Below are 44346 nucleotides of genomic sequence, written 5' to 3'. Positions count from 1 at the left end.
CATGGTCAACGGGCTCGGCGTGCTCGGTTGGGGGATCGGCGGCCTCGAGGCCGAAATGGTCATGCTTGGCCTGCCGTGCACGATCGCATTGCCGCGGGTCGTCGGGGTGCGGCTGACGGGGGCGCTGCCGCACGGGAGTTCGGCGACCGATCTGGCCATCACACTCACCCACGCGCTGCGGGAGCTGGGTGTCGCCGGCGACTTCGTCGAGTACTTCGGCCCTGGGGTCTCGTCGCTGACCGTGGGGCAACGGGCGGTCGTCGCCAACATGGCCCCGGAGTACGGCGCGACGACGGGTTACTTCCCCATCGACAGCCACTCCATCGACTACCTGCGCCTCGTGGCGGCCCGACGCGTCGACGCCGACTTCGTGCAGGCGTACGCCCGCGCCAATCGCCTGTGGTTCGACCCGCGCACCGACCGCGTGTACAGCCGCACCTTGGAGGTCGACCTGTCGGGCATCGGACGCACCGTCGCCGGGCCGACCCGCCCGCAGGACAGCCTCACGCCCGGCGCCATCCCGGCATCGCTGCGCGCGGCCGACCACGGCGAGGCGCAGCCCACTGGTGAGGCGCGGGGCGGCGGGCAGCTGCCCGCCTTTCCGGTGGCGCTGGCCGCCATCACGAGCTGCACGAACACCACCGACCCCGCGCTGCTCATCACCGCCGGGCTGCTGGCCCGCAACGCCCGCCGGCTCGGGCTGCGCGCGGCTCCCTGGGTCAAGACCTCGCTGGCCCCCGGCTCCCCCGCCGCGGCCCGCTACTTGGCGCGCACCGGCCTCGACGACGACCTGGCGGCGCTCGGCTTCGACATCGTCGGGTTCGGCTGCACCACCTGCATCGGCAACTCCGGGCCGCTGCCGGAGCGTATCGCCGCCGCGCGCGGGGCGGGGCAGGTCGAGCCGGTGGCAATCCTGTCGGGTAATCGCAACTTTCCCGGCCGGGTCAACCCTGACGTCACGATGAGCTACATCATGACGCCGCCGCTGGTCGTCGCCTTCGCCATCAGCGGCGACGCCGCCCGCAACATCGAGACAGAACCGGTCGGGCACACCCCGGCCGGCCGGCCGGTGCTGCTCGAGGAGCTGTGGCCAAGCCAGGAGGAGGTCGCGGCACAACTGGCCGTCGGGGTGACCGCCGACGACTTTCCCGATGCCTTCGCCGCCGCCCATGCCAGCCGCGCGTGGCAGACCCTGGCCAGCCCCGCCGCACCCCGCTTTCCCTGGTCGCCGGACTCCACGATCCTGCGCCGGCCGCCGTTCGCGACCGCCGCGGTCGACGGGCTGCTCGGTGACTACACAGCCTCCCCGCTGCTGGTGCTCGGCGACGACATCACGACCGACCACATCTCCCCCGCCAGCGCGATCCCGGCCGACTCTCCCGTCGCCGACTTCCTCGTGGCGCGCGACGAATCCCGCGACGACCTCAACGTGTTCGCGTCCCGGCGCGGCAACTGGGAGGTCATGGCGCGGGGGGCGTTCTACTCCAAGACGCTGGGCAACCGCCTGGTCGAGGCGGACGCCGCGACGGGCACCACGACGCACGCCGACGGCACGCTCGCCTCGATCTGGGAGGTGGCGCAGCGCTACGAACAGGCCGGACGCCCGGTCGTCGTCATCGCGGGCGAGCGCTACGGCACCGGCTCCTCGCGGGACTGGGCCGCCAAGGCGCAGCGGCTGCTGGGGGTGCGCGCGGTGCCTGCGGCCAGCTTCGAGCGGATTCACCGCAGCAACCTCGTCGGCATGGGTGTGCTGCCGCTGCTGCTCACCCCCGAGCAGCGGGCGAGCCTTGGCACCATCGAGGCCGGCGACGAGTTCGACGTGGCCTGCCCGCCCGAGCTCGCGCCCGGCGACACCGTGCGCGTCGTGCGACGCACCGCGGCCGGAGAACGCGTCGAGCTCGACCTGGTCGCCGACGTGCAGACCGAGCAGGAGGCCCAGCTGCTGCGGGCCGGGGGCGCCATCCCGCACATCCTGCGCAGCGTGATCGACGCGGCCTGAAGTTCGCGCCCCCGACGTGAAAAGACGCTGTTCGCTGGTGCCCTCAAGCGGGCGACAGCGAACAGCGTCTTTCGGGACCGGATGGTCCGGCCCATGCCGGGGTCAGTGCCCAGGCGGTTCTTCCAGGCTGTCCGGGTCCTGGGCCCACTCGCCCTCGGTGACCTGCGGCTTTGCGCGCAGGAACAGGATGGCGCAGAGCAAACCACCCCAGAGCACGAGTATCGAGAAGAGCATCATGAGAATCGCGGGCATGGTCATTGGCCGGTCCCCTTTCGGTCGGCCCCGTCGGGCCCATCGGCCGACCGAGCAGTTGCTGCTCCGCTGCCACCCTCACGGTAGGGAGGCCACGGCTCGAAGCCTTCTTCATCGCGGTGCGCCCGCCAGGGCAGGGCGGTGAGGATCAGCGCGACGACGACGATGAAGGCGATGGCACCCCAGCCGAAGGTCAGCAGGTACCAATCGGGGTAGCCCTCGTAGCCCTCCGTGAGGAGCGTGATGATGCGCTGCAGGAGCATGTAGCCGAGCAGCAGCGGCGCCAGCACGCCGATGAGCAGGATCCACCAGCGGCCGATCTTGAACGTCGACACCGCGTTGAGGTGGAAGCGCAACTCTTCGCCGCGTCGCAGCACCCAGACGAGCAGCACCGTCATGACGATCGCCGAGAGCACGATGCCGATGTTGTTGGCCCACTGGTCGACGGTGTCCAGCGCGATGAGGCCGGAGGTCGTGGAGAACAGTGCGATCGAGATGACGGCGCAGACCAGGGAGACGCCGACGGCGCTCTGGCGCACACCGAAACCGAACTTGTCCTGCACCGCGCCCGAGACGCCCTGCAGGATCGAGATGATCGACGTGAAGCCGGCCATCACCAGCGAGGCGAAGAACACGAGCCCGAAGAAGCTGCCGCCCGGCATCTCCGCGATGACCGCGGGGAAGGTCACGAACGACAGGATGGGCCCGCTGAGCCCCTCCAACTCGCCGACGGTCGTCGACTGGTCCCAGGCCAGGAAGCCCAGGGTCGCGAAGACGCCGATACCGGCGAGGATCTCGAACGAGGAGTTCGCGAACCCGACGACCAGACCCGAGCTGGTCATGTTCGCCTTGCGGCGCTGGTAGGAGGAGTACGTGATCATGATGCCGAACGCGATCGACAGCGAGAAGAAGATCTGGGCGTAGGCGGCGATCCACACGGCCGGGTTGAACAACTCGGACCAGTCGGGGGTGAACAGCGCGTTCAGACCGTCGGCCGCCCCGGGCAGGGTGACCGCCCGGATGACCAGGCCGATGAACGCCACGACGAGCAGCGGCAGGAAGATCATGTTGGCCTTCTCGACGCCCTTGGCGACCCCGAGGGCCAGGGTCACCAGGATCGCCACCCACACGACGACCAGCGGGATCGCCACCCCGGAGACGATCTGGGTGGAAATCTCGGGGTCACCGACCTGTAGGTAGTCGCCGACGAAGAAGTTCAACGAATCCGGCGCCCAGCGCAGGTCGAACGAGAAGACGAAGTAGCTCAGCGCCCACGCGATGACCGCCGCGTAGTACACGGAGATGACGAACGAGAGGATGATCTGGAACCAGCCGACCACCTCCGTGTTCTTATGCAGGCGCCGGAACGCCAGGGGCGCGGTGCCGCGGAACCGGTGCCCGATGGCGTAGTCGAGGAAGAGAATCGGGATGCCCGCTGTCAGCAGAGCGAACAGGTAGGGGATGAGGAAGGCTCCCCCACCGTTCTCGTAGGCGACCCCCGGAAATCGCCAGATATTGCCCAGGCCGACCGCCGAGCCGATCGCGGCCAGGATGAAGCCGGTCTGACTGGACCACTGTTCGCGTTGCCGCGTCGTCGCTGCCATCTCCCGCCTTTCCGATGTGTCGTGTGCGATGAGTGTGCGGACATCTAACCAGGAACCTGTGACAAGGCTGAGGCAGGTGCACCCTCGTGTCTGCCTCCAATCGCCGAGCGGCCCGGTGAGGGTGGCGCGACTGGGTGTTCCAGCAGACCGGCTGACCGCTCCGCCGGTGGCGGCCGGTCGCCGCTCCATGCCGCGTTCATCCGCCGTCCATGTTGTGAGTCCAGCGCTTCGGTTGACCCGCGCACATGTACGCTGGCGGGCAGTACGCCCACGCGGCGTCCAGTGGTCGCCGCGCGGGGGATTTGAGGCGTCAACGACGACGACGAGAACGAGACGAAAGAGGCGTGTTCGCGTGCCGGACCAGCCAGCCCCTGACGAGCCGACCATCGCGTTCGGACCCAATAAGTGGTTCGTCGACGAGTTGTACGAGCAGTATCGCGAGGACAAGAACTCTGTCGACCGCTCCTGGTGGCCGATCTTCGCGGACTACACCCCCGGGCCGGTCGAAGAGGCGGGCTCCAGCAACGGCGCCGCGTCGACCGCGCCCCGCTCGGCCGCTGCGGCGCAGCCGAGCGAACAGTCGGCATCACGGCAATCCGAGGCCAAGAAGGCCGCCCCGAAGCAGGCCGAGCCCAAGAAGCCCGAGCCCGAGTCCGAGCCCCAGCAGGCTGAGCCCACCAAGGCCGAGCCCAAGAAGCCCGCGAGCAAGGCCGCCTCCGGCGCGGCCGCGACCAAGGAGGCCGACGACGTGAGCGTCGCGACGAAGTCCAGCCAGTCAAAGCCCTCTCCGGACAAGGGCGGCAAGCCGCCACGTGAGGGTGAGACGGGCGGCGGGCCGAAGGCGCCGACCTCCCGCGAGACCTCCCCCGCTCAGCCGATGCCCGGGTCCCGCCAGGAGCCGATGGGCCGGCAGATGCCCAAGCCGCGCGACACCCCGGCGTTGAAGTCGGCGTCGGAATCCGACGACGAGGTCATCAAGCCGCTCAAGGGCCCGGCCGCCCGCATCGTGGCGAACATGGACGCCAGCCTGCAGGTGCCGACCGCCACCAGCGTGCGCGCCGTACCGGCCAAGGCGCTCATCGAGAACCGCATCGCGATCAACGCCCACCTGCGCCGCAACCGAGGCGGCAAGGTCAGCTTCACGCACATCATCGGATTCGCCATCGTCAAGGCGCTGCAGGCGATGCCGAGCATGAACAACAACTTCGCGGAGAAGGACGGCAAGCCGGTCATCGTGCAGCCGGCGCACATCAACTTCGGCCTCGCGATCGACCTCCCGCGCCCCGACGGCACCCGCTCCCTCGTGGTGCCCTCGATCAAGGCCGCCGACCAGCTCGACTTCTTCGGCTTCTGGAACGCCTACGAAGAGCTGGTCCGCAAGGCCCGCGGCGGCAAGCTGACCATGGACGACTTCATGGGCACGACGATCTCGTTGACCAACCCCGGCACCATCGGCACCGTGCACTCGGTGCCGCGACTCATGCAGGGCCAGGGCGCGATCGTCGGCGTCGGCGCGATGGACTACCCCGCGGAGTGGCAGGGCGCCTCCGACGAGACGATCGCCCGCCAGGGCATCAGCAAGATCATGACGCTGACCTCCACCTACGACCACCGCATCATTCAGGGCGCGGGGTCCGGGGAGTTCCTGCGGATCATCCACCAGCTGCTGCTGGGTGACAACGACTTCTACGACGAGATCTACGAGTCGCTGCGGATCCCGTACGAGCCGATCCGCTGGAGCCAGGACGTCTCGGCCACCCACGACGACGACCTGTCCAAGACAGTCCGGGTGCAGAAGCTCATCCACGCCTACCGCGTGCGCGGGCACCTGCTCGCCGACACCGACCCGCTGGAGTACCGCCAGCGACGCCACCCCGACCTGCAGCTGAGCACCCACGGGCTGACGATCTGGGACCTGGACCGCGAGTTCGCCACCGGCGGCTTCGGCGGCACCCCGATGTCGACGCTGCGCGACATCCTCGAACGGCTGCACTCGGCGTACTGCCGCACGATCGGCTCCGAGTTCATGCACATCCAGGACCCGGAGCAGCGCGAATGGCTGCAGGACCACCTCGAGATCCCGCAGCCGCGGGTCCCGCGCGAAGAGCAGATGCGCATCCTGCGCCGCCTCAACGCCGCCGAGGCGTTCGAGACCTTCCTGCAGACCAAGTTCGTCGGGCAGAAGCGGTTCAGCCTCGAAGGCGGCGAGTCCGTCATCGCGATGCTCGACCAGATCCTGCAGTCCTCCGCGCAGGAGGACATGGACGAGGTGTGCATCGGCATGCCGCACCGCGGTCGCCTCAACGTGCTGGCCAATATCGCCGGCAAGAGCTACGGACAGATCTTCCGCGAGTTCGAGGGCTCCTACGACCCGGGCAGCGTGCAGGGCTCCGGCGACGTCAAGTACCACCTGGGTACCGAGGGCGAGTACACGACCGAGGACGGCTCGGCCAAGACCAAGGTGTACCTGGCCGCCAACCCCAGCCACCTGGAGGCCGTGAACCCGGTGCTCGAGGGCATCGTGCGCGCCAAGCAGGACCGGCTCGATCGGCACGGCGAGGCCTTCACGGTGCTGCCCGTGCTGCTGCACGGCGACGCCGCGTTCGCCGGCCAGGGCGTCGTGCTGGAGACCCTGCAGCTGAGCCAACTGCGCGGCTACCGCACGGGCGGCACGATCCACATCATCGTCAACAACCAGGTCGGCTTCACCACCGCGCCCTCGTCGTCGCGCTCCTCGGTGTACTCCTCCGACCTGGCCCGCACGATCCAGGCACCGATCTTCCACGTCAACGGCGACGACCCGGAGGCCGTGGTGCGGGTCGGTCAGATCGCGTACGAGTTCCGGCAGAAGTTCGCCAAGGACGTCGTCATCGACATGGTGTGTTACCGCCGTCGCGGGCACAACGAGGGCGACGACCCGTCGATGACCCAGCCGCTGATGTACCACCTCATCGAGGCCAAGCGCTCGGTGCGAAAGCTGTACACCGAGGCGCTCATCGGTCGTGGCGACATCACCGAGGAAGACGCCGATGCGGCGATGCGCGACTACCAGAAGCGCCTCGAGCACGTCTTCGTCGAGACCAAGGAGGCGCTGAAGAAGACGGAGGCGCCCACCGAGAGCTCCGGCCTCGAGCGGCCCGCGGCCCAGCAGGCCGACGACCACACCCCCGACCGCGCCGAAGAAGACACGGCGATCAGCGGCGAACTGCTGCACCGGCTCGGCGACGTGTGGACCGCCTTCCCCGACGACTTCACCGTGCACCCCAAGCTGCGCAAGATGCTGGAGAACCGCACCCGCATGACCCGCGAGGGTGGCGTCGACTGGGCCACCGGCGAGCTGCTGGCGTTCGGCTCGCTGCTCACCGAGGGCACCCCGGTGCGCCTGGCCGGGCAGGACTCGCGCCGCGGCACGTTCACCCAGCGGCACGCGGTGCTCATCGACCGCGAGACGGCCGAGGAGTGGACTCCGCTGCTGTACCTGGGCAACCAGGCCCGGTTCTGGGTGTACGACTCGCTGCTCAGTGAGTTCGCGGCGCTCGGCTTCGAGTACGGCTATTCGGTGGAGCGACCCGACGCGCTCGTGTGTTGGGAGGCGCAGTTCGGCGACTTCGCCAACGGCGCCCAGACGATCACCGACGAGTTCATCTCGGCGAGCGAGCAGAAGTGGAACCAGCGCAGCTCCGTCGTGCTGCTGCTCCCGCACGGCTACGAGGGGCAGGGCCCGGACCACTCCTCGGCGCGCATCGAACGGTGGTTGCAGCTGTGCGCGCAAGACAACATGGTCGTCGCGCACCCCTCGACTCCGGCGAGCCACTTCCACCTGCTGCGCCGCCAGGCCTACGCCCGGCCGCGTAAGCCGATGATCGTCTTCACGCCCAAGCAGTTGCTGCGCCTCAAGGCGGCGCAGAGCCCCGTCGAGGCGTTCACGCATGGCCGCTTCGAGCCGGTGCTCGACGACCTCACCGACCCGCGCCCCGAGCAGGTCGACCGGGTGCTCATCGCCTCCGGCCGGGTGGTCTACGACCTGGAGGCCTACCGCGCCAAGCAAGAGGACAAGAACATCGCGATCCTGCGGCTCGAGCAGTACTACCCGCTGCCGGCCGCCGAGCTGGCCGCGGCCGTCAAGCAGTACCCGAACGCCGATCTGGTGTGGGTGCAGGACGAGCCGCGCAACCAGGGCGGCTGGCCGTTCCTGGCGCTCAACCTGCCGGAGCAACTGGCCGAGCACGGCGAGACCCGTCCACTACGGGCGGTCTCGCGGCCCGAGTCGGCGGCGCCCTCGACCGGGTCGAGCAAGCACCACGCGGCGGAGCAGGAGCGGCTGCTCTCCCAGGCGTTCACCCGCTGAGGTCGGCACCCGAACTTGGCGTTGGCCAGAGCGGCGCGCGCCCGCACCCTCGGTGCACAGGCACGCGCGCCGCGTAAGGCAGAATGACTGTCGTGTACTTCACTGATCGCGGCATCGAAGAATTGAGCCACCGCCGCGGCGACGAGGAAGTCACGTTCGACTGGCTGGCCGAGCAGCTGCGCACGTTCGTGGATCTCAACCCCGAGTTCGAGACGCCCATCGAACGGTTGGCCACCTGGCTGGCGCGACTGGACGACGACGAGGACTGATCACGCGTGAGCAATGACGGCTACGGGAACGACTACGGCGAGGAATACGCCGAGGACGCCGACATCCCGACCCACTTCACCCCCAGCGCCGAGTCTTTCGTCCACGACGGACCGCGCGACGTGGGGATCGTCTTCATCGGTGACTCCTTCGTTGCCGGCTACGGCGACCCCAAGGGCCACGGCTGGGTGTCGCGGGTCGTCGGCCGCACCCACCACCCCGACGTCGACCTGACGGCCTACAACATCGGTGTGCGCGGCGACTCCAGCGCCGACGTGCTCGCTCGCTGGCGCTCCGAGGGGTTGCCCCGCTGGAAGGACCGCCGCGAGCGGCGCCTCGTCGTCGCCGTCGGGCAGGCCGACCTCGTGCAGGGCCTGACGACCGCCCGCTCGCGCCTGAACCTGGCGAACGTGCTCGATGACGCCACGGCCCGCGGCATCGCCCCGTTCGTCGTCGGCCCCCCGCCGACCCTGGATGCCGAGATCAACGAGCGGCTGGAGGTCGTCGTCGAGGCGCAGGCCGACGTCTGCTCGCGCCGCTCCATCCCGTTCGTCGACTGCTTCTACCCCCTCAGCGAGCACGATCAATGGATCAGCGAGCTCTCCTCCTCCCGCGACGGCCGCCACCCCGGGCAGGCCGGGTACGGGCTGCTTGCGTGGCTCGTGCTGCACGGCGGCTGGGAGAACTGGCTGCAGATCGCGCCCTGACGACGTCTCTTGGTGGCCGCGGCCGCTCCTGGTGCTACCAGGGGCGGCCGTTGGCGTTGTGCCGGGTGATGGGTCGGGCCGATCCGCGAGGCGGGCTAGTCCTGCGGGCCGTCGGAGAGTCGGCGGCGGCGGATCTTGTCGGCCTCCTGCGCGATCTCCTTCTCGCTGGGCTTGCTGTTCCACGTCAGCGACATGCCGTGCAGAGCCAGCCCCAGGCCCCAGCCCATCATCGGCCAGATCGGCCAGAAGTAGCCCGCCCCGGAAGCGACCCAGACGACGATCAGGAAGATCATGACGGTGGCATAGACGCTGGCGTGCACGACGAACGCGCGACGGGCGGCGATACGACGGATGGCGAGCCGGCGGATCGCCGGGTCGGATTCGAACGGCGGCCGGTACGGCTCGATCGGCGAGTTGTCCCCTGACATGTGGTGCAGGTTACCCGTTGCAGACCTCACCAGACGCGATATATCGTGAACCTTACGAACCGCGATATATCGTGAAAGGGACCTCATGAAGACTTGGCAGTTCGACGGCCCGCAAACTCAGGAGTTCGGCGAGGGCAGGCCGGTGGAGTCCGTCCACGCCGTCCTCGTCTCCGGGCGGCTCGATGTGGTGGCCCACCCGGGCCGCACCGGCGTGCGCGTCGACGTGCACGACGTGCAGGGCCGGCCGCTGACCGTCACCCTCAGCGAAGGGCACCTCAAGCTCGAGCACCACAAGGACTCCGCGGGCGGGCCGCTGCTCGACATGCTCAAGGGCTTCCTGTCCAACAGCCGCAACGCCTCGGTGCGGGCCACCCTGACCGTTCCGGTCGGCGCGCGGGTCACCGTGAACACCGTCGGTGCCGACGTGCTGCTCGGCGGGGTGGACGGCGACGTCGCCGTCAACACCGTCTCCGGGGCCATCAGCTTGTCGCGCCTCGGCGGGCGGGTCGACGTCAAGACCGTCAGCAGCGCCATCGACGCCAGCGGGCTGCGCGGCGAACTGAAAAGCAAGTCCGTTTCCGGGCGGCTGACCGTCGACGCCTCGGCGCTGCGTTCGGCCAAGCTGGGCACGGTCTCGGGCGCAATGCTGCTCGACCTCGTCGGCAGCTCCGGGCTGGTCACGGCCACCGGGGTGTCCGGCGACCTGACCGTGCGCATCCCTCGTGACGCCGGTTACGACGTGACGGCCGGATCGCAGTCCGGGCACGTCGTCGTCGACGGTCAAACCCTGTCCGGAGGGTCGGGCAGCGACAAGGGCGGGCATCGCTCCGAGGGCGACCGGGCGTTCGCGATGAAGCTGCGGACCGTCTCCGGCAATGTCGTCGTGCTGCGCGACGGCGACGGCGGCGCGCCGTCGGCCTCGCCCTTCGCTGCCGCGGGGTACGACGACAGCGTGCAGGACGTGCTGCCGCCCCGAGCCGGGGGGTTGTGGGACGAGCCGGTGGGCTCTGCCGGGTCGAGCGGCGGTTCTTCGACGGGTTCGTCGGCTCACGGCAAGTCGTCTTCCGGTGGCGGGGCGACCTCTGGTGGCGGGGCGACCGGAGGGGTATGGGTCGGTGAGGCGACCGGCAGCCCGACCGCGCCCGCTGACGCTGCCGTGCCCGCTGCTCCTGCCGTGCCCGCTGACGCGGCCGAGCCGGCGGACGGTGCTGTGCAGGCCGACGGCACGGTCCAGGCTGCGCCCGCCGGCGCATCCGGTGAAGGCGCTGGCGCCGCGGAGGGCGCCGGCTCGGGTGGCACTTCCGGACCCCGCACCGACGGAGGGCAGCGCTGATGGGCCCGGTGTTCGGGCACGGGCAACTGCGGCTCTACCTGCTGGCGGCGCTGGAGTCGGGGCCGCGCAGCGGCTACGACGTGATTCGCGGTCTGGAGGAGCGCTTCGCGGGCCTGTACACCCCCAGCGCCGGCACCGTCTATCCGCGGCTGGCCAAGCTGGAGGAGGAGGGCCTGGTGACCCGGACCGACGAGGGGCGCCGCTCGATCTACTCGCTGACCGACGCGGGCCGCGCCGAGCTCGACGGTCGCCGCGACGAACTCGTCGAGCTGGAGGCCAGCTTGGATGAGTCCGCGCACCGGCTCGCCGACCAGATGCGCGAGCGGGTCCGCACCGGCACCGCCGACGTGCGCGCCCGCCTGGAAGAGGCCGCTCGGGCCGCGCGGGCCCGGGCCAACGACACGGACGACTACGAGGATCGCACCGGTGAGCATTCCGGGGCACCGACCGGTGAGCGGCAGACCTCGGGCTCCAGAGAGGGCTGGGGTTTCGGCAGCGGGTCGAGCTGGGCACCGGGTGGCATGCCCGCCTGGGAGGAGTTGCTCGGTGGCCTGTCGCAAGCCGCCAGCCAGTTCGGCGGCTCCGGCTGGGGGTCGTCCTCGGGCCAGCGGCCCTGGGGCCCGGGCGCTCCAGGCCGGGACACCTCGAGCCGAGACAACTCGGGCCGAGACAACTCGGGCCGGGGCGCCGGTTTTGGTCGTGCCGACCGGGATTCGGCCGAACCGGGCGAGGCTCCTGCGGCGGGTGCGGCCGAAGGTGGCGCGGCCGGTGCGGCCGAAGGTGGCGCGGCCGGTGCGACTGGCGGCTCCGCCGGCGCGGGTCGCTGGGCGAGCGAAGACTCCGCCGCGGGCGCTGGTGGCCCCGCGGGTGACGCCCGCGGCAGGGGCGCCGAAGCGGGCGACTCCTGGGGGCGCTCCGGCTCCCCGTGGCACGGCCAGGGCGGCCGCGGTTGGCCGTCCGGTAGTGGCTCGGGTCCGTTCGTGCCGCCGGGCTTCGGCACCGGCTTCCCGTTTCACGGGCAGGCACCCGACTGGCTGACCATCGCCCGCTGGCTGCGGGAGCTGGGCATCAGCCCGCCCACCGGGATGCGCCCGCACGATCGCACGTTCGACGACCTGACCCAGCGCGCACGCAACCGCGACCGCAGCCGGGGCTGGGATCGCGACGGAAAGCAGGATCGGGACCGAGACCGCGACCAAAACCGGGATCGGGACCGGGATCGACCGCACGGGCGCCCGGGCGGTTCCACCGACGCCTCCCAGACGTGGGCCCAAGCCACCGACCGCGCCGAGCCTTCGGGTGGCCCCGACACCACCGCCTCCGGCACACAGCCGCAGGCCACCGGCGACACCGGGCCGCGCAACACGGGAACGGGCTGGCCCCAGGCCGGGCAGCCGACCGGCCGGACCGCCACCGGTCCCGGCGCACCGGCGGGCGGCGGCCACGACCGCGCGGCTGAAGGCGGCCACGACCTCCAGGCGCACTGGCACGTCGACGAGGTGCGTGCGCCCGACGAACCAACGACGCCCACCACCGGACCTCACTCGAACGACCACCGCTCCGGCGGCTCAAGCTGGGAAGACCTCCTCGGCGGCGCGATGCCGGACGCGGACCAGCTCCGCGAGATCCGCGACATCGTCCGTGACGCGGCCGAGCGCATCGAAGAGGTCCTGACCCGCCAACGCCGCCAAAGCTGACCCGCCCTGCGCCCACCCACCTGCCGAACGTCGTCCTTTCGGCAGGTGGGCGGGCCAGGCGGGAGTGGCGGTCAGGCGGTGAGAGCGACCTTGCCGAAGTTCTCGCCGGACTCCAGGCGCTCGAAGGCGCTGCGGGCGTCGGCCAGAGGGTAGGTGGAGTCGATGACCGGCTCGATGCCTGCGGTCTGCATGAGCTTGGCCAGGCGCAGCAGCTCCGTGCGGTTGCCCATCGTGGAGCCGATGACCCGCAGCTGGCGGAAGAAGATCTTCGTCAGCTCGGCCTTGGTGGGGGCGTCACCGCTCGTGGCACCGGCGATCACGATGGCGCCGCCGGGGCGCAGCACGTTGACCGAGTGTGACCAGGTCGCGGCGCCGACCGTCTCGATGACCGCGTCGACCTTCTCCGGCAGGCGCTCGCCGGAAGGGAAGGCCGCTTCGGCGCCGAGCTCGACGGCGCGCTCCATTTTGGCCTCGTCCCGACCGGTGACCCACACCCGCAACCCCGCCGCGGCACCGAGCTGGATGCAGGCCGTCGCGACGCCGCCCCCGGCGCCCTGCACAAGCACGAGCCCGCCGGGGGTGACGCCGGAGTTCGTGAACAACATGCGGTACGCGGTCAGCCACGCGGTGGGCAGGCTGGCGGCGGTCTCCCACGACATGCCCTCGGGCTTGGGCACCAGGTTGGCGGCGGGCACGGTGAACCGCTCGCTGAACGTGCCCTGGTGCACCTCGGAGAGCAGGCTGCGCTTGGGGTCGAGGGTCTCGTCGCCGCTCCACCCCGGGGAGGGGATGACCGAGTGGGCGATGACCTCCTGGCCGTCCGGGCCGATGCCAGCCGCGTCGCAACCCAGAATCATCGGCAGGCGACTCTCGGGGAGACCGACGCCCTGCAGCGACCACAGGTCGTGGTGGTTCAGTGTCGCGGCCTTGAGCTCGACCTCGACCCAGCCCTGCTGCGGCTCGGGATCGGGACGCTCACCGACGACGAGACCGGACAGCGGGTCGGTGCGGGAGATGGACTGCGCGTAGACGGCCAACATGGTCCCGAGATTAGTGCCGCCCCCGGCTCTCCGCAGCCGACCCCCGCAGCCCAGCGCCCCGAGCACCCCCTGGCGCCGCTGCCATCCGGCCGAGGCCCGGCCAAAACCCGCCGAGGCGACCCCGTGACGGCTCGCACCGAAAGATAGTGTTCGCTTTTGCTCACCAGACCGTGCAAAAGCGAACACTATCTTTTGCCGATGCCGACGGCCGCGAGGGCACCTGCCCGTCCGCCAGCTGCCGTGCGGCGCACCGACGCCGCTCCCGAGCACCACGACACAGGCGTCTGCGGCACCCCAGTTCGCGTCCATCGTGATGCGTCTCACCGCGAATCAGGCTGGGGCAAAGGGCAAGCCGGGGACGGTACGCTTGGGCAAGGCGCGAATCCGGGGGGAAACAGTGATTCGCCGCCCGGCGTGAGCCCAATCACCGCTCCTGCGGTGCTCGTGGCTTCTTCGTCGTGTTGTCGTCAATTGGGGCAGACCGGAAAGGTTGTCGTGCGCTCGTCGCTGCCGCCATCGGGTGACTCCACCGCCGCTGACTCCCCCGTGCCCACCCACGGCACCGAACGCGGGGCGGGCGGGCACCGAAGCGGTTGGCCGCTGCGCTGGACGCGCCGCACCTGGCCACTCGTAGACGCGGCGATCTGGGTGCTGGCGGTCTATGGCGCGGTGTGGCTGCGGTACGACTTCCGGGTCGACCTGCTGTTGACGACCGGGACGGCCGTGTGCGCGGCATTGGCCGCCACACTGCAGGTGCTCGCCGGCTCGTTCGTCGGCCCCTACGGCGTGCGACACCGGCGCGGCTCCCTGGAGGAGATCGCCGATCTGGCCCGCACGGTCCTGCTCGTCGCACTGCCATTCCTGCTGTTCACGCTGCTGATCTACCCTCCGCCGGTCCCCCGCTCGACGGCCGTGACAAGCGGCGCGCTGGCCCTGCTGGCGATGCTCGCGGCCCGATTCGTCGTGCGCGCCCGGGACGCCCGGGCGGCCCGCAACCGGGTCGCCGACCGCCGCGCGCTGGTCTTCGGTGCCGGCAACGCCGGCACGCGGCTGGTGCGCGGGTTGCTCGCCGAGGACGACTGCGCGGTGCAGCCGGTGGGGCTGCTTGACGACGACCCGACGAAGTCGCGGCTGCGGATCGAGGGCGTGCGGGTGCTCGGCGCCCGCGCAGATCTGGCCGAGCTCGCCCGGGAGCACACCGTCGACCTGCTGGTCCTGGCGGCCCCCACGGCCGAGGCGGGTGTGCTGCGCGAACTCTCCGAGGCCGCCGCCGACGCGGGTCTGGAGGTCAAGGTGCTGCCGAGCATGAACGACCTCGTCGGTGCCCCCACGGCCGGCGACCTGCGCGACCTTGACCTCACCGACATCCTGGGCCGCACCCCCGTGCATCTGGACACGGCGCTGGTCGCCGACCACCTCGCCGGCAAGCGTGTGCTGGTCACCGGCGCGGGCGGCTCGATCGGCTCGGAACTGTGCCGCCAGATCTCCCGGTTCACTCCCTCCCGGCTGTTTCTGCTGGACCGCGACGAGTCCGGCCTGCAGGCCACCCAGATGTCGCTGACCGGGCACGGGCTGCTCGACAGCGACGACATCGTGCTGGCGGACATCCGCGACGAGGTCCGCATCGAGGCCGTCATGGCCGCAACCCGACCCGACGTCGTCTTCCACGCCGCGGCCCTGAAACACCTGCCGCTGCTGGAGTCGCACCCCGGTGAGGCGTGGGCGACGAACGTGCTGGGCACCGCCACCGTGCTGCGCGCCGCGGCCGCCGCCGGCGTCGGCACGTTCGTCAACATCTCCACCGACAAGGCCGCCGATCCCACCTCCGTGCTGGGCATGAGCAAACGGCTCGGCGAGCAACTCACCGCGCACTACGCGACGACGCAGATCGGCCGGTATGTCAGCGTCCGATTCGGCAACGTGCTCGGCTCCCGCGGCTCGGTGCTGCACGCGTTCACCGCGCAGATCGAGCGGGGCGGCCCGGTCACCGTCACCCACCCCGAGGTGCAGCGCTACTTCATGCTCATTCCCGAGGCGTGCCAGCTGGTGTTGCAGGCGTCCGCGATCGGCGCGGACGGTGAGGTCATGGTGCTGGAGATGGGTGAGCAGGTGCGCATCGCCGAGGTCGCCCGCACGCTCATCCGGCTCTCGGGACGCGCCGACATCGACATCATCTACACGGGGCTGCGTCCCGGCGAGAAGCTCGCGGAGGAGTTGTTCGGCGCCGATGAGGGGCGCCGCGGCACCGCCCACCCGCTCATCGACTGCGTCAGCGTGCCGCCGATCGCGCCGCAGACCTTGACCCGCGACATGATCGACGACCGGATGCGAGTGCTGGCCCGGTTGCGCGGCCTCGTCTCGCGGGCGGTGGCCACCGACCCGGTGCTCGGCCCCAACGCCATCGGGGTGGTCGGCGGCCAGCCGCCCGACGCCGACGGCACACAGGGCGCAACGGACTCGGACGCCCCGGACACCCTCGAGTCGGCTCAGCGGGAGAACACGGCCCGCGCGGTGCGAGCCAAGACGAGCAGGTCGGCGCGCCAGGACAATCCGCGCACGTAGTCGGCGTAGAGGGCGGTCTTGCGCGGCAGCAGGTGCCGCACGTAGTAGGCCTGCGGATCGGGCACCGCGGCCAACTCCCGCCCCTCGTGGCGGAAGGCGATGCTCGCCGGGTCGGTGATGCCGGGGCGCACCGCGAGGATCAGCGGCCGCAGCCGCGGATCCCAGGCCCGCACGTAGCGCGGCACCTCCGGGCGTGGCCCGACGAGGCTCATGTCACCGCGCAGCACGTTGACCAGCTGCGGGAGTTCGTCGAGTTTCGTGGCCCGCAGCACTGCGCCGACGCGGGTGATGCGTGGGTCGGCGCCGCCCGTGACGGCCCCGGCGCGGCCGGCATCGCTGACCGTCATCGTGCGGAACTTCAGGATGGTGAACGGTCGCCCGAAGCGCCCGACCCGGGTCTGGGCGAAGATGACCGGTCCCGCTGAGTCGAGTCGCACCGCCGCGGCGATGCCCACCTGCGCGGGAGCGCTGAGCACCAGTCCGACGCCAGCGACGAGGACGTCGAAGGCCCGCTTGCCGCGCAACTCGCGCGGGCGTGGGTCGCGTTGCAGCGCCGCCACATCCGGCAGGTCCCGCAGGTCGGCATCATCGATCAGCGCGGCGGCGCGGTTGCAGGCGTCGTGGTTGAAGGCGTCGCGGTCAGCTGCCACCCAGGGCCTCCCGCACGACGTGCACCACCCGCTCGACCTGGTCGGGGGTCATCGCCGAGAAGATCGGCAGGCTCACCGCGCGGCGGTAGGCGTCGTCGGCGACCGGGAAGGCGGCCCCCGGTGGCACGAAGTTCGCCTGCCAATAGGGCTGCCGGTGCAACGGGATGAAGTGCAGGCTCGTGCCGACGCGGGCGCTCGTCAGGGCGCGGACGAAGGCGTCGCGGTCCAGGGGCGCGGCGTCGGTGAGCCGCACCACGTACAGGTGCCAGGCGTGCTCGCCGTCGGGCTCGCCCGAACGGCCGGGGTCACCCGCGGGCAACCGCAGCGGGAGGTCGGCGAACGCCTCGTGGTAGCGCGCGGCGATGCGGGCCCGCGCCTGCCGCATCGCGACGGCCCGCCGCAACTGCACCCGGCCCATCGCCGCGGCGGGGTCGGTGAGGTTGTACTTGAATCCGGGCGCGACCACCTCGTAGAACCACGACGGAGCGTCGACGGGTGCCTCGAGCGCGGAGGCGGAGTAGCGGCCGAAGATGTCGCGGCTGATGCCGTGCAGGCGCATGGTCCGCGCGCGGGCGGCCACCTGCGCCGACGGGGTGACGAGCATCCCACCCTCGCCCGTCGTCATCGTCTTGGTGGCATAGAAGCTGAAGACGACGGCGTCGCTGGAGCCCACGCCGACCGGCACCCCGGACGAGCGCACCGGGAAAGCGTGGGCGGCGTCCTCGATGACCGTCAGGTCGTGTTCGGCGGCCAGGGCCGCCAGTCCGGCCCGGTCGACGGGCAGCCCGGCGAAGTGCACCGGGATGACGGCGGCCGTGCGGCAGGTGATCGCGGCCCGCGCCGCCGCCAGATCCAGGTTCAGGGTGTGCGGGTCGACGTCGACGAAGACCGGCTCGGCGCCGACGTAGCGCACGACCTCCGCGGTGGCCGTGAACGTCCAGGTCGGCACGATCACCTCGTCGCCCGGGCCGATGCCCAGCGCCTCGACGGCCAGGTGCAGGCCCGCCGTCGCCGAGTTGAGGGCTACCGCGTGCAGTTCGCCCGCCTTCGGTTGCCGTCCGGCCTCGTCGGCGGCGGTGCCACTGCCGGTGCACGACGCGAAGTCGCTCCGCAACGCGGCGGCGAACTCGCTCTCGAAGGCGGCGGCGTTGGGCCCGGTCGTCAACCACCCCGAGCGCAGGGTCTCGGTGACGGCCTCGATCTCCTCCTCGCCGATATCCGGGGGGGCGAAAGGCACGGCGTCACAGGCGAGTTCGGGCACATCGGTACGATAGAACGAGCAACCGAGCAACGAGGAGAGGCGCGTGCGACTGGGTCTCTTGACGCAGTGGTTCGATCCCGAACCGGGACCGGCGGCCCTCCCCGGGGTGCTGGCCCGCGGCCTGGAGCGGCGGGGCCACGACGTGCGGGTCCTCACGGGATTTCCCAACTATCCGACGGGGCGGCTCGCCCCGGGTTACCGCGTGCGTCCCCGCACCCAGGAGACCCTGGATCGGTTGCACGTCACCCGAGTGGCGCTGTACCCCAGTCACGACGACTCGACGGCAAGGCGGATGCTCAACTACGGCTCGTTCGGGCTGACCGCGGCGGTGTTGGGCGGCCCGGCGCTGGCCGGCTTGGATGCCCTGTGGGTCAACTACTCCCCCATCACTGTCGCCCCCGCGATGTGGCGCGCCCGGTACCTGCACGGGGTTCCGCTCGTCGCGCACATCGGCGACCTGTGGCCCGACACGCTGTGGGCCGGGGGTTTCGCGCCCGATCAGCGGCTCGCGGGGCGCCGTCCCCGCGCGACCGGAACCGGTGCGGCCAGTGAGTCGACGCCCGGCGCGCTGGGGCGGGCGGCAGGCAGCGCGACGCGCGCGGCGTTGAATGCCTGGTGCGGCGCCATGTACGACTCGGCGCAGGTCGTCTCCTACATCTCCCCCGGGGTGCACGAGGTGCTGCGCGAGCGCGGCGTCGACGCAGCGAAGCTGGAGTACGCCCCGATGTGGGCGGACGAGGCGACGTTCGCGCCGGCCGATGCGGCGACTGCAGCGGCGGGGCTGGCCTGGCGGCGGGGCCTGGGCATCGATGACGACGACGTGCTGGTGCTCTATGCCGGCGCCTTGGGACACGCCCAGGGTCTGCACACGCTCGTCCGCGCGGCGCAGCAGGCGGCGCAGGTCGCCCCGGCCGGCGGACCGGCGCGGCTGGCGGCGGGCCGTTCGGCGCAGGCACCCCACGGATCCCACGGATCCTCAGCAACGACGTCCGGGCGGCTGCGGGTGGTCATCGCGGGCTCTGGCGTCGCGGAGGCGGAGTTGGCGCAGTTGGCGTCGGCGCAGCCAGGACCGGCGGAGCAGCGAACGGTGCGGCTCGTGGGGCGGGTCGACCAGGCGCAGATGCCGCAACTCATGGCCGCGGCCGACGCCTGCTACATCGGGCTGGCCGCCGACCCGCTCTCGCGGATCACGATGCCGAGCAAGACGCAGGCGACGATGGCGGCGGGTCGCCCGATCGTCGTGGCCGCCGACGGCGACGTCGCCCAGGTGGTCACGCAGGCCGGCGCGGGCTGGGCCACGGGCTCGGCGGACGTCCCCGGCCTGACGAGAATCCTGTTGCGGCTGTGCGAGAGTGGCGCAGACCAGCGAGAAGCTCGCGGTCGCGCTGGGCGCGTCTACTACGAGCGGATGTTCAGTGTCGACCGGGCGCTCGACCGGGTCGAGCGCCATCTGCAGCAGGCCGCCAGCGCCGGAAGGGAACAGCCGTGAGCGACTCCATCCTCGCGCCGACTCCAAGCGCGGTGGCCGACGACCGCTGCCTTGCCGAGCGAACGGTAGCGATCACCGGCGGCACGGGATCGTTCGGTTCGACGATGGCCGCGCACCTGCTGCGCCGCGGGGTGGGCGCGGTGCATGTGCTCTCGCGCGATGAGGCCAAGCAGCACGACATGCGGGTGGCCTTCGCGGACGAGCGCCTGCGGTTCTTCCTCGGTGACGTGCGTGACCGGGAGTCGGTGGCCGCGGCCTTCGTCGGCGCCGACCACGTCTTTCACGCGGCCGCGCTCAAGCAGGTGCCCAGCTGCGAGTTCTTCCCGCTGCAGGCGGTGCAGACCAACGTGCTCGGCAGCCACAACGTCATCGAGGCGGCCCACGCCGCGGGGGTGGCTTCGGTGGTGTGCCTGTCCACCGACAAGGCCGTGCACCCGATCAACGCGATGGGCCAGAGCAAGGCGCTCATGGAGAAGACCGCGCAGGCCTTCGCCCGTCAGCATCCCGGCTCCGCCACGGTCGTGTCGATCACCCGCTACGGCAACGTCATGTACTCGCGCGGCTCGGTCATCCCACTGTTCGTGCGGCAGATCGCCGAGGGCGTGCCGATGACGCTCACCGATCCGGCGATGACCCGCTTCCTCATGTCCCTGGGCGAGTCCGTCGACCTCGTCGAGCACGCCTTCGAGCGCGCGGTGCCCGGTGACCTGTTCGTGCGCAAGGCGCCGGCGTGCACGATGCAGACCCTTGCGCAGTCGGTGGCGGCGCTGCTCGGCGTCCCCGACCACCCCATCCAGGTCATCGGCACCCGCCACGGGGAGAAGCAGCACGAGACCCTGCTCTCGCGCGAGGAGATGACCTCGGCCCTGGACGAGGGCGACTACTACCGGGTGCCGGTCGACGCGCGCAGCATGGAGTACTCCCTGTACTTCGAGGAGGGCGACCAGGGGGCGGTGCGGCGCACGGACTACACGAGCGAGAACACCGTGCGCATGGATGTCGAGCAGACCGTGGAGCTGCTGCGCACGCTGCCGGAGTTCGCGCACCTGAACGGCGCCGCGCGATGACCGCAGACCCCTTGACCGCACACTCTTCTGTGTTGAAGGCCGTCGCACCGGAGGTCGAGGCGCCGGCCGGGCGGGTCGTCGTCACCGGGGCGGCGGGCTTTCTCGGCTGGCACACGCGGGCCCGGCTGGCGACGCTCGGAGTGTTCGAGGGCGCCGGGCTCACCTCGCTGGGTCGGGCGCAGTGGGAGCCGGAGTCGCTGGCCGAGGCGGTGCGCGGCCTGGGCCCCGACGATCTCGTCGTGCAGCTCGCCGGGATCAACCGCGGCGCCGACGACAACTTGGCGGCCGGCAATGTCGGCCTGGCGCGCGACCTCATCGACGCCCTGGAAGCCGCTCGCGCGAACCCCACAGTGATCTTTGCGGGCAGCAACTACGCCGATGACGATCACCCGGGTCGGGACACCCCGTACGGCCGGGGTAAGCGCGCGGCGGGCGAGGCGCTGCGGGACTGGGGCGCGCGGGCGTCGGCCCCGGTCGTGGAATTCCGCTTTCCCGGGTTGTTCGGCGAGCACGGTCGCCCCGACTACAACTCGTTCGTCGCGACGTTCGCCCACCGCATCGCCAACGGAGCCCAGCCCGAGGTCGTCGGCGACCGCGAACTGCCGCTGATCCACGTGCAGGATGCCGTGGCGCTCCTGCTCGGCGCGGCGCACGCCGCCCGCGTCGGCGAGGCGCCCGGGCAGCGGGTGGTGCACCCGCTGGGGCGCCCCGTGCTCATCTCCGCGATGGCGCAGCGGCTGCGCGAGCTGCACGCGACGTACGCCCCGGCCGGCGACATCCCGGCGTTGCGCGACACGTTCGACGTGCGGCTGTTCAACACGTTGCGGGCCGCGATGTGGCCCAGCGCCTATCCCTTCCGCCCCACCGCGCACCGCGACGAGCGGGGAGCACTGGTAGAGACCGTTCGGGTGCATCCCGCCGGCAGCGGCGGCCAGGCCTTCGTCTCCACGACCCGGCCAGGGTTCACCCGCGGCAACCACGTGCACCTGGCCAAGATCGAGCGCTTTCAGGTCATCAGCGGCAGCGGGGTGATCCGGCTGCGGCGGCTGCTCGAGGGGCCGGTGCTGGAGTTCGCGGTCGACGGCGAGCACCCGGCGGTCATCGACATGCCGACGCTGTGGACGCACTCCATCGAGAACACCGGCGACACCCCGCTGGTCACCGCGTTCTGGGCCAACGAGCTGCTCGACCCGCAGCACCCGGACACCTACCCGATGGCGGTCCTCGACGGTCCCGACCGACCCGCCTCCACCACCCCCGTCACCACGGCCACCACGGCCACAGGGCGCCCGCGATGACCGAGCCGGTCGAGCTCACGCAGCTGCGCGAAGAGGATGTCGCGGCGCTGGCCGCCATCCATCGGCGCGCGTTCTCCGGGTTCTTCCTCGCCGAACTGGGCGAGGGTTTCCTGCGGGAGTTCTACCGGGGCTTCCTGCACGACGACACGGCGATCGCGGTGGTGGCCCGCACCGCCGACGGCCCGATCGGGGCGGCCGTGGGAACGGTGGCCCCGCAGTCGTTCTACTCGCGGCTGCTCAAGCGCCGCTGGCACGGCTTCGCCCGCGCGGCCACCGGCACCGCGTTGCGGCACCCCCGTACGATCCCGCGGCTCGCGCGGGCGGTCTTGTATCGCGGCGATGCACCAGAGGGGCTGCCCGACGCGGCGCTCTTCGCCTCCATGTGCGTCGACACCAGCCACGCCGGCGGAGGCGTCGGTGCCCAGCTGTCTCAGGCCTGGTCGGCCCGGGCCCGCGCCCTGGGCGCACACCGCGCGTACCTGACGACCGACGCGGACGACAACGACGCCGTCAACCGGCATCATCAACGGCACGGCTGGATCATCGAATCGTCGTACACGACCCCGGAGGGACGACGGATGCACCGTTACGTCAAGACACTGCACGACGACCAAGGCGGCTCGCGATGACGACGGTCATGACGATCGTGGGCACCCGCCCGGAGGTCATTCGGCTCTCGCGGGTCATGGCGCGCCTCGATGCGACCGTCAACCACGTGCTCGTGCACACGGGGCAGAACTACGACTACGAGCTCAACGAGATCTTCTTCGAGGAGCTCGGCATCCGCCGCCCCGACCACTTCTTGCAGGTCGACACGTCGAGCTTGGGACGGGTGCTCGGCGAGACGCTCATCCGCTCCGAGGAGATCCTGCGTCAGGTGCGCCCCGACGCGGTGCTCGTGCTCGGCGACACGAACAGTTGCATCGCGGCACTCATGGCCAAGCGCATGCGGATTCCCGTGTACCACATGGAGGCCGGCAACCGCTGCTTCGACGAGAACGTGCCCGAAGAGACCAACCGGCGGATGGTTGATCACGTCGCCGACTTCAATCTCGTCTACACCGAGCACGCCCGGCGCAATCTGCTGGCCGAGGGCCTGGCGCCGCGGCGCATCCTGCTCACCGGGTCGCCGATGAAGGAGGTGCTCGATCACCATGCGGAGGCGTTCGAAGCGAGCAGCGCGACCAGCGACCTCGGGCTGAGCCCGCAGGGCTTCTTGCTGGTCAGCGCCCACCGGGAAGAGAACGTCGACGATCCGCGGCGGCTGGGGGCGTTGCTGGACTGTCTGGTGGCCGCCCGCGACGCCTTCGAGGTGCCGGTGCTCGTCTCGACGCACCCGCGCACCCGAAAACGACTCGATGTGCTCGCCAGCCGGCCCGACCAGCCGGAGCGCGACCTGCACGGGGTGACCTTCCACCCGCCGTTGGGGTTCATCGACTACGTGCGGCTGCAACAGGACGCCTTGTGCGTGCTCTCGGATTCGGGCACGATCAGCGAGGAGTCCGCGCTGCTGCGCTTTCCCGCCGTCACGCTGCGGGACGCCATCGAGCGGCCCGAGGCGCTGGACACCGGTGCGATCGTCATGACCGGCCTGGACCCCGAGAACGTCGTGGAGGCGATCCGCGACGCGGTGCGGTCCGTCGGCCCGGACGGACGCACCGACGTGGTGCTGCCGGCCGACTACGCGATCGGCAACTGCTCGCAGCGGGCGGTGCGCTTCATCCTCTCGACGCACCGTCGGCACGAGGCATGGTCGGGCCTGCGGGCACCGGACCGCCCGGGTGGTCGAAGCGGGTGAGCCGGCGGCTGCGCGTGCTGGTGCTCACCCCGTTCTACCTGCCCGGGTTCGCCGGTGGCGGTCCGATCCGGACGCTGGCGGCGATGGTCGCGGCGCACCATGACCGGCACGACTTCGCGGTGCTGACCAGCGCCTACGACTGGGGTGCTAGCGAGCCGCTACCGGTGCCCATCGACCGGTGGACACCTGTCGGCGGCGCCCAAGTGCGCTACCTGCCGCGCCGCGCCACGCTGATCTCCGCCCTGGCGGTGGTGCGACTCGTGCGCCGCGCGCGGCCGGACGTCATCTACCTCAACGGCCTGTTTCCGCCGGTGTGGACGTTGGCGCCCGCGGTGGCGGCTCGTCTCGGCTGGCTGGGGCGGGCACGACTGGTGCTGGCTCCCCGCGGCGAGCTGGGCGCGGGAGCGCTGGCCCTCAAAGCCGGTAAGAAGGGTGCGTTGCTGCGCCTGGCTCGGCGGGTCGGGCTGTTCCGCGGGGTCGCCTGGCACGCCTCGACGCCGCTCGAGGCCGCCGAGGTCACCGCGGTCTTTCCCGGCGCCCGAGTGCTGGTGCGCGAGAACGAGACCCAGTTGCCGCCGCGCGCTCAGCCGCCTGCGCTGGAGACAGACGAGGGTCTGGAGGTCGCCTCGGAGGCGGGGCCGGCGCCGCTGCGGCTCCTGTTCGTCAGTCGCCTCAACGAGAAGAAGGGGCTGCACCTGCTGCTGGAGGCCCTGAGGTTGGTGCCTGAGTCCGTGCGGCTCGACATCGCCGGCGGCGGAGATCCCGCGTACGAGCGTCGCTGTCGCGAGTTGGCGGCCGGACTGCCGCCGCGACACCGGGTGCGCTGGCTGGGGAGCGTGCCCCCGCAGGAGTTGTCCCGCGTGTATGCCACAAGCGAGGCACTGGCCCCTACCGACCGCGCACGAGAACTTCGGTCACGTGGTGCCCGAGGCGTTGGCCCGCGCGTGCCCTGTGCTGTTGCCGGACACCACGCCGTGGACCCCGGTCCTGGCCGACGGCGGCGGTTGGGTCGTGCCGTCCCGCGAGCCTGGGGACTGGGCAACCGCCATCAGCGAGATCGCCCGGGCGGACGGCTCGCAGCGGCTGCGGGCCCGCCGCCGGGCCGCGCAGGCTTACGACCGCTGGGCCGCGGTCCGCCCCACCGCCAGCGTCTTCGACCTGCTGGAGGAGGCTCCGACCCCGCGCTGAGCCGCTGCACACTTTGTTGTTGTGGTGAACAAATGACATGCCCCCGCAACTCGATTTTCGGACACGCCCCTGACCTGCACGAACCTGAATCCGCCTGCTCGCCCAGCAGGGGGCATGTACTTAGTTCGCCACAACGACAAAACCCGCGCGTCGGAGTCGACCTAGCCGCGGGAGCCCGCGCGGAGCCGGTGCGCGACCAGACGCACGTCGTGGCGGCGCAGCACCGCCCAGGCCAGGGTGAACAGCGCGCAGGCGCCGAGGCGCAGCGCGAGCGGCGCAGGCGCGAGCAGCACGACGAGGGCGACCGCGACGGCCGTTCCCAACGCGGCGGCCAGCGCCAGGGCGGTCCACCGAATCCGCCACACCCACCAGGCCCGCCCGATCGCATAGCACCCGATGAGGCCCGCGCCGGCCGCGTAACCCGTGGCCACGGCCACGATGCCGCCCGCCGCGCCGGACCCGACCCAGACGAGCCCGGCGAGCACGAGTCCGGCCAGACTGGCCACCGCCATCTCCACGATGCCGCGGCTGTCGCGGCTGGTCAGCGCGTTGACGCAGGGCACGGCGAGCATCGCGAAGAGGATCGCCGCCAACAGGATGGGCAGCACCTGCGCGGAGTCGTCGAAGCCGGGGCCGTAGGCAAGGGCGACGATCTCGGGGGCCACGACCGCGGCGAGGGTCAGCACGGGCACGATCGTCAGCAGGAGCCCCCGCACGCCGACGTCGAGCTGGCGACGCACGGCCTGGGTATCGCCGCGCCCGACGGCCAGGGACATCGTCGGGTACAGCACGAGGCTCAACGCTCCCGAGATGAGGGTCAGCGGCATCGCGAGGTTGACGGCGGCGGCGTAATGGCCGACGGCCACCGCGCCGAGGCGGTCGGCGACGAGCACCGACAACTGCACCAATCCGGCGCTGGCCAGGGTGCCCAGCGAGCCGAAGAAAACGAAGGAGTCGAGTTCGCGCCGCAGCGCACGGTCCGCCCGGCGCCTCGGCGACCAGGGCCAACAGGCGACCGACAGGGCGACATAGGCCAGCGCGGGCGGCAGCAGCAGCGCCGGGCCGCGCACCCCGGCCTCCAGGACCACGACGAGGGCGAGCAGCCCGAGCAGGCTGAAGGCCACGTCCAGGACGACGACCCTAGCGATGGCACCGGAGCCGTAGTGCACGCCGCGGGTGAACTGCTGCCCGGCAACGCCCCAGAGGAACACCGCGACGCACGCGGCCCCGAACGGGTCGAGGCCACGGGCCAGGGAGATCGGCACGCTGGCCAGGGCGAGCAGCGCGGCGGCCAAGAGCAGGCGCCGGCGCAGGTGGTCGGCCACGGCAAGCAACGCCGCCCTGTCCTGCGCGCCTCGGCTGCGGGCCAGGAACCGGGAGGCCGCCTGCCCGCAGGTCGTGGGCCACAGGAGGATGAGGAACTGGGCGGTGGCCATGCCGGCGGCCACGACACCGAGGTCGGCGGCGCCGGCGAGGCGCCCGACGGCCACGGTGATGCCGAGGCGGATGAGGCCCTGGGCGACGAGCCCGAGCAGGCTCGTCAGGCCGCGCGTCACGAGCCGGCCCTCCGGTGGGGTGGCATCCAGGCGAAGTGGTCGCAGCAGATCGCCGACGTTCACGAATCGGCCTGCCCGGCGGGCCCACGCAGCGCGGCGCGCACGACAGCGAGTTCGGCGTCGACGACCTCGTCCCACGAGCGGGCGACCGGCGCAGCCCCCACCCCGGCGCCGACCGCCCGCAGAGTGAGCGACGCGAAGCTCTCGACATAGTCGGGGCCCTCCGGCACCAAGCGACCCGGGTCACCGACAGCCTCGGGCAGTCCGCCGACGGCCGACGCGACCACGGGAGTGCCGCAGGACAGCGCTTCGGTGGCGACGCAGCCCCAGCCTTCCTCGCGGCTAGGCACCAGCAGCACGTCGGCGGCGCGCATGTGTCGGGCCACCTCCGACGACGTCGAGGTGGGCTCCAGGGGCGCGGCGGCGCACGGCCGCGAGGATCGCCGGTAGCCGGTCCGCGCCCTTGACCGGCAGCAGATTGCCCACGAACAGCAGGCGCGGCGCGGCGGCGTCGGCGCGCCACGGGTCGCCGCCCGGTCCGGCTCCGGGCTCGACCGACGCGGGCGAGACCGACGCGGGGCCGAAGAGTGCGGTATCGACGCCGTTGGGCACCACATGGGTGTCCCGCTCCGGGAGTCCGAGTTGCACGGCCCGGTCGCGCAATGCCGCGCTGACGTAGATCGTGGCGGCCGCGTCCTCCAAGGTCGCGCGAGCGGATCGCGGGGCGCGGGCACTGACCTGGGTGACATCACTGCCATGCAACCCCACGACGAAGGGCGCCCCGGCCTGCTCGGCGATCCGGCGCGCGATCTCTCCGGCGGGCAGCGTGTACATGCCGTGGGCGAGCACGGCGTCGGGCCGCCACTCCCCCAGGGACTGCCGCACGGCGCGGGTCGCCCGCCGGACGGCGCTGCGCGGGCGACGTCCGAGCCGGCCGGCGGTGACGTCGGCCAGGGACCACTCGACGGGTGCCGCGCGCAGCAGCCTTCCGGCTGCCGGAGCTAGCGCCAAGGCGTCGGCGCTGGTCAGCCCACGGGCGCGGCGAGCCAGAGCTGCGGGCCGCGAATAGGTCGGCACGAGCGCGATCGCGACGACCTCGACATCGTCGCGGCGATCCAGCGCCGCCAGCCGGTTCGTCAGATAGGCCGCAGCGGAGGGGGCGGCAGCCGTTGGGTAGCTGTTGGCGAGCACGAGCAGACGCAGGACGCGCCGTCCCTCGCCGACCGATCGTGCCGCCACCACCCGTTCAGCGTATGGGTGCCGTTGGCCGCGAACGGATTCGGCCCGCCGACCGAGCCAGTGATCTAGCCCCCTGGCAGCGAGCTTCACCCGGCTTCGCGGTCGCAGCCCACTGTCGCAGTGGGGACCACAACAGTCGCAACAGAGCGCAAAAGGTCGGGGGACGTCGGGGCAACAGTGGCGGCGCAGCGAACCGCATCCCGTCGCACGCTCATGCACCTGACGAGCTCGCCCCTGACGCGTTGGTCGGCGCGGGCGGAACATCGACGACGGGCTCGGGAACGGGCTCGGCCGGAAGCTGGGGCAAGACGCTACGGAGGACGGCCAGTTCGGCGTCGACGACTTGATCCCAGGTCCAGGGGGTTGGGGCGTGGCCGACGCCGGTGCCGGCGCAGCGGACGACGCGGTTGGCGAAGTCCTTGATATAGCCCGGGCCTTCGCGCACCAGGCGACCGGGATCACCGACGGCCTCGAGCAAACCGCCGACCGCACTGGCGACGACCGGGGTGCCGCACGCCAGCGCCTCGGTGGCGACCCGCCCCCAGCCTTCGGTGCGGCTCGGCACCAGCACCACATCCGCCGCGCGCATCTGATCCGCGACCTGCGCGGGAGGCAGAGTGCCGTGAAAGGTGACCGCGTCACCCAGGAGCAGATCGAGCGAGGGCCGCAGCGGGCCGTCGCCGACGACGTGCAGCCGCGTCCCCGGCACCCGCCGACGCACGGCCTCCACGATGCCGGGCAGCCGATCGGCGCCCTGCACCTGCACCAGGTTGCCCACATAGAGCAGCCGCAACGGCCGGGGCTCGACGGACTCGGGCGCAACGGAGGGGGGCTCGCCGGATGGGGACGCGACGGGCAGTGGCTCTACGGGCGGGGTCTCGACGGGCGGGGTCTCGACGGGCGGGGTCTCGACGGACGGGGTCTCGACGGACGGGGACGCGGCCGGCGGGGGCTCGACGGGCTGGGGCTCGACGGGCGGGGGCTCGCCGGAGTCCGCCTCGACTGACCCGGCGTCCGGCGCGGGCGGGGCGAAGATGGCGGGGTCGATGCCGTTGGGGATGACATGGCTGCGCCCGAACGGCGCGCCCAGGGAGCGGGCGGCGGCGCGCAGGGCGACGGAGACGTAGATCGTGGCGCCGGCTTCGTCGAGGGTCTCGCGCGCCGCGTACGGGTCGCCGGACATGACCCGGGTGACGTCGCTGCCGTGCATCGCCACGACGAGCGGCACCCCCAGGTAGCCCGCGACCCGGCGGCCGACCTCCCCCGCGGGCAGCGTGTACATGCCGTGCGCGAACACGACATCCGGGCGCCACGGGTGCACCGAGCGGAGCAGGAGGCCCACCTCGTGCGTCGCCCGCAGCAGGGCCTGGGTGGGCCGGCGACCCCGGCGACCGGCGATGATGTCGCTCAGGCCCCACTCGCACTCCACCTGGTGCAGCATCGATTTCGCGTCCGCCGACACCGTCAGGGCGCGCGCCCCGGGCTTACGCAGGGTGCGTCGGACGGCGGTGGCGCTCATCGAGTACCGGGGCACCAACGCGCCGGCAACCACCTCCACGTCGTCGCGGCGGTCGAGGGCGTCGAGCCGGTGCGAGAGGTAGGCGGCGGCCGACGGTGCTGTGGCCGTGGGATAGCTGTTGGCGAGCAGCAAGACGCGCAACGGCCGCTGCCCGCCGTCACTGTCTGCCTCCGCACCCACTCCTCCAGGGTATGGGCCGACCAGAGCGCCCCAGCCAGCCCCCGCCGCGGGCCAGCCCCAGCCGGCCCTGCCGCCGAGTGTTGCGCTCGCTGCCGACCGACGCGGTTGCAACCGCGCCCCACGGCAGCGAGCGCAACACTCGGCGGGGTTGGGTTGGGGCGGGGCGGGCGGGAGCGGGGGGCAGGGCCGGGCGGCGGGGCGGGAGCGTGCGGGGCGGCGCCCGGAGCGGGTGGGTCAGGCCTCGGCGAAGGGAGACAGTGCGCCGGCGATCGTGGGCACGAGCCGCTCGTCGAGCAGTCCGGGCACGATGCACGCGGCGGTGGGCTCGGGCACCAGGGCTGCGACGGCGTCGGCGACGGCCAGGAGCATCGGGGTCGTGATGCGCACCAGCCCCAGGTCGAGCGCGGCCCGGAAGATCCCGGGGATCACCAGCGCGCTGTTGACCTGGTTGGGCAGGTCGCTGCGGCCCGTGGCCACGACGGCGGCGAAGCGCCCCGCCACGCCGGGGTCGACCTCCGGCCGCGGGTTGGCCAGCGCGAACAGGATCGGATCGGGCGCCATCCCCTGCAACCGCCGCAGCGTGACCCGCGCGCCGGAGGCACCGATGAACACGTCCGCACCCTCGTACGCCGCGCCCAACTCCCCGGCCAACCGGCGCGGATTGGTGCGGAACGCCAGCCGGTGCTGGTGCTCCTCCAGGTCGTCGCGGCAGCGCGAGACGATGCCGACCCGGTCGCCGACCACGACGTCGTGCACCCCGGCCGCGGTGAGCAGCAAGCCGGTCGCGGTGCCGGCCGCACCGGCTCCGCAGATCACAACTCGCAGGTCCTCGAACCGCTTGCCGACCACGTGCGCCGCGTTGCGCAGCGCCGCGAGGGTCGCGACGGCGGTGCCGTGCTGGTCGGCGTGCAGCACGGGCACGTCCAGCCGCTCCTGCAGCAGCTTCTCGATCTCGAAGCAGCGCGGCGAGCTGATGTCCTCGAGCACGATCCCGCCGAACGTCGGCGCCAACCGGCTGATCGTGTCGACCAATTCGGCGGCGGACCCGGTCTGCAGGCACAACGGCATCGCGTCCAGGCCGGCGCCGGCCGACATGAGCATCGCCTTGGACTCCATGAGCGGCAACGCCGCTCGCGGGCCCGCGTCGCCCAGTCCGTGCACGGCGGAGGCGTCGCTGATGACCGCCACCGTGCGCGAGCGCATCGTGTAGCGGGCCGCCAACGCGGGCTCGGCGGCGATCGCCTCGCAGACGCTCGACACTCCGGGGCTGTACAGCCGTGCCAGGTCGCCGCGGTCCCGTACCGGCCGAAGTACCCGCGTGCCGACCTGGCCGCCCTCGAAGGCGGCGAGAATCGACGGGACGCCGTCGACCGCGTGCAGTCCACGGTCGGCACGGTCGGCGTTGCGCTGGGTACGACGGGCGGAGGTGTCGCTGGGCACCTCGAACGGGCCGGTGGGGGGCCCGGTGAGCACGGACATGGCAGATTCCTCGGGAAGTGGCGTTCGGGCAGACCGCACGCGCAGACGACGACTCTCCCCCCGAGGGGACCACAGTGGCTACAGGCAACAGGGCCACCAGCACCACGACGCGTCGGACGCATACCGATCTGGCTGAGAAGAAGCCTGGGTGCGGGCCACTGACACGCCGCGGGGGGTGACCCGCGTACTCCAACCACCATGACACAGGCAGCAGCTCGCGCACCAGCACCTATCCGCAGGCGGCCGTGTGCTTTTGCGCACGGGCGCCGGCGTTCGAGCGCGTGTGGGTCGCCGCACTCGGTCCGTTGGATACATGCGCAAGGCCGCAGGCAAACGAACCTCTCCCGGGCGGCGGGATTGGCCCAGACGCCCCCGGCCGTGCGAGGCTTGACGTTGGCAGCGGTCCGCCAGAGGCGAATTCGCCCCGTGAGCAGAGCTGCCCGACGCCGGTCCGGGGCAAGGCAAGGGCACCCCGGCGGGCCCCGGACTCGCGATGTTCATGGGCGGTCGTTCAAGTGTGAGTTGGACGCTCGTCAGGGCGTCGGTACAGTTGGGCAGTCGGCGCCTTCCGCGACTGGGGGATAGTCCGGAAGTCGAAGCCGACAAACGACGTGTTGATCTGTGCAAGGGGGAATCCTGTGGCCAACGTGGCCGAGAACAATGCTGACCCGTGGGGCCGGTCGCTCATCGAAACCCTCCGCCGCTGGTGGTGGGTGGCGATGGCCGCTGCCGTCATCGGCGCGGGCGTCGGCCTGGCCGCCGGGGTGAACTCGCCGCGGACCGCCGAGGCGATGCTGGCGGTGCAGATCGCCAGCGACAACCCCGATGCCCTGACCCGCGCCGCGACGAACGCCGTCACCGAGGCCAACACCCAGGAGGTGTACGCGGCGGCCGCCCAGGAGCGGCACACCGACGCGCCCTCGCTGCGGTCCCGCTCGGAGATTCTCGTGGTGCCCAACTCGACCGTGCTCGGGGTGCGCGTCACGGCCGACACGGCCGAGAACGCCTCCGCCGACGCCAACGCGCTGGCGGTGGCCGCCGTCAACCAGAGCGCCCGGCGCATGCAGAACGACCTGCGCTCGCTGACGACGAACACCGAGACGCTCATGACCACCGAGCCGTTGGCCGACGCGCAGGCCGAGCGCACGCGCAAGAACCAGCTCGGCGGGGCGCTGGCCCAAAGCCAGCAGGCGCTGCTGACCCAATCGCGCCAGCTCACCGTCCTGCAGCAGGCCGACCCGGCCGGCGCCACCTCGACCTCCCCGATCCTGCTGGGCCTGCTCGGCGCGATCGGCGGCGGGCTGCTGGGCCTGGCGCTGACGATGCTCTTCGGCGGGCGCCGCGGCCGCATCAGCTCGATGCGCGAGATGCGTCGCCTCTACCCGAACCTGGAGTTCATCCCGGCGCGCGACGTGCCCGCCATCATGAGCATGGAGGCCGGCAGCTCCGACCGCATCGTGCTCTCCGGCGTGCGGGTCCCGGCCGCTTCGGTCCGCGGCCTCGTCGAGCCCGTCGAGGCCGGCGTGCACGCGGCCGGGCGCGACACCCACGTGACCGAGGATGTCGCCCAGTTCGGCAGCGAACACTACGGCCGCGACGGCGACCGCCAGGTGACCGTGCTGCAGACCCCGCTGTCGGGGGCCATCGTCAAGCGGGTCGGTCGCGACCCCCGCTCCGTGCTGCTCGTGCTGGTCCGCCCGCACAAGACGCGCTTCGAGTGGATCGACGAGCACGCGGCCCAGTTCGGCGAGCGCACCTACGTCGTCGTCGACGGCTGACCCGGAGCCGGCCGTGACCAGCTCAGCCACCTCGTCCGGCTCCGCGGCCGCCACCGCACTCCCGGCGGCGCGGCGCTACGCCTCCCGCCTGTCCGACCCGGTCACGTGGGTCACGTGGATGTTCGTCGTGAACTTCCTCGTGCAACGAATCTCACTGCCAGGTCTGTCCATTCCGCTGACCGTGCCGCTCATCGTGCTGTTTCTGCTGGCCGGTTGGCGGATGGGCGTGCTGGCCATCGAGCCGCGGCGCACCTTCTTGTGGCTGGTGGCGGCGGGCGCCTCGGCGTTCGTCGTGCTACCGCAAACCCTGCTGGTCAACAACCTGTACATCAGCGTCAACAGCTGGCTGTTCTGGATCGTCTTCTGGTTCCCTGCGTGCTTCATGTTCGTCGACCGCAGCCGGGCGACCTTCCAGCGAGTCATGGCGTCGGTGGCCAACGTCGGAGTCTGGCTGGGCGGGGTCTCCACGGCCTTCCTGGCCGTGCAGTTCGTCGGCATCCCGTACCGCGACATCGTCGCCGACGTGGTGCCCGCGCGCTTCCTCGTCTCCGGCTTCAACACCGCCTACCCGTTCTTCTACGGCAGCCCGCTCATCAAATCCAACGGCTGGCTGGCCCTCGAGCCCTCGTTCATGTCGTTCACGCTCGGCCTGTGCGTCATGGCGGGCCTGCTCAGCGGGGCGCGGGTCTGGAAGGTCGCGGTCGCCGGCGTCGGCATGCTGTGCACGGTCGCCGGCTCCGGTTTCGCCATCGTGCTCGTCGGGGTCCTGGTCATGCTGCTCAACCGCCAGTTCCACCTGCTGCGCTTCTACCTGATCCCCGGCCTGTTGCTCGCTGCGATCACGATCCCGACGTCCATGGGCCAGCAGCTCATCGCCCGCCTGGGCGAGGGCCAATCGTCGAACACCTCGACGGCGTTGCGCACGGTCGAGCCGTACCTGTACCTCGTACCCAAGTGGATCGAGTCGTTCCCGCGGGTGCTCTTCGGCGGCGGCGCCGGCTCCTCGCGCGAGCTCACCGGAGGGGCCGGAGTCGATGGGTTGATCGTGCCCACAATCGGCAAGGTCTTCTACGACTACGGCCTGTTCGCCGGAGCGTTGCTGCTGTTCGTCGTGCTCGCGTGCTTCGTGCGTACCCCCGAGCCGGCGATCGGTTACGCCGTGCTCGCCTCGATGCTCATCATCCAGCCGCCCGCGCAACCGCTCGTGGTGCCCGCCTTCCTGCTCTCGACCCTGTTCGCACCCGTCGCCTGGCGCGACTCGCGGCTCGACCCCTTGGCTGGGCGGGTACGCCGCCTGCGCCACTTGGGTCGAGCTCGCGTCCGGCGCGCAAGTTAGGATGACCTAGGTTCGGCGCGAGCGTCGCGACCATGGGGCACAGGATTCGGCGTGGGGGACGCACCCAACGATGTGGAGTTGAGTGAGCGATGAGCCAACGGACCGTCAGCGTGCTGATGCCGGTGCTCAATGAGGAAAAGTCCGTCGCGGCAGCGATCGGGTCGGTCCTCGCCCAACGCGAGGTAGACCTCGAGGTGCTCGTCATCGACGGGCGCTCGGCCGACGGCACCCGCGCGATCGTCACCGAGATCGCCGCGCGCGAGCCGCGGGTGCGCCTGCTGGACAACCCGCAGGTCATCATCCCCGCCGCCCTGAACGTCGGCCTCGCCGCCGCGACCGGGGAGTTCGTGGCCCGCGTCGACGGGCACGCCTCCGTCAGCGGCGACTACCTGGCGCTCGGCGTGGCACACCTGCGCGACGACCCGGCGCTGGCCGCTGTCGGCGGCATCCGCAACGGAGTCAGCAGCACCCCCACCGGGCGGGCCGTGGCGCTCGCGCTGTCGAGCCCGTTCGGCGTCGGTGACTCCATCAACCACTTCGGCACCCACTTCCAGCGCACCGACCACGCCTCCTTCGGTGTGTACCGCACCGACGTGGCCCGCGCGGTTGGCGGCTGGGACGAGAGTCTGCTCGTCAACGAGGACGTCGACTTCGACCACCGCATCCTGGCCGCGGGGCACGAAATCGCGTTCGACCCCGCGATGAAGATCTTCTGGCACGTGCGCGACAACGCCCCGGCCCTCTTCCGCCAGTACCGCCGATACGGGCGCGGCAAGGCCGCCATGGCCCGCAAGAACGGCCGCTCCGCCATCCGGCCCCGACACCTGGCCGCCCCCGTCGCCGTGCTCGGCACCGCCGGCCTCGCCGCGATCGCCGTGCGACACCCGCGGTTCGCGGCCCTGGCCTACTCGCCCTACGTCGTGGGGGTGACCCTGGCCAGCGTGCAGGCCTGGCGCGCCCGCGGATCCGCGCCAGTCGACCCGGCCACTGTGCCGCTGTCGTTCATGGCCATGCATTACGGCTGGGGCCTGGGCTTTCTCGAGGGCTACGTGCTCGGGCGCACCCCCATGCGCGCCAGCGGCAGCGCCCGCACGCGCACCTGAGGCCACGGCCTGCGGCCTGGCTCCTCGCGGCTGAGTTCCTGGTCGCTCAGTTCCTGGCCGCTCAGTTCGGGGCCGCTCAGTTCGGGGTGGCTCAGTTCGGGGTGGCTCAGTTCGCTGCGGCCAGGCTCGCCGCGTGGATCGGTACGGCGGAGCCGGTGGTGACAGTTGCGCCGAGCAGCAGACCGACCGCCGTGGCGGGGTCGAGCCGCGACTGGGCGGCGTCGGCCGCGGTCGGGGCCCGCAACGCGATCAGGTCGACCGAATACCGCGGCTTACGACGCAGACCCGCCTCCATCGCACTGGGCACCTCGACCGAGTAGCGGGGCGTACGACGCAGACCAGCCTCCACAGCGCTAGGCACCTCGACCGAGTAGCGGGGCGTACGACGCAGTCCGGTCTGCACGGCGACGGGCACGTCGCCCGCCACGGCGCTTGCAGGGACGGCGCTTGCAGGGACCAAAGCGACGGCGGGTGCGGGGGCGATGGTGGCGGCGGAGGCCGTCGAAAAGGTGGTCAATGGGGACATCAAGAGGCCGGCGACAACAAGGGTGAGGGCACGAAAAAGGGCGCGCAAAAGCATGGGGACATCCACTCCTGCCCGGCGCGGGAGGGATGACCGGGCGGCACAGCGATCCGGGTGACAGGGGACGGTAGGCCCCGCCGGATCGCTGCGGATCGGCCCACTGACCCCACCCCATTCGGCCGTGAGCCAACACGATTTAAGCCGGGTTCCCCGTAGCTTTATCGACCGTGTCGTTACTCACCGACTCACCGAATCAGCAACCGCGCGGCGACCAGCTGCTATGCGCCTCCGGAGGCCGTTGACTGCGTCGAGCCGCCCACCCCGGCAGACCCCGGGAGGAGCCGCCGTAGCCGCGCCTCCAGCGCGTCGAGCTGCTTGGTGCGCTCGTAGCGGGTGGCGAACTCGCGGGCCGCGGCCACCTGCTCGGGGGTCACGGTGTCGACGAGCTCGCGGGCCGCGACGAACGCGTCGGCGATGTCGTCGGGCGCCAGCGAGCGGGTGCGCACGAGCAGCGGATAACCGTCGAGCACCTGCGCCACCGCGCAGTCGGCCTCGTACAGGCCGAGGATCGGTTTGCCCGTCGACATGTACTCGAAGACCTTGCCGCTGGTGACGTACGGCGAATCCGCGACGATCATCAGCAGCACGTCCAAGGCGTCGTAGGCCTGCGCGATCTGCGCCTTGCCGACGGCACCGTGCCAGACGACGTCCTGGGTGGCGTCATCGAGCGGCAGCGTGTTGCGGACGGCGGCGCTGACCCCGAAGAAGCCGAGATGCCCGTAGAGGTCGGCGACTGAGTCCGGCAGCCGGCCCGCCTCCTTGGCGCGCCGCCAGCCGTCCCACACGATGGCGTGCGGCTGGTTGGCCGTCAGCGTGCCGACGTACCCGAAGTGCACCCGGTGTTCCGCGGGCTCGCTCTCCTCGGTCGTCTCCGCCTCGGTCCGCTCCCCCGCCGTCACGGCGTCGGCGGCGTCGTAGCCGTTGGCGACGACCATCATCTTGTCGGCGTCGCCGGGGTATTCGCGCTGGTGCCAGGCCAGCAGCGGGGTGTTGACGAAGGAGATGAGCGAGGCGTCGGCGAAGGTGCGCTTCTCCCACGCGAACGCCGCGTGCCCGGGCGGGAAGGCGTACTCGTCGGTGAACAGGTTGAGGGTCCAGGAGTCGCGACTGTCGAGCACGTAGGGCACGCCGGTGAGCTTCTTGAAGGTCCAGACCGCCTGGTAGCAGCTGTACGGGTTGCCGGTGGCGAGCGTGAGGTCGAGCTTGTGTCGCCGGTGCACCTCGACGAGTCGGCGGATAACCCCAGGCACCCAGCTGCCGTACTGATCGCACCACACCCTGCGGATGAGTCGCGCGGTCACCCGGCGGTGCACCTCGGGGTAGTTGCCGCGCAGCGGCCCGAACCGGCGCAACTCCTGCTCGAGGTGGCGCATCGGCAACGGGATGCGCTCGACCTGCACCCGCGGGTCGATAGCGGCCAGCAGCGAGTCGTCGCTGGAGCGGGTGATGTGCTCGAAGAAGTCGGGGGTCACCGTGAAGACCGTGACATCCCAACCGTGCTCGACGAGGTGATTGGCCAGCGCGAGCATCCGGTACACGCCGCTGGCGCGCGAGGGGGGAAAGTAGAACGCGACGAGCCCGATGTGTGGGCGCTTCGACGATGACCGCACAGAATCGTTTGACGACTGGGCGTGGTTCACAGCTCCTCCGCCCCGCTGGTCTCGTGCTTGGGCCCGTGCACGGCCAGCCACCAGCGCGAGATGGCCGCGGCGTTGAACGGCCCGTGGTGCACGATCGCCTCCGGATGGCGCATGGCAAGTCGGTAGGCCAGCTGCGTGAGCCGCCCGCCCAGGTGCACGAGCACGTCGAGCCGGTCCATGGCCAGCTCGGGTTGCGCCTCGACGCGCCGGGCCATCGAGCGGCCGCGCAGCACTCCCCACACCAACCGGTACACGCGCTGCTCGCTGACGTTGGCGACCCGGCGCTGCAGGCGTTCGGCGCTGGTCAGGCCGCGCAATGCCGGCTTGGCCGCCCGCTGCGGCAGCCGCGGCACGAGCTTCTCCGCGCCGCGCAGCACGGCCCGCGGCGCCCGGTCCACGACGGCGCGTTCGAGCGTGCGCAGCGCGTTGTAGCGGTCCACGTTGCCGGGGGTCACCAGGCGCACCCCGGCCGGCACCTGCGCGATGCCGTCTTCGAGGTCGACGGCCACGATGTCGCAGCCCAGGTCCGCCGCGCGGTCGGCACCGTGCATGACCCGGCGCCACTGCTGCGGGCCCTGAAAGGCGACGACGATCGACAGGTCCAGCGGCGGCGCCAGCGCCGGCTTGGTGGCGCCGTAGACGTACTTGGCCAGCAGGTCCGCGGCTCGCTCGAAGCCGTACAGCGAGCGCATCATCGTGCGCACCAACTCGAGCTGCGCCGGGCTGTGATCGGTGCGCAGCGACGCGACGGCCGCGCGCACCGACTCCGGGCTGGGGTCGACGTCGACGAAAGCGGCCAGGCCGTAGCCCGCGGGGATGACCATCGTCTCTTCCGGGCCGCTGCACCGGGTGACGACGACCGGCAGTCCGGTGGCGGCGGCCTCGACGACCGTCAGCCCGAACGTCTCGTACTCCGAGAGGTGCACCAGCACGTCGTGGCGGCCGAAGAAGCCGGCGACGTCGGCCGGGTCCACCTGCCCGGCGAAGGTCACGCGGTCGGCCAGTCCGGCCTCGCGGGCCTGGGTCGCCAGCTCCTGCCGCATCGGTCCGTCGCCGACGAGCGTCAGGTGCAGGCCCTCGCGGTCGTTCTCACGCACCTCCTGCGCGAACGCCTCGAGCAGTCGGTGGACGCCCTTGCGCGCCACGAGGTTTCCGACGTACAGCCAGCGGTCATGGGCGCGCACCGGCTGCTCGCGCAGCGGCAGGATGTCGAAGCGCACCGGGTTCGGCACGGCCGAGATGTAGTCGGCCTGCTGCGGGCACAGGCGCCGGAGCCCCGCCGCCGGGCCGTCGCTGACCGCCAACACCCGCGAGGCGCGGGCAACCGCCGCGCGGTACTGGATGGCGGCCGACGTGTCGGCGAAGATCGCCCGCACGTAGGTGGCGTGCTCGGTGATCGAGAACCGCGTGCGCCGGGCGAGCAGCGGCGCGATCGCCGCACCCGTCGGCCCTCCGACGTGCGCCGAGACGATCCGGGCCCGCCCGATGAGGTCCATCGCGTGCTCGCGTAGCGCCTCCCGGTGGATCTCCATCGCCACCGAGCGCGGCGTGTTCGCCGGGTGCGGCGCGCGGATGACCACGACATCCGCCTCCGGCCGCGACTCCCGCCACGACCACGAAGGCACGCGCGCCGCCCGGGACGACGGAGGCTGGGCGCTCTCGCCCGCCGAGCCCTCGCCTCCGATACCCCGTTCCGACTCCTGTTCCGACCCCGCTCCGGAACCGTCTCCGGCGTCGAAGCCCGCACCTGCCGGCGGCTCCTCACCCTCGTACAGCGGGTTGCCGTCGACGTGCACGACCGTGATCCGCTCGGGGTTCTGCATGTTCATCGCGATCACGGCGTCGCGCACGAAGGTGCCCCACATGGGGTTCTGCTTCGTGGGGTACCACGGCGTCGCGACAAGCACGAGGTCGTAGTCGTCGGCCGCGGCCGGCGTGGCGGCTGCTGGCGCCACCGGTACGGGAACCGGGACAGGTGCCGGAACAGAGCCCGAAACTCGGCTCGGCTCGACCGGCTGGACTGGTGGGACGGGAGGGGTCGGCGTGCTCACAGGCTCAATCGTGCTTCAACACCAGCGCTTCGTCGGTTTCGACATACGTCTCACCCGTTTTCGGGCAGCGCCAGCGGCCCTTGCCGAGCGACTTGAGGGTGACCCCGGAGCGGCCGACCCAGCGGATGCGCTTGGCGGGGTTGCCGGCGACGAGCGCGAAGTCCGGCACGTCCTTGGTGACGACCGACCCGGCGGCCACCATGGACCAGGCGCCGATGGTCACCGGAGCGACGCACACGGCGCGGGCCCCGATCGAGGCGCCCTCCTTGCACGTGACGCCCACGGCCTCCCAGTCGTCGCCGCGCTTGAGCGCGCCGTCGGGGGCGACCGAGCGCGGGTACTCGTCGTTGGTGAAGATCGCCGCGGGGCCGACGAAGACGCCGTCCTCGAGGCGGGCCGGCTCGTAGACCAGCGCGTAGTTCTGCAGCTTGCAGTTGTCGCCCATCTGCACCCCGGTGCCGACGTAGGCGCCGCGGCCGATGATGCAGTTGTCGCCGATCACGGCGTCCTCGCGCACCTGGGCCAGGTGCCAGACGCTGCTGCCCTCGCCGATCGTCGCCTCTGGAGAGACGTCGGCGCTGGGTTGAATCTTGGGTGCCATGTGGAGTCCTTTCGCGGGCCGGGTGGTGCTGGCCCGTGGGTCTGTGTCGGCAGAGTTCACCGAAACGGCCGCCCCGTCGGTGTCCTGGTGCGGCCGTTGCTTCGCTGCCCACACTACGCACGCCACCGGGTGGGGCCTGCCGTGGGCATCCGTCGCCGGAGCCGGATCGCACCCCGTTCGGTACCTTCTGCTGGGCTTGTTGTGGGCTTCTACGCAGTTCACGGACCAGGGCCGCGCCGGCGCAGCGCCTTTCGCGCAACGAGGTTCTTTCGTGGGTCGGGGCGCTGCCGCCATCGGCCCGAGAAATGGTGTCAACACCGCTCTACCCGCCGCCCGAACGAGCTGTGTGGCCCGGTGGTGACGCCCGGGCAAACAGTGTGTGCACAGCGCGCGCAGGGCCTCGACCGACCATCTGATTCGGCACCTGATCCCGGCACCTGAGCACGGCGCCCCGATCTCGGCGGCCAGGCCCGGTCTGCGCCGATCACCCTGGCGCCCTGAGATACTGGCACCCGACGTCACGCTCAGGAGGAGCGCCTTGCCACCCCCTTCGCATACTTCCTCGACCACCCACTCGGCCGCGGGCACCCGGCCTCATCTGCTGTACGTCGCGTGGGGCTATCCGCCCTCGCGCGGCGGCGGCGTCTACCGCGCCCTGGCGACCCCCAACGCCTTCGCGGCCCAGGGGTTCGATGTCACGGTGCTGACCTGCACCGAGGAGACGTTCATCGCCTCCACCGGGGCCGACTACTCCCTCATGGAGCAGATCGACCCGGCGATCGAGGTCGTGCGCATCCCGTTCCCGTGGCCCGCGCTGGAGACCGACGTGCGCAACTGGTCGGCGCTGCGGGCGCTGGCACCGCGGGTGTGGCGGCGCCGGCAGCGGCTGCTGGACGTGCGGGACTTTCCCGAGGTCTCCTACGGGCCGTGGCGCCGGCCGCTGGAGGACGCCGCCCTGGCGATCCACCGCCGCAAACCGGTCGACCTCGTCGTCGGCACCGCCAACCCCAACGTCGACTTCGCGGCCGGCGACGTGCTCAACCGCCGGTACGGCATCCCCTACGTCATGGACTACCGCGACGCGTGGATGCTCGACGTCTTCTCCGGTGACCTGCTGCACTCCGAAGGCGGACGCGTCGACAAGTTGGAGCGCGATCTGCTCGGTCGGGCCTTGGAGGCGTGGTTCGTCAACGAGCCGATCCGGGCCTGGCACGCGCAGCGGCACCCGCAGCTGGCGGACCGTCTGCACATGGTCGCCAACGGCTACGACCCGCAGTTCGCCCCCGAGGCCGACCTCGACCCGCCCGCCCTGCGCAACCCGGAGGCGCCGTTGACCTTCGGCTACATCGGCACGGCCTCCAAGAAGGTGCCGCTGGCCGAGTTCGCAGCCGGGTGGCGGCTGGCCCGGCAACGGCCTGAGCTCGCCGACGCCCGCGCGCAGCTGTGGGGCTACCTGGGGTTCTTCGCGTTGCCGAACGCCGAACTCGTCGAACTCGTCGAGCAGTACCGCGGCGACGACCTCACCTACTGCGGACCCGTGCCCAAGCAGGACGTGCGGGCCACCTACGCCACGTTCGACGTGCTGCTGTTGATTCTCGGCGCGGGTAAGTACGTGACCAGCGGCAAGGTGTTCGAGTACACCGCCGCCGCCAAACCCATCGTGTCGGTGCACGACCCGGGCAACGCCGCCACCGAGGTGCTGCGCGGCTACCCCCTGTGGTTTCCAGTCGGTGATCTGGAGCCGGAGTCCATCGCCGACGCGCTCGCCCAGGCCGCGCACGCCGCCCGGACCGCCGACGCAGCGACCCGGCAGGCCTGCGCCGACTTCGCCGCCGCCTACTCCCGCGACCTGCAGCTCGCCCCGCGCGTGGCGGCCCTGCGCGCCGCGGTCACCGGCTCCGGCGGCGGGCTCCCCCAGTCCCCCGGCCCCGCCCTCCAGCCCGGCCCCGCCCCCCAGCCCGGTGCCCCCCGGTCCGGTGCCCCCCAGTCCGGCGCCCTCCAGTCCGCCGACGGTTGCGGTCCCAGCCGAGGGTCGCGGTCGCAACAGCAACCGTCGGCAGGGAGCGCAACCCACGCGGAGAGCCCGACGATCGAGGGGACGAGGTAACCCGGATGCGGATCCTCATCATGGACTCCGGCCGCGGGATCCGCGGGGAGAAGGTCGCGCTCTGGCGGGAGCGTCTCGGGCTGGAGCCCGACGACGATGTCGCGCTGCTGTCCTGGTATCCGCCGGCCGAGCCGCTGCCGGTCGTCGCGCACCTGGTTGCCGGGCCCGCGCTGCACCTGGGTCGCGAGCCGCGGCGCGTGCCGACCCTGGCCGAGGCCGGGCTGCTGCCTGGCGACGCGCTGTCGGATGCGGCTGCCGCAGTCGCCGCGGGGGCGGATGCGCGCGACGCTGACGATCCCTGGGCCGGCGCGGCGGACGGCGACGGCAGCGGTGAGATGTACGGCGACGAGATCTCCGAGCAGTACGCCGAGCCCGACTCCCTGGCGATCATCGACGCCGACGTCGAGGACGAACTTGCCGAGCAGGACACCCTCGCGCAGTCGGCCGAGACCGAGGCGGCCGCCGCGATGGAATCCGCCGCGCGCGTCGCCCACCTGCCCAAACAGCACCCGCAGCGGCTGGCCCACGGGGTGCGCTGGCGCACCAACCGGGTGCGGCTGCAGGTGCGCGGCGGCTACCGGCGCGGGCGGGCGCGGGCCCGGGCGGCTCATCGCCGCGGGGCGCAATGGCCCTCCCAGGCGCTGCGTTCACTGCTGCGGCTGCGCGGCAGCGGCATCGCCAACGAGTTCGCTTTGTCGGTCTCGCGGTCGCGCGCCGCGGCCGAGATCTTCGCGGGCGCCGACGTCGTCGTACCCGTCGACGACCTCTCCTCGCGGTCGGCCTGGATTCTGGCCCGGCGCGTCGAGGGGCCCGACGTCGTGGTCACCTTCCACGCCGCCGCCCGGCGCATCGCGCAGGTGCGGTTGCGGGCGCAGTGAGTGCGCTCGCGCCGCCCTATGGCGCGCGCAGGGTCGGCCGAGGCCCAACGCCGCAAAGATAGTGTTCGCTTTTACACGGTCTGCTGAGCAAAAGCGAACACTATCTTTTGGCGTCTCCAAGAAGTCGGAGCCTGCAGGCCGCCGCGGGGGTGACGAAAGGACGCCGGTCTGGCTGAGCGTGGCCAGAAACCGTTAAGGTGCTTAACCTACGTGACCGCAGCGGCCTGCCCGTTCTGGTCCGCGCAGCCCCAGCCAGGCCGGCGAGGGTCAGCGAGGGTCCGGGTGCGCTCGAGTGCGGCCGACCCACCGAGTCGGGTAGCGCCCAAGGAGACCCGCGTGTTGAATCGACCTCAGTTCCCCGCACATTCGTCGACGAGGTAGCGCATGCAGTCAGCCGCCGTCCAGTCCACCGCAGGGCTGCGCGACGACCTCGAGCCCGGCCTGCGCGCCTGTCGAGACCTGACGCGAGCATTCGGCACCACCTACTACTGGGGCACCCTCTTCCTGCCGCCGGAGCAGCGCCGCGACGTCTACGGCGTCTACGCGCTGTGCCGCCTGGCCGACGACATCGTCGACGAGCCCGAGGCCCGGCATCTGCGTGATCTCGACCTGCCGGCCGACGCGGACGCCGGGGTGCGCCTCAACGCTTTCAGCGAGCGCTTCTACACCGTGTGGGAGACCGGCCAAGACCCGCACCCGACGCTGCGCGCGATCGGCGCGACCGCCCGCCGGCTGGAACTCGACCGGGGTTGTTTCGAGCGGTTCTTCGGCGCGATGGCCCTCGACCTCGAACGGTCGAGCTGGTCGAGCTGGCCCGAGCTGCGGGACGTCTACATGGAGGGCTCGGCTGCGGTCATCGGCGAGATGATGCTGCCGGTGCTGCGGCCACTGACCGCCGAGGCGCTGGGGCCGGCGAGATCGCTGGGGCTGGCGTTCCAGCTGACGAACTTCATCCGCGACGTCGGGGAGGACCTCGACCGCGGCCGCGTGTACCTGCCCGCCGACGAGCTGAGCCGGTTCGGCGTCGACCCCTGGCAGCGGCGCGTCACACCGGCGTGGCGGGACTTCCTCGCGGCGCAGATCGCCCGCAACCGGGAGCTGTACGCACTGGCCGAGCCGGGAGTCGGCATGCTGCCGAGCGCCTCCGCGCGCTGCGTCGCGGCTGCGCTGCGGATGTACTCGGCGATCCTCACGCGCATCGAGGCGGCCGATTACGACGTCTTCAGCGCCCGGCGGCGGGTCTCCCCGGCGGCCAAGGCCGCGATGGCCCTGGCCGCCCTGGCCACCGGGCGCGGCCGCACCGCGCCT

Annotated in this window: 34 protein-coding genes and 1 pseudogene; 20 read left to right on the top strand and 15 right to left on the bottom strand. The window is 71.7% G+C overall.

Annotated elements, in window-relative coordinates; translation table 11 throughout:
• Positions 1 to 1999: aconitate hydratase AcnA (acnA, locus tag KILIM_RS15370; RefSeq protein ID WP_006593642.1), on the top strand; the 1999-nt coding region annotated here is incomplete at its 5' end.
• A 102-nt stretch (positions 2000 to 2101) separates the two neighbouring features.
• On the opposite strand, the gene KILIM_RS23400 is transcribed toward acnA, so the two are convergent.
• Both KILIM_RS23400 and KILIM_RS15365 read right to left on the bottom strand, forming a co-directional pair.
• Entirely contained in the window at positions 2102 to 2257 is a 156-nt protein-coding gene (locus KILIM_RS23400; RefSeq protein ID WP_006593641.1) for a methionine/alanine import family NSS transporter small subunit, read from the bottom strand.
• On the bottom strand, positions 2254 to 3855 hold the full coding sequence (locus KILIM_RS15365; protein WP_006593640.1) for a sodium-dependent transporter: 1602 nt from the start codon (positions 3853 to 3855) through the stop codon (positions 2254 to 2256). The genes KILIM_RS23400 and KILIM_RS15365 overlap by 4 nt, the downstream gene beginning before the upstream one ends.
• 421 nt (positions 3856 to 4276) lie before the next feature.
• Here KILIM_RS15365 and KILIM_RS15360 point away from each other — a divergent pair, with 421 nt between their 5' ends.
• The 3 genes from KILIM_RS15360 (at position 4277) to KILIM_RS15355 (ending at position 9177) form a co-directional block, all read left to right on the top strand.
• Entirely contained in the window at positions 4277 to 8203 is a 3927-nt protein-coding gene (locus KILIM_RS15360) for a multifunctional oxoglutarate decarboxylase/oxoglutarate dehydrogenase thiamine pyrophosphate-binding subunit/dihydrolipoyllysine-residue succinyltransferase subunit (protein WP_006593639.1), read from the top strand.
• 92 nt (positions 8204 to 8295) lie between these two features.
• Positions 8296 to 8472, top strand: coding sequence for a DUF6104 family protein (locus KILIM_RS23710; protein WP_085956015.1), 177 nt, complete (start codon positions 8296 to 8298; stop codon positions 8470 to 8472).
• A gap of 6 nt (positions 8473 to 8478) precedes the next feature.
• A complete protein-coding gene (locus KILIM_RS15355; RefSeq protein ID WP_006593637.1) occupies positions 8479 to 9177 on the top strand; it encodes a GDSL-type esterase/lipase family protein in 699 nt (232 codons plus the stop codon).
• Between the two features lie 95 nt (positions 9178 to 9272).
• Here the strand turns inward: KILIM_RS15355 and KILIM_RS15350 are convergent, their stop codons facing one another.
• Complete coding sequence (locus KILIM_RS15350) at positions 9273 to 9605, bottom strand: 2TM domain-containing protein (RefSeq protein ID WP_006593636.1); 333 nt, start codon at positions 9603 to 9605, stop codon at positions 9273 to 9275.
• A gap of 85 nt (positions 9606 to 9690) precedes the next feature.
• Between KILIM_RS15350 and KILIM_RS22540 the strand changes: the two genes are divergently transcribed.
• Together KILIM_RS22540 and KILIM_RS24670 are read left to right on the top strand one after the other, a co-directional pair.
• Positions 9691 to 10938, top strand: a complete 1248-nt coding sequence (locus KILIM_RS22540; protein WP_006593635.1) for a DUF4097 family beta strand repeat-containing protein — start codon at positions 9691 to 9693, stop codon at positions 10936 to 10938.
• On the top strand, positions 10938 to 12635 hold the full coding sequence (locus KILIM_RS24670; RefSeq protein ID WP_006593634.1) for a PadR family transcriptional regulator: 1698 nt from the start codon (positions 10938 to 10940) through the stop codon (positions 12633 to 12635). Before KILIM_RS22540 ends, KILIM_RS24670 begins: the two co-directional genes overlap by 1 nt.
• A 71-nt stretch (positions 12636 to 12706) precedes the next feature.
• Here KILIM_RS24670 and KILIM_RS15335 read toward each other — a convergent pair whose 3' ends face one another.
• On the bottom strand, positions 12707 to 13675 hold the full coding sequence (locus KILIM_RS15335; RefSeq protein WP_006593633.1) for a zinc-binding dehydrogenase: 969 nt from the start codon (positions 13673 to 13675) through the stop codon (positions 12707 to 12709).
• A gap of 495 nt (positions 13676 to 14170) precedes the next feature.
• Here KILIM_RS15335 and KILIM_RS15330 point away from each other — a divergent pair, with 495 nt between their 5' ends.
• Positions 14171 to 16237 carry a nucleoside-diphosphate sugar epimerase/dehydratase gene (locus KILIM_RS15330; RefSeq protein ID WP_255247676.1) on the top strand — a complete coding sequence of 689 codons (2067 nt, stop codon included), beginning with the start codon at positions 14171 to 14173 and terminating at the stop codon, positions 16235 to 16237.
• Here the strand turns inward: KILIM_RS15330 and KILIM_RS15325 are convergent.
• Complete coding sequence (locus KILIM_RS15325; RefSeq protein WP_255247675.1) at positions 16162 to 16887, bottom strand: sugar transferase; 726 nt, start codon at positions 16885 to 16887, stop codon at positions 16162 to 16164. The genes KILIM_RS15330 and KILIM_RS15325 overlap by 76 nt on opposite strands.
• Complete coding sequence (locus KILIM_RS15320) at positions 16877 to 18124, bottom strand: DegT/DnrJ/EryC1/StrS family aminotransferase (protein ID WP_255247674.1); 1248 nt, start codon at positions 18122 to 18124, stop codon at positions 16877 to 16879. Before KILIM_RS15320 ends, KILIM_RS15325 begins: the two co-directional genes overlap by 11 nt.
• Positions 18125 to 18191: 67 nt before the next feature.
• On the opposite strand from KILIM_RS15320, the gene KILIM_RS15315 reads away from it, so the two are divergent.
• The 7 genes and pseudogenes from KILIM_RS15315 to KILIM_RS15285 all read left to right on the top strand — a co-directional run bounded on the left by KILIM_RS15315 (position 18192) and on the right by KILIM_RS15285 (position 24988).
• Positions 18192 to 19637, top strand: coding sequence for a glycosyltransferase family 4 protein (locus tag KILIM_RS15315; protein ID WP_006593629.1), 1446 nt, complete (start codon positions 18192 to 18194; stop codon positions 19635 to 19637).
• Positions 19634 to 20704, top strand: a complete 1071-nt coding sequence (locus KILIM_RS15310; protein WP_006593628.1) for a polysaccharide biosynthesis protein — start codon at positions 19634 to 19636, stop codon at positions 20702 to 20704. Before KILIM_RS15315 ends, KILIM_RS15310 begins: the two co-directional genes overlap by 4 nt.
• Positions 20701 to 22002, top strand: a complete 1302-nt coding sequence (locus KILIM_RS15305) for a polysaccharide biosynthesis C-terminal domain-containing protein (protein ID WP_157551749.1) — start codon at positions 20701 to 20703, stop codon at positions 22000 to 22002. The genes KILIM_RS15310 and KILIM_RS15305 overlap by 4 nt, the downstream gene beginning before the upstream one ends.
• A complete protein-coding gene (locus KILIM_RS15300) occupies positions 21999 to 22631 on the top strand; it encodes a GNAT family N-acetyltransferase (RefSeq protein ID WP_006593626.1) in 633 nt (210 codons plus the stop codon). The genes KILIM_RS15305 and KILIM_RS15300 overlap by 4 nt, the downstream gene beginning before the upstream one ends.
• Entirely contained in the window at positions 22628 to 23800 is a 1173-nt protein-coding gene (gene wecB / locus KILIM_RS15295) for a non-hydrolyzing UDP-N-acetylglucosamine 2-epimerase (RefSeq protein ID WP_006593625.1), read from the top strand. The genes KILIM_RS15300 and wecB overlap by 4 nt, the downstream gene beginning before the upstream one ends.
• Positions 23752 to 24624: pseudogene (locus KILIM_RS25480) on the top strand (glycosyltransferase); the annotation flags it as partial. The gene wecB and the pseudogene KILIM_RS25480, both read left to right, overlap by 49 nt.
• A 40-nt stretch (positions 24625 to 24664) precedes the next feature.
• Positions 24665 to 24988: a glycosyltransferase gene (locus KILIM_RS15285; RefSeq protein ID WP_006593624.1), complete on the top strand. Its 324-nt coding sequence runs from the start codon at positions 24665 to 24667 to the stop codon at positions 24986 to 24988.
• Between the two features lie 161 nt (positions 24989 to 25149).
• Here the strand turns inward: KILIM_RS15285 and KILIM_RS15280 are convergent, their stop codons facing one another.
• The 5 genes from KILIM_RS15280 to KILIM_RS15260 form a co-directional block, all read right to left on the bottom strand.
• On the bottom strand, positions 25150 to 26607 hold the full coding sequence (locus KILIM_RS15280; protein WP_006593623.1) for a lipopolysaccharide biosynthesis protein: 1458 nt from the start codon (positions 26605 to 26607) through the stop codon (positions 25150 to 25152).
• A complete protein-coding gene (locus tag KILIM_RS25085; protein ID WP_006593622.1) occupies positions 26604 to 26918 on the bottom strand; it encodes a glycosyltransferase in 315 nt (104 codons plus the stop codon). Before KILIM_RS25085 ends, KILIM_RS15280 begins: the two co-directional genes overlap by 4 nt.
• Positions 26887 to 27786, bottom strand: a complete 900-nt coding sequence (locus tag KILIM_RS25080) for a glycosyltransferase (protein ID WP_006593621.1) — start codon at positions 27784 to 27786, stop codon at positions 26887 to 26889. The genes KILIM_RS25085 and KILIM_RS25080 overlap by 32 nt, the downstream gene beginning before the upstream one ends.
• A 208-nt stretch (positions 27787 to 27994) precedes the next feature.
• Complete coding sequence (locus tag KILIM_RS22530; protein WP_006593620.1) at positions 27995 to 29482, bottom strand: glycosyltransferase; 1488 nt, start codon at positions 29480 to 29482, stop codon at positions 27995 to 27997.
• Positions 29483 to 29716: 234 nt separating this feature from the next.
• On the bottom strand, positions 29717 to 30961 hold the full coding sequence (locus KILIM_RS15260) for an NAD(P)-dependent malic enzyme (protein WP_006593619.1): 1245 nt from the start codon (positions 30959 to 30961) through the stop codon (positions 29717 to 29719).
• 638 nt (positions 30962 to 31599) lie between these two features.
• Between KILIM_RS15260 and KILIM_RS15255 the strand changes: the two genes are divergently transcribed.
• From KILIM_RS15255 to KILIM_RS15245, 3 genes are all read left to right on the top strand, one after another.
• Positions 31600 to 32739, top strand: coding sequence for a YveK family protein (locus KILIM_RS15255; protein ID WP_006593618.1), 1140 nt, complete (start codon positions 31600 to 31602; stop codon positions 32737 to 32739).
• Between the two features lie 13 nt (positions 32740 to 32752).
• Positions 32753 to 34075, top strand: coding sequence for a hypothetical protein (locus KILIM_RS15250; protein WP_006593617.1), 1323 nt, complete (start codon positions 32753 to 32755; stop codon positions 34073 to 34075).
• Between the two features lie 89 nt (positions 34076 to 34164).
• Complete coding sequence (locus KILIM_RS15245) at positions 34165 to 35178, top strand: glycosyltransferase family 2 protein (RefSeq protein ID WP_006593616.1); 1014 nt, start codon at positions 34165 to 34167, stop codon at positions 35176 to 35178.
• A gap of 106 nt (positions 35179 to 35284) precedes the next feature.
• On the opposite strand, the gene KILIM_RS15240 is transcribed toward KILIM_RS15245, so the two are convergent.
• The 4 genes from KILIM_RS15240 to KILIM_RS15220 form a co-directional block, all read right to left on the bottom strand.
• Entirely contained in the window at positions 35285 to 35605 is a 321-nt protein-coding gene (locus KILIM_RS15240) for a hypothetical protein (protein WP_040563554.1), read from the bottom strand.
• A gap of 374 nt (positions 35606 to 35979) precedes the next feature.
• Positions 35980 to 37371: a glycosyltransferase gene (locus KILIM_RS15235; RefSeq protein WP_006593614.1), complete on the bottom strand. Its 1392-nt coding sequence runs from the start codon at positions 37369 to 37371 to the stop codon at positions 35980 to 35982.
• A gap of 26 nt (positions 37372 to 37397) precedes the next feature.
• Positions 37398 to 39356, bottom strand: coding sequence for a glycosyltransferase (locus KILIM_RS22525; RefSeq protein WP_006593613.1), 1959 nt, complete (start codon positions 39354 to 39356; stop codon positions 37398 to 37400).
• Positions 39357 to 39456: 100 nt separating this feature from the next.
• Positions 39457 to 40053, bottom strand: coding sequence for an acyltransferase (locus tag KILIM_RS15220; protein ID WP_006593612.1), 597 nt, complete (start codon positions 40051 to 40053; stop codon positions 39457 to 39459).
• A 538-nt stretch (positions 40054 to 40591) separates the two neighbouring features.
• Between KILIM_RS15220 and KILIM_RS15215 the strand changes: the two genes are divergently transcribed.
• The 3 genes from KILIM_RS15215 to KILIM_RS15205 form a co-directional block, all read left to right on the top strand.
• Positions 40592 to 42160, top strand: coding sequence for a glycosyltransferase family protein (locus tag KILIM_RS15215; RefSeq protein ID WP_006593611.1), 1569 nt, complete (start codon positions 40592 to 40594; stop codon positions 42158 to 42160).
• A 5-nt stretch (positions 42161 to 42165) separates the two neighbouring features.
• Positions 42166 to 43038 carry a hypothetical protein gene (locus tag KILIM_RS15210; RefSeq protein ID WP_006593610.1) on the top strand — a complete coding sequence of 291 codons (873 nt, stop codon included), beginning with the start codon at positions 42166 to 42168 and terminating at the stop codon, positions 43036 to 43038.
• Positions 43039 to 43422: 384 nt separating this feature from the next.
• Positions 43423 to 44346: phytoene/squalene synthase family protein (locus tag KILIM_RS15205; RefSeq protein ID WP_006593609.1), on the top strand; the 924-nt coding region annotated here is incomplete at its 3' end.

The sequence above is a fragment of the Kineosphaera limosa NBRC 100340 genome (assembly GCF_000298215.1).
Lineage (GTDB): Bacteria > Actinomycetota > Actinomycetes > Actinomycetales > Dermatophilaceae > Kineosphaera > Kineosphaera limosa.
The sequence above is the reverse complement of the archived record's forward strand: the minus strand, read 5'-3'. Positions and strand labels throughout refer to the sequence as shown.

What these genes read in the sequence shown, in the direction of transcription:
- KILIM_RS15365 (WP_006593640.1), bottom strand. Translation starts at nt 3,855, where the DNA reads ATGGCAGCGACGACGCGGCAACGCGAACAGTGGTCCAGTCAGACCGGC.
- KILIM_RS15220 (WP_006593612.1), bottom strand. Translation starts at nt 40,053, where the DNA reads ATGGCACCCAAGATTCAACCCAGCGCCGACGTCTCTCCAGAGGCGACG.
- KILIM_RS24670 (WP_006593634.1), top strand. Translation starts at nt 10,938, where the DNA reads ATGGGCCCGGTGTTCGGGCACGGGCAACTGCGGCTCTACCTGCTGGCG.
- KILIM_RS22540 (WP_006593635.1), top strand. Translation starts at nt 9,691, where the DNA reads ATGAAGACTTGGCAGTTCGACGGCCCGCAAACTCAGGAGTTCGGCGAG.
- wecB (WP_006593625.1), top strand. Translation starts at nt 22,628, where the DNA reads ATGACGACGGTCATGACGATCGTGGGCACCCGCCCGGAGGTCATTCGG.
- KILIM_RS15245 (WP_006593616.1), top strand. Translation starts at nt 34,165, where the DNA reads ATGAGCCAACGGACCGTCAGCGTGCTGATGCCGGTGCTCAATGAGGAA.
- KILIM_RS25085 (WP_006593622.1), bottom strand. Translation starts at nt 26,918, where the DNA reads ATGCGCGCCGCCGACGTGCTGCTGGTGCCTAGCCGCGAGGAAGGCTGG.
- KILIM_RS15210 (WP_006593610.1), top strand. Translation starts at nt 42,166, where the DNA reads ATGCGGATCCTCATCATGGACTCCGGCCGCGGGATCCGCGGGGAGAAG.
- KILIM_RS23400 (WP_006593641.1), bottom strand. Translation starts at nt 2,257, where the DNA reads ATGACCATGCCCGCGATTCTCATGATGCTCTTCTCGATACTCGTGCTC.
- KILIM_RS15300 (WP_006593626.1), top strand. Translation starts at nt 21,999, where the DNA reads ATGACCGAGCCGGTCGAGCTCACGCAGCTGCGCGAAGAGGATGTCGCG.
- KILIM_RS15335 (WP_006593633.1), bottom strand. Translation starts at nt 13,675, where the DNA reads ATGTTGGCCGTCTACGCGCAGTCCATCTCCCGCACCGACCCGCTGTCC.
- KILIM_RS15350 (WP_006593636.1), bottom strand. Translation starts at nt 9,605, where the DNA reads ATGTCAGGGGACAACTCGCCGATCGAGCCGTACCGGCCGCCGTTCGAA.
- KILIM_RS15285 (WP_006593624.1), top strand. Translation starts at nt 24,665, where the DNA reads ATGCCACAAGCGAGGCACTGGCCCCTACCGACCGCGCACGAGAACTTC.
- KILIM_RS15305 (WP_157551749.1), top strand. Translation starts at nt 20,701, where the DNA reads ATGACCGCAGACCCCTTGACCGCACACTCTTCTGTGTTGAAGGCCGTC.
- KILIM_RS15260 (WP_006593619.1), bottom strand. Translation starts at nt 30,961, where the DNA reads ATGTCCGTGCTCACCGGGCCCCCCACCGGCCCGTTCGAGGTGCCCAGC.